The sequence below is a fragment of the Clostridium tyrobutyricum DSM 2637 = ATCC 25755 = JCM 11008 genome (genome assembly GCF_000359585.1).
Classification (GTDB): domain Bacteria; phylum Bacillota; class Clostridia; order Clostridiales; family Clostridiaceae; genus Clostridium_B; species Clostridium_B tyrobutyricum.
Map to the genome: position 1 here is coordinate 1 of NZ_APMH01000027.1, position 57,671 is coordinate 57,671.

The window sequence follows — 57,671 nt, forward strand, 5'->3', positions numbered from 1 at the left end:
TTCTATTGACTTTTACTAGCTGGTCTAATAATTATTTTAATTTATTAGGTTCTCCTAACTAAATGCTTTTCTCTTTTAAGTCCTTGTATTTAAGAACAATAGCAATACCAGTACTAAATGCACTCCAAGGAAATGCAGCTCTAATAAAATCAATCATTCTACTTACCCCTTTCTAATAAAATTAAATAAATTTTTTAGTTCCTGTTTCATTTAAGAATATTATACCCAGATTAAAAAAGTGCATATCATAATTACTGCTGAGATTGCCTCGACTATATATAACAATATATTTAAATTTTAACATATAAAGCCTGTATAAGTATTATTAATTATTCTAAAATACAAAAGGTTGATATCCTCTAAGAGATACCAATCTTTTATATCAAAATCTATCTAAACGGCTTCCCTTGCATAAAGTAGTGCATAAGCAATATTATACCTCTGGATTCAGATGGAGAGAAGCATTCCTTATGAGCCGCTTGGTTGAGGGTTCTAAGCCTTCTATCCCTGCCGAAATCAATGCCTTCACAGGTTTGTGAAAACATCTTTTATTGGAATATTTTATAACCTTTCATGAAAATCATCATTGTCAAATTCACAATATTCAAACTCAGTCTTTTTTGACAGCGTTTTCCTCACAGGACAATTTTTTAATATGTTCAAAACTCTTTTTTTAGTTTTTTCATCAATTTCTCCAGCAATATCTACTTTATATTTAAATATAGCTCTATCTTCATTTTCTTTATCCAATTCTACATTGACGATAACATTTTCATATTTAATATTCTTATACTCCAATATCATCCTTGTTGTGATATTCAAACATGCAGCATAGCCCGCCTCAATAAAATCATGGGGGCTAAAATATTTTCCTTTTCCCCCTTTGTTCTCTGTAACATCTGAATATACTCTTTCATTACCATTAAATAATTCCGTAATATATTTTTCATCCTTGCTTTTTGAAATAATCATTTGTAATCATCTCCTCATATAATTATATTCAATCAATTATCTGTTTTTCCTTCAGTAACTCTGTATATTCCATAGTCAATCTCATGAATTTATCTTTATCATTTGTATCTAGTGAAATCTCAATAGCATTCTTTACTATTTCTAATCTATTTTCTATATATTCTTTATTTGATATCCATCTATATATCTTTGCTATATTATTATTCATACTATATTCTAAAGCTGTATAAGTCATAAAAAAGCTTAACCAGTCATTGGATGAATAATATTTAATAAAATTAATACCATATTGTAATTTTTCAATCACATATATATCAGAACTTTGTTTTCTCCACATTATCCATACCTTGCTATTGTCTTTTAACTTTTTTACATTATCAAATTTAAGTAATTCTCCTCTCATACAACCATCTCCTTAAACTCATTCTTTTTCTTATATTAAATGCGTTAGTAGAGTTTTCTGTGATAAAATTTTTGTATTTAATTTGTAATTTAATTTCAATATTCACTTAATTTTGTGGTATACTTTTTATATAGATTTTTTGTTTCATTTTTTATTTTCTCAAAACATTTTATTATTTCATAGAGAATTATCTCATTTCAGAGATAAAATATATCAAAAGTTTTAAATATATAGGAGGAAAATAATGAAAATTAAAATATCAGATCAAGAACATGTCTTTACCTATGATGATGCTGAAAATATCAATATTAAACAAGATAAGCATAACGAAAACTATAGTAAAATTTGGGTACTAAGAAAACTTATAAATCCAATCACAAAGAATATAAAGTATATTTTGGAAAGTGAAGAAAATGTACCTATGTATGGTGATACTACAATACATAGGCTAGCAGAATTTATTGTTACAGATGAAACTATTGATTGGAATAGTTTATATGTAGAAAAAACTCTTAAAGTTGATACCTGTGAAAACTAAACTTGCAATTTTAGCGGGCTCTGAAAATCAGAGTCCTTTTTTTATAATGAATGATAAATTTTATAACTGGCCATACTATTGTTAGCCACTTTTTAACTAATAGTAGGAGGTAGATTAATGAACAATACATTTTATTTAAATTTTCCCAAATCAGTTCCTGAACAAGCACAGAGCAAACAACCCGGCATAGAATCTCAAATGAATCCGAAACCGATATTTGAAAATCCAGAATATATAGGTTCTAATAAATTAAAAGACAAGGTAGCTTTAATTTCAGGCGGAGACAGTGGAATAGGAAAATCTGTTGCCATAGCTTTTGCCAAGGAAGGTGCAGATCTGGCACTAATATATTATGATGAACAAGATGACGCAGAAGGCACTAAAAAAATCATAGAAAACGTTGGAAGACAGTGTCTCTTAATACCTGGAGACGTTTCAGATGATAATTTCTGTAAAACTTCAGTAAAAACCACACTAGATAAATACAATAAAATAGATATCCTTGTAAATAATGCAGCAGTACAATTTCCCCAAAACAGCATTGAAGATATAACAAATGATCAGCTTGAAAAAACTTTTAAAACAAATATTTTCAGTATGTTCTACATTACAAGAGCAGTTCTACCCCATTTCAATCCGGGATGTTGTATAATAAATACTGCTTCAGTAACTGCTTATAAAGGCAGCAAAGATTTAATTGATTACTCATCTACAAAAGGTGCAATTGTATCTTTTACAAGATCCTTGGCCTTATCTCTAATAACCAGAAATATAAGAGTAAATGCAGTAGCACCCGGACCAATATGGACACCCCTTATTTCATCTTCCTTTAGCAAACAAAAAGTTGGAGAATTCGGCTCAGCTACTCCCATAGGAAGACCTGGTCAGCCAGTTGAGCTGTCTCCGGCCTATGTATTTCTTGCATCACCTGAATCATCATATATTACAGGTGAAACAATACATGTAAACGGAGGATACTTTATAGGTAGTTGATTTTCTAAAAAGGAGAGCTGCCAATTAAATAAGCAGCTCTCCTTTTTAATTACTTTACTACTATCTTATTATATTTTTTCTTTCCTCTTCTTATAAGCATGCTTCCATCTTTAAAATCATCTAAAGTAACAACAGCATTAGTATCCTTTACTTTTTCATCATTTACAGTAAGTCCGCCCTGTTTTATAAGTCTTCTAACTTCACTTTTAGATGGCATTATTCCTGTTTTAACAATAATATCAACTATAGTGCCTTCTATATCATCTTTATTTATTTGTATAGTAGGCACATTATCCATATTATTTGCTTCACCTGAAAACAATGCTTCTGCAGCCTTTTTAGCTTTATCTGCTTCTTCACTTCCATGAATCAATTTCGTAACTTCATATGCCAATATTTCTTTAGCTTCATTTATCTTGGAATCTTTAAGTGAACCAAGTCTTTTAACTTCATCCATTGGTATAAAAGTTAATAATGCCAAACATTTTTCCACATCAGCATCATCTACATTTCTCCAGTATTGATAAAAATCATAAGGACTGGTTTTGTCTTTATCGAGCCATATAGCTCCACCTTCTGTCTTTCCCATCTTTTTGCCATCACTTCTAGTTAAAAGAGTAAATGTCATACCATATGCAGGTTTTTGCTCTTTTCTTCTTATTAGATCAACTCCTGCAAGTATATTAGACCACTGATCATCTCCTCCAAGTTCCATAATACAATTATATTTTCTGTTTAATTCAAGAAAATCATAGGCCTGCATCAGCATATAGTTAAACTCGAGAAAAGACAATCCTTTTTCAAGCCTCTTTTTAAAACACTCTGCTGTAAGCATTTTATTTACAGAGAAATTAACTCCTATTTCACGTAAGAAGTCAACATAATTTAAATTTAAAAGCCAATTACTGTTATTTTCCATTACGGCTTTTTTATCATTACTAAAATCTATAAGTCTGGAAAATTGAGCTTTAAAGCATGCTGCATTATGCTGTATTTGTTCTTTGGTAAGCATCTTTCTCATATCAGTTTTCCCGGTTGGATCCCCTACCATAGCAGTTCCTCCACCTATAAGAGCTATTGGTCTATGCCCCGCTTTTTGCATGTGAGCCATAACCATCATTTGGATAAAATGCCCTATATGAAGACTATCTGCTGTAGGATCAAATCCTATATAAAAAGTTATTTTTTCTTTTCCAAGTAATTCTCTTATTTCTTCTGCATGAGTAGCCTGTTTTATATAACCACGCTCTAACAGAATATCATAAATGTTAGTCAAGTTTTGCTCCACCTTTCAATATATATTGTAATTAATCATAAAATAAAGTATCTTATGCAGCAAATTTTTTGTCGATATAAATATATATTACCATAAGTATTAGTATATAATTAAAGCTCTTTTTTATCAACAGTTATGCAATTATTTAAATTTATTGATACCAGGATATATAATTTTAAAACTATCATTTATCATAGAATTGACAAATTTAACTTTACCCTTATTTTTAAAAGATTTCTTTATACTGTTAAATCCATTGCCAGATTTAATAAACCTTCCTTTATTATCCAGTGTTATCAATTTTTCATATATCCACATATTTCTTTTTATATAGTCAAAGGACTTTGCATTCTTCTTTCTTATAAGTATACCAGGGCTTGTAATGACTATACTATTGTTATCAACAACAATTTCTATTTCACGAGAAAAATCAGAATAATCTCTATATATTATGACATTCCTTATTCCTTGATTTAGTGCCTCTATAGGATAGTGGCTACCAATTATATTGGATAAAATTTTTTCTGTTCTATCTAATATATGTATTAAATCTCCTTGAACTATATAAAAGGCACTTTGTAGTTTATTTACCCTATTAGTTATTTTTATCATATTATGTGGTAAATATATATTATTTGTCTTAGAGAATACCAATAGTCCTCCAAGAGTAACCATATATTTATCACGTTCCTTATCCATAAATATAATTGATGCATCTTCCATAATCTGAATTCTGTTTTTTTCATTAATATCTATGCCCTGAATTGTAAAATACTTGTTTACAATTTTTTCATCCAAACATCTTATATCAGTGTTAGGTATACCGCATAGTTCTGAATTCAATGTAAGATTTTCACTTATCACAGAAATTATTTCCTGTTTTCTCATTGTATCATTAGTCGATCCCCTTCTTATGTAAAATGCTCCATTATCCCTCATCTGATAAGGCTTTTGTGAACCATCATATATATTTATAATTGCTATATCCTTTTTTTTATAATTTATAAACTCTATTGATACTGGAACAGGAGGGTCTATTCTTGAACTTACAATTTGTTGAATTTTTTCTTCATTTAAGTCCCCTTTAAGAATACCCGTTATTTTTTTGGTTTTATCTTCTACTCCTACTATCAGATATCCTCTCCCTCCTCTTGAATTAGCTATTGCACATACATCTTTAGCCAATTCCTTTCTTCCAGAATCAACATTCAGATCCACATATTCTTTAAAATCCAGTTTGGAACCCTCTGATTTTTTCAATAAATTTAGAAATCTTTTTATATCCATAGTAAACATCCTTAATAAATTATATGTTAATATTAATTATAACCTTAATATACCTAACATATAAACATATATTTTAAATATTGTTTTTTTATTATCATATGCTATAATAAATTTAGGGTTTATATTCTAAATATATATTTTATAGTAGGTTAAATTTTTTCAAGAGATCAATTTCTCCTTAAATCTTGGGGGCAGTTGTTAAGAATAAATTAGCCCTATGATTTAAAGGAGGTTTTTTAATGGCAGATAAAACTATAGTATGTAAAGATTGTGGAAAAGAATTTGTATTCTCGGAAGGTGAGCAGGAATTCTATAAGGAAAAAGGGTTTGAAAATGATCCTGTTCGCTGTCCAGATTGCAGAAGAAAAAGAAAAGCTCAGAGAAATAATTCAAGGATGTAATAAACGTAAAAGGAGAGGGTTAGCCTCTCCTTTATTTTTATCTATTTCTTATAATATTTGCTTTCTTTAATATTCTCCCCAATATAAGAGCTATAACGGCCCCTGCAATAGATTGAGCTATATTTCCTGGAATTTCAGCCGCAGATAATATAAATGCCTTTGAAAATTGTATGTTTGTTACAAAATGCATAAGCATTACCCCTGCTATATAATAAGCAGCTATCATCCATATACCTGCAGCTATAAATGCAACTATATTATTTAAAAATTTTTCTCCATTATAATGATTCCTATATGCAATTGTTCCTGCTATATATGCCATAATACCCTTTATAAAAAAAGTAAATGGAGCCCAAATGGCGTAAGGTGATAACATATCAAATAATGCCATTCCTATAGCAGCTGAAAAAAATGCTTTCTTTTTGCCAAGTAAAATAGCGGATAATAATACCATACTATCACCAAGATGTATAACTCCCTTAAATACAACTCCACTTGGTATATTTATAACAGCTGTAGCTATATATGTCAAAGCTGCCATAAGGGCTATTTGTATCATATCCTGAACTTTTAATCTATTTAACTCCAGATTTTTTTGTTCCATAAATCTCACTCCTCCCTTCCCTAGGTACATCGATTAATATACATTATATTGGCATATATAAAAAGTTCAAAATGTATGGGTACAATTTTGAACTTTTTATATAATAACTTAACTAAATAAAGGGAAGAATAATATTAATAAATACTTGATTACGGAGGTATTGTTATATGAATCTCTTTAAATGGTTTTTAAATCTAATATTAATACTAATCCTTATTATATTTGCCTTTAAGCTAGGTGGACTATTCATAAACATTGTATTATGTTCTATTTTTACAATATTTATAGTTGATATACTATTTATAAGGAAAAAATTTTTATAAAATCCATTAATTCAATTTTCGAACTCTATTACTATACACATTTATATTAATTATATATTTGATAATTTTTTTCAATTTATTAATATTTTACAGTATGTACTTAAAATATTACCAGTGTTATAATTTATTTTGTGTATAGGGAGGGTAAGATATTTATGTATAATATTAGAGAGGGAACTTTATTAAGTAATCTACAATATATATTTAGTAAAGTTTTAAACTTGATTTATGAGTATTATTTTGTAATAATAGGAGCCTTTCTCCTGAAAAAGGCCATAAGGCTTTGCATGTATCCATCAATTAGTCCAACTACTAAAGTATACATGTTTTTATTGGCCTTTATAAGCTTTTCAGCCTATGGGGATATGAGAAAGAATATAAAATTAATTCCTTTTTTGTTGTTTTGTATTCCTTTTTTGGTTTTCGTATTTTTTCTAAATAAATATGGATACCAAATGTGGGGAAAAATGCTCAGTTGGGAAATTTCAAAAAAAATAGTAGTAAATTTAAATCCTGTATTCAGTAAAATACCTTTTAATGATGGCGCTTTCGCCAGGATTTATAAAACTGAAACTCTAACCTGGTATTTCAGGATGGTATATAACAATGGTTTCGTACTTCCTGTTCTTATAGCAATATATAGATCTGCCATTATAAAAGACTTTAAAAAAATGGTACAATATGGACTATCTTCACATATTGTACAAGTGTTTTTGATAACACCTTTTTACCTGCTTTTTCATCTTCAAGAAGTATGGTTTGTGCTAAATCAACCAGATGGACTAGCAAGGCATTTAAGTAAAATGGCTGCAGCAGGAGTAACATTAAATTGTTTTCCATCCATGCATACCTCTATAAATTTTGCTGTTTTATTATTAGTTTTGCGAGAAAAGAACAAGCCATTTAAAATTGTTATGTCGTTTTTTTGTATAAGTGTAATATTTTCCACCCTATATTTGGAAGTACACTGGGTACTGGACGTATTAGCAGGAATTCTATTAGCATTTGTAACAGTAAAATTAGTAGATTTCATACTTGCAAATTCACAAAAGCTTATTCAAAAACCTTTAAATAAATTTTATTATAAAAGCATAAAAACTTCTTATATAAATAATTATTATTTAGAGGTTACAAAAAAACATTAATATAAAAAATACAGCTGTAAATCAATGATTTACAGCTGTATTTTTTATATTTGATCTAAAGACTTTTGTTTTGTTTCTACTCCAAATATGAAAATAATTAATGCTACAACTAATAATAGTACATCTAATGAAATAAATACTAATTTCACACTATAATTATTAATAAGCCAGGCTACTCCATATGGAGTAAAAATTGTAGCAAGTCTTCCTATTGCATTTGAGAAACCAGTTCCTCTAAGTCTTATTTCTGTAGGAAATAGTTCCGGTACATAGACAGCAAGTCCAAGAGTTAGTAATATGTATATCATAATTGTAAGGAAAAAACCTATTACAAGTATTAGCCACATAGTTTGCTGAACAGCATAGGCATATCCAAGTACCCCTGCAAGAATCATAAATATAATCAAACACCATTTACGTCCACATCTATCTACAATAAATCCTCCTACTAATGCTCCAAGTGGTGCTCCTACCATCATAATAGTAGTATATCCCAATGATTTTGATACATTTATACCATTTCTGAGGAATAATGTAGGTGCCCATGTTACAAAGGTATATATAAGAGTATTAATGGCAATAAGAATCATACATCCTACTACTGTTCTTGGCAGTATATTGCCCTTAAACAGATCAGAGAATCTTGCACTTTTTTTACTCTGCAGTTTAGATTTACTGTTCATATCAAGTACCGGTCTTGATACGTGTATACCAGTTTCATCTTCAGCCTTCTTTTCAAACATTTCTATAACTTCTTCAGCTTTTTCTATCATTCCCTTTGATTCATACCATCTTGGAGATTCAGGCATTGTTCTTCTTAAAAACCAAACTATCAATGAAAGTACTCCTACAATTACGAACATCCATCTCCAGCCAAGCCTAGGTATTATCAAATATCCCAATAAAGCTGAGGCCGGAGCAGATACATTAGTTATAAGTGAAAGCATTGAAACCCATTTTCCTCTTGTTTTAGATGGTACAAATTCAGCAAGGAGAGCATATCCAGTTACAATTTCTGCTCCCAATCCTATTCCCATTATACCTCTGCAAACTATAAGGAATATCATATTGGGAGATACCGCTGCAACTAATGATGCCAGCCCAAATATTAAAAGGTTCAATTGATATGCAAATTTACGTCCCATACTATCCCCTACAAATCCCGTAAGCAGTGATCCTATTAATAATCCTACAAAAGTTACTGATATAAATGTAGCATTCAAATTAATTGTAGACCAGCCACTTTTAAGTAAAACTCCTAAAACTCCACCTGACAAATAAACATCAAATCCATCTAGAAATATCCCGAGACCAATCAGCCACAACATTTTGTAATGAAGCCTGGATATTGGAATATTATCCATTCTTCCAGAAACATAATTAATTTCAGACATAGATATTAAAACCTCCATTTGATAATAAAATAATATTAGTTCATAATATAAAAAGGCAGACTTTTCGTTGGGGCGAAAAGTCTGCCGCGGTACCACCCAAATTGTTGATTATTTAATGATAGATGAATAACTTCCTTTATAGTAGTAAAAGCAAGCATAAACAAAGCGGCAGTTTTCTCTTGGAGCGAGAAAACTGCCGCATTACCATCCAAAATTATCTCTTGATTTAATAATAACGACTTTCGCCGATAAAGCCTACTTAATTTCAACTTATAACTCAGGGATGAGTTTCAACATACAGCTACTGTGAATTTTCACCAAACTTCACTCTCTTTTTAAAGTTACCATACATTTACTTATTTCCTGTCATAGTCTTTTATTATATTACAAATATGAAATTATTATATTACTATTTATATTTTGTGTCAATAATTAAATTGTTATGCTTTAGCTATATCTGAAAGCACAAGTCCTTTATTGTGCTCAAGAGCCCAACTAATCGACCATTCATTCTGGAATATCAAAAGATTTCTATCTCTTAGATCCTTAACTTTTTTAGTATCACTAGTTAGAACAAGAGTTTCCACGTCACTATTCCATTCTTCTATCCACCTTATTGCCCTATAAGGCAACCTCTCAACTTTTATATCTACATTATATTCATTTTTCATTCTATATTCCAATACTTCAAATTGAAGCACACCAACTACTCCAACAATTATTTCCTCTATACCTATATGTAATTCCTTAAATACTTGAATTGCACCTTCTTCTGATATTTCATTTATACCCTTTATAAATTGTTTTCTTTTCATGGTATCTACTGTTCTTACTCTCGCAAAATGCTCTGGTGCAAATATAGGTATTCCTTCAAATTTAAATTTTTTCTGGGATGAACACAATGTATCGCCTATATTAAAAATTCCAGGATCAAATACACCTATTATATCTCCTGCATATGCCTCTTCAACTATTTCTCTATTTTGAGCTAGAAATTGCTGTGGTTGAGCAAGTTTAACCTTACTATTACCTTGAACATGAAAAACTTCCATGCCTTTTTTGAATTTTCCAGAACATATTCTCATAAAAGCAATTCTATCTCTATGAGCAGGATTCATATTTGCCTGTATTTTAAATACAAAGGCAGAAAATGGCTCACTGTAAACATCTATTTCTCCATTGTCTGAAGTTCTAGATAGAGGAGGAGGAGTCAAATCCAGGAACTCTTTTAAAAAAGGCTCTACTCCAAAATTTGTCAAAGCACTTCCAAAAAATACTGGAGTGAGCTCTCCGCAACTTACTTTTTGCATGTCAAACTGATCTCCTGCAATATCCAAAAGTTCTATATCTTCTTTAAGTTTAGAATGAAGTCCCTCACCAATAAGATCCTTAAATATAGTATCATCCACAGTACCTTCAACAGACTTTACAGCAGTCTGCCCGTGATTTCCACCATTAAAGGCCTCTATTAAATTTCTATTTCTATCAAAAACTCCCTTGAACTGTGCACCAGATCCTATAGGCCAGTTCATAGGATATGATCTTATTCCAAGTACATTTTCTATATCCTCCATAAGTTCGAATGGATCTTTACTTTCTCTATCCATTTTATTTACAAATGTAAATATAGGAATGCCCCTTAAACTACATACGTGAAATAATTTTTTAGTCTGTTCCTCTACTCCTTTAGCTGCATCTATTACCATAACAGCACTATCTGCTGCCATTAAAGTTCTATATGTATCTTCACTGAAATCTTGATGTCCAGGTGTATCCAATATATTTATACAGTAATCATTATAATTAAACTGCATAACTGATGATGTGACAGAGATTCCTCTCTTCTTTTCTATATCCATCCAATCTGATACTGCATGTTTTGAAGCTTTTCTAGCTTTAACTGAACCTGCAAGTCTTATGGCACCACCATATAGCAGTAATTTCTCTGTAAGTGTAGTTTTACCTGCATCCGGGTGAGATATTATTGCAAAGGTTCTCCTTCTCTCTATTTCCTTCTTTAAGTCTGCCACAGATTTCCCTCTCTTCTTATTTTTTATTCTCAACAATGATTTTAACTTTATTACACATCTATGTCAACAAAACTTATTACAACGTTAAGTCTAAAATATTTAACCGTAATTTACTGATATTACAATAAAGTGATGATATAATTATTTATATATTATACTAAACTATATATTTACGGAGGAGAATATGTACAAATTAATTGCAATAGACATGGATGGCACTTTATTAAAAGATGATAAAACTATATCAGATGAAAATATCGCCGCTATAAAAAAAGCAACCGACAATGGTGTTAAAATAGCTTTAGCTACTGGAAGACCTATTAAGGGAATTGAAAAATATTTAAAACAGCTTAATCTGATTTCCGACTCAAATTATGCCGTAGGATTCAATGGAGCAGTAGTTGAAAACACCAAAAATCATAAAGTTATATCTGAAATTTTATTATCACCTGATGACATCAAATATATACATAAGCTAGGCAGGGCAATAAATGTAAATATTCAAATAGCATTAAAAGAATCCAGCATAACACCAGTACGAAATAAATACAGTGAACTAGATGCCCGATTAAATAATATAAATCTCTATATAGATAATTTTGAAAATATATCTGAAGATGAGCACATTCTAAAAGCTATGTTTATGGATGATGATTACAAACTGTCACATGGCATACCCAATCTTCCTAAAGATATATATGAAAAATATACTGTAGTCAGAAGTGAACCTTGGATATTGGAATTTATGAACAAATCTGCCAACAAGGCTGAAGGAGTTAAAACCTTAGGTAAAAAATTTGGAATAGATAGAAGCGAAGTAATATGTATCGGTGATTCATTCAATGATATTCACATGATAAAATATGCAGGCCTTGGAGTGGCTATGAAAAATGCCTTGCCTGAAATAAAATCTCATGCAGATTATATCACGAAGACAAATGAAGAAAATGGTGTAGCTTACGCTATAAATAAATTTATATTTGATAAATGATAAAGAGTGTAGTAAAATCAATTGATGAATTTTACTACACTCTTTATAGTCCAAATATTATCTTGCAGGAGGAATAAATCCTATTTTTTTCTGCATTTTTCTCAGCACTTTATTTGATACATAATGTGCCTTTTCTGCACCTTTTTTATAAATTTCTTCTAAATAATATTTGTTTTCCAAATAATGTTTGACTTTATCCTGTATTGGTTTAAGTTCTTGTACTATAGCCTCTGCTACATCATTTTTAAACTCTGCATACCCTAAATTCTCGTATTTCTTCTCTACTTCCTCAGCTGTAGTACCCTGAAGGGCTATAAGTATATTTATAAGATTTTTTATTCCAGGTTGATCATCACTATACTTTACTTTTCCTATACTATCAGTTACACATCTATTTATTTTTCTTCTTATAACTTCTGGTGGATCCATGATAAGTATAAAACTATTTGGATTACCAGAGGACTTCGACATCTTCTTGGTAGGTTCTTGAAGATCCATAACCTTTGCTCCGCTTTCAGGTATATATCCTTCCGGAATAGTAAAAGTAGGACTATAAATATTATTGAATCTTTGAGCTATATCACGTGTAAGCTCTATATGCTGGGTCTGATCTTTTCCAACTGGCACAAGATCTGCATTATACAAAAGTATATCTGCAGCCATTAGTACAGGATAATTTAAAAGTCCTGCACTTATCGGATCCCCTGAATCACTATATTTTTGAGATTTGTTTTTATATTGTGTCATTCGGCTAAGTTCACCTACATATGTAAAACAATTCAAAAGCCATGCAGCTTCACAATGAGTTGGAACGTGAGACTGAATAAATATAGTATTTCTTTCTGGATCTATGCCTGCAGCAAGATATATGGCAAGCACTTCTAAAGTCCTTCTTCTTAAATCCTTAGGCTGTTGTCTTACTGTTATAGCATGTAAGTCAACTACACAAAAATAACAATCATATTTATCTTGAAGTTTCACCCAGTTTTTCAAGGCCCCTAAATAATTACCTATAGTAAGATTACCTGATGGCTGAATACCACTAAATATTATTTTCTTTTTTTCTTCCATAATATAATTCCTGCTTTCTTAACTCTATCATAAAAATATATGTATAATTAATTATTGATTTATTATATCATAAAAATGAATATATAGTAAATCTCCTAATAGTAAATCTCCTATAGGATATAGGAGATTTGTCAATAAAATTATTTTGTTTTCCAAAGTCCATGAAGATTGCAATATTCTCTTGCAAATACAACCTTTTCGTTTAACTTGAATTCAGCTTGTGGCTTATCATCTGGAGTTAAATATTTTCTATAAATCTTGTTATTGTCAGTGTGAACCTCAATCCACTGAATATAATGATCTTTTGTCATTGGATGTTCAACTGAACCAACCTTTACCAATACACCATCATCAGTTTTTTCAATTACTGGTACATGCTTTTCCAACGCGGCATCTACAGTATTTGCTTCAAGAAGCTTCATTGGTTTGCCACAACAGGTCAAAATACCTCCACCAACATTCAGCACCTCTACTATATTTCCACATAATTCACATTTATAAACTTGTTTAATTTCCATTATTCCTAATCCCTCCTCATTAAGTATAATTTATTTACTCAATTATAAAATTCTACATTACTATAAAAATTCCTGCTAACAGGATTTAAATATTGACAATTATTTTGTGAACTCCTTCTTTTAAAAATGGAATTATATTATCATCTACAATATTATCATCCAGCCAAATTCCCTTATTGGAATTTTTAGTTACTTTTATATTATATATACATCCATTTCTTTTATATTTTATATCATACTCATTCCAATTTTCAGGAATACATGGATCTATTGTAAAACCTCTATTATTTTTGAACTTAAATCCGAGTATACTTTCAATACCTGCTCTATACATCCATCCAGCAGCGCCAGTATACCAGCTCCATCCTCCCCTTCCAAAATTATTTCTTGAAGCATATATGTCTGCAGCAATTACATATGGCTCCAGTTTGTATGTTTCAGCATTTATATATGATTTACTGTGATTTATTGGATTCAACATGCTGAATATACTATATGCCTTGTTATTGTATCCAAGTTCAGCAAATGCAAATATTGACCATATTGCACCATGAGTATATTGGCCGCCATTTTCTCTTATTCCAGGAAGATAGCCTTTTATATAACCCGGTTCTAAAGGAGAATTATTAAAAGCTGGTGTTAGTAGTAATACCATTCCCTTATCCTTTTTAACCAAATTTTTATTCAGTGCTTCCATGGCCTCTCTCGCTCTTGATTCTTTAGCAGCCTTTGATATTACTGCCCAGGCTTGAGCTATACAATCTATTCTACATTCATCATTTTCTATAGAACCAAGAGGTGTGCCATCATCGAAGTAAGCTCTTCTATACCAACTGCCATCCCATGCATTTTTTTCTAGGTTTTCACGTACAAATTCTTTAAGCTCGCTAAATTTTTCCACATTTTCATTATCTGATTCATGCCTGCAGATTGGTATGAATTTATCTAATATACTATATAAAAACCATCCAAGCCATACACTTTCTCCTTTTCCCTTATTTCCAACTGTACTCATGCCATCATTCCAATCACCTGAACCCATTAAGGGAATATTGTGACTTCCAAATTTAGATGCTCTTTCTATGCTCTTGATACAGTGTTCATATACAGTTCCCTTTTTCTGAGAAATTCTAGATATATTATATCTTTCATCTTCATCTTGTTTTAAAGGATCATCCTCTAAATAGTTAGTTTCTTCTTTTAAAATACTGTAATCTCCCGTATTATTTATATAGTCAGCCGTAACATACGGTAGCCATAGAAGATCATCCGAAAATCTAGTCCTTATACCACTATCTACAATAGGATGCCACCAATGCTGAACATCACCTTCCAAGTATTGTCTTGTTGTACTATATAGTATGTGCCTTCTTGTTATATCTGGGTTTAAATAACCTATTGCCATAACATCCTGAAGCTGATCTCTAAAACCATATGCCCCACCAGACTGGTAAAAAGCAGTTCTTGCCCAATATCGACATGCTAGTGATTGATACATAAGCCATCCATTGAGCATTATATCCATTGATTTATCCGGTGTTTTTATTTGTATGGTTTCAAGAAAATTATTCCAGAAAGCCTTACAATTTTCAAATTCTTCTTCCCACTTATCCATCTTATTATATTTTTCTATAACTCTATCTATATTTTCAAGGCTATCTTCCTGACCAAATAGAATAAGTACCTCTTTCTCAGAATTAGGATCTAAATCCAAATTTGAACTTTCGGCCAGGCAAGGATCGAATCCAGCACCTGAAGTATTTGACAATTTATCTTTTGTAAAACATTGAGGATTATCTATACCACTGCCTCTACCTATAAACTCTTCTCTATTTCCTGTATAGGAATAATCCTTACCACCAATAATTTTTAAATAACATATGAGATTGCCAAAATGTTCGCTGTAAGGATTCCTTGAATAGATATATTCATTTTTATTGTTGAAATTTGTAAATATATACTGAGCCGTCTTCTCATGCGAAACCCCCATAACTAATTTCGCGTAGTAAGTTATGGAAAGTTTTCTCATGCTTTTACTATTATTCTTAAGTTTTAATCTACATAATTTTACACTTTCATTCATATCTACAAACATAGTAATTTCTCCTGCTATGTCATATGCATAATGTTTAAAAATTGAATATCCAAATCCATGTTCTATTATATATTCCCCTGAATCCCTTATAGGTGCTGGTGATATACTCCAGATATTTCCTGTTTCCCTGTCTTTTATATATATAGCCTCAGCTTCCCCATCTGATACGGCATCATTAGTCCATGCTGTTAATTTATTTTCTCTGCTATTTTTATTCCATGTATAAGCTATACCTGATTCTGATACATGAAATCCAAAACTACTATTTGAAATAACATTTATCCATGGAGCTGGAGTATTGCTATAGTCTTTAAGAACTATAATATATGACTTTCCACTCTGGGAAAATCCCCCCAACCCATTAAAATAATAAAGCTTTTTAGTATCAACTTTCCAATTAAAATTATTTTCTCTTTTAAAATCTATACTCTTTTGTTCACTATTGTTTTGTGATAAAAATTTGTTGTTTTCTTTTTTATAAATTATATTTTCTTTGATTTGTTTAAACAGTTCTCCATTTTCACTATCTATAACAAGCCTTGATATTCCCTTTATAAAATTCATGTCTTCTTTTGGCATGTTACCACTATTGTATACAAATACACCTCCAGGTTCATTCTGTTTATTTCTAAGATAACTTGAATCTATAAGTTCCCTCAATTGCAATTGAACAGGAGCAGTATAAGAACTTTCTTCCAAATTAAATATAACTAAATCCACCTTTAATCCTTTTAAACAAAAATATTCATGAGCTCCTAAAATTTGTCTTACAACAGATATATATTTTTCTTGCTTAATTATAATAGTCATTATAGGTAAATCTCCTGAAATTCCATAAGACCAAAGTGAAGACTGACTTTTTTGTATGTTTTTAATATATTCACTTCTCTTTTTCATAAGTTCATTTAAGAACAGTATTCTAGATGCCATAATCTGATACATATTTATCTTTGATGATGTTAAACCAAGATACTGCATCTGCATATTTGATTCACTGGAAGACAGTTCAAATATTCTATTTACAGTTGCTATATCTCTATATTTTTCAGCTAGTTTAACCACACCTTCTCTTGAATTAGTCACAGCTGTAGTATATGCAGCCCTACATGTTTTTCCAGGTTCTATTATTACTCTAACTCTTATACTTATTACAGGATCAATTACAGAACCTATTGTCATACTTAATTGTTTATCACTATCCATCGCTCTAGGATTGGAAACGTCTCTATCTCTCCCTATAAAATTTTCTCTACTGGTCTCATATTCAAATGAACCTATCTGAATACCTTCAATTGCAACTGTCTGCATAAGCCAATTTTTTTCAGCATTCTTTGTTCTAGGTCTTCTACTGGCAATTAAACACATTGGATTTTCCAAAAATTCTGTTTGTATAAATAGATTACTAAATGCAGGATGAACTAAATCCGCATCATAAGGAGCCAATGTAACTTCTAAATAACTGGTAATTTCAATTTGCCTAACATGATTGCTGTTATTTGTAACTGAAATTTTTCTGACTTCTGCATCATCTTCCTGTGATACGGTAATTTCCATATCTGTTTTTAAATTTCCATCTTTTCTTTTAAATTCAGATCTATTCTCAGAAAACTTAACTTTATATTCTTCTCCTTCATATCTGCATGGTTCATATGAAGCACTCCAATATTCATTGGAATTTATATTTTTTATATAAAAGAACATTCCTGTATTGTCACAAACAGCATCTTCCCTCCATCTGTAAATGGTCATTTCACCCTTTTTGCTATATCCACTTCCGCTGTTTGTCACCATAACAGAATATTTTCCATTTGACATAATATTTGATTCAGGAAATTTTGTATTAGCTGTTGTGTACTCTCTTTCAAGCATATTATATGCTATTTCTTCTACTTTGTTTTTATTGTTGTTTTTCTCTGTTCTATTATAGACTATGGATTTAGGAACCTTTTCTTGAAGCAGTAATTCTACAGCCTTTACCCTAGGTATGTTATGAAATCTATTCTGAAATATATTATTTTTTAAAACATTATTTAATGACATAAGGCTCATACCTTGATGATGCACCATAAAACATTTAACTAATTTCATTTTTTTAGTATAATCCACTGCCTCATAAAAACCATATATACCTTTAGCACCAACATCAATTAATCTTTTTATATTATATATAGTTTGATGTATATCAACTTGAAGTGCCATAATGGATGCATATGGTGCAACTACAATCTCATTTGCCGTATTCCTGTCAAGTGCTATTTCCGGAACCCCAATTGCCTTGTATTGATATATGGAATTAACATCAAATCTATAATATGCACTTTCTGATATTCCCCATGGAATTCCCTTTCTCCTGGCATAGTTCATTTGTACCTTGATTACATTTTTATAGGTTTCACTTAAAAGCGTATTTGGAAAAGATTTCATTATAATAAGAGGCATTAAATATTCAAACATAGTTCCCGACCATGATATCAAGAGTTTCTCTCTTGATGCCAGTGCCATGGATCTACTCAACTTAAACCAATGATTTTTATCTATTTGATTTTTAGCAATAGCTATAAAACTTGCCTGTCTTGCTTCAGAAGCTAAAAGATCATAATGGCTTTTATCCTGTAAATTTTTATCTGCATTATATCCAATAGAAAAAAGCTGTCTTCTTTTGTCATATAGTATTCCAAAATCATGAGATTCTTCAATGCTCTTAAATCTTTTTACTATTTGCTTGAGTTTGTTTATCAAAATATCTATATTATTACTACTTGATTTCAGACAAGTTTTAAATCTTGATATAGAACTATCCTCACTATGTTTTTTATCTAAATTTTCTATTAACTGATTCATGTATTTAGGTATATCTTGAAGTGGAATATCATAGAGACTTTTATAAAACTGAGCTTTTATTTCTAAAAAATCTTCTGAATTTTTATAAAAATCCTCATTAATCCAACTTACATAACTATCAATAAATTCCAAAAAATCTTCAGCAGTATTTTTAACCTTTTTACTCCAATAGAAATCATCATATTTATGTAAAATATAGTTTGATTTCTCCCTTAAATCTTTCAATATCTCCTGCAGATTATAAATATTCATATTTCTTTTTAATTGTTCCATATTTTCTTCATATACATTTTTCACACCAACTGATTTATTGATTTCATAATTTGCTAATTTAATAGTATCTTCAATTCCATTAATATAATCTTTATTTATAATAGGTGATTTCAAATATTCACAAAGGGTTTCTTCTGTAAGACATATATAACAAACCAGATTACCGCTATCTACCGTTGAGATATACTTATTAAGCGGTTCTTTAGTTTTTATGTCATACCAATTATAAAAATGCCCATTGAATCTATCAAGTGTTTCCATAGCAGATACTATATTTTCCAACCTGTATTGAAGCTTACCTATAGTAATATATCCCAAATCATAGGCAACTAAATTTGATGTTATACCCATAGCAATATTAGTTGGGGAAGTCCTGTATGCCAGACCTACAGGAGGATCTTCCTGATAATTATCTGGAGCTAACCAATTACTTTTCTCCGTAATAAAATCTTCAAAATAAGCCCAGGTCCTTCTTGAAATTTCTCTCAGAGTTCCAATTTCTTCCGAGCTTAGTTCATCATACCTAACATTTTTGTCTTGGCTTATTTTATATGCAATATATGGTGATAAAGCCCATACAATACATGAAGGAAGAAGTAAAAATCCTGTAACTTGAGAATTATAGAACGCCAGTACTTCTATAAGTACTGCTATAGTGCTGCCTGAATACATAGACTTTATATAGTCAATAAACTTTTTACCTGATTTTAATTCTACATCCGCTGCAGTCTGCCATTCAAGCAAATGCTGCTTGCTTATAAACATTCTATATAGTGTCCTAAAAATAGCATCCATCATTAAGTATGCTTTATATGGTATGAATATAAATATAAGAATAAATTGTTCTGCGGTAATTTTAAAACTATTGACTCTGCCTGATAGACTTATTCCTCTAGATGGTAACACCACTGAATCGGATACATTGAAAAATACAGGACATATAAGAGTTATCAATGCTATAGAAAGACCTTTATCTGGATTTTTAAATACTATAAGAGACCAAAAAATAAGGGCTATTATTGAAGGAGATATCAAGCTCCTTCTTAAATTGTCAATTATCTTCCATATGGATAATTTATTTAGTCCTTTATTTTTAAATATCCATGGAATCAGCTGCCAATCCCCTCTAACCCACCTGTGGAGTCTTTTTGAACTTGCATTATAATATGCAGGATATCCATCTATAAGTTCTATATCCGTAACTAGTGCTCCTCTTACATAACATCCTTCAAGTAAATCATGACTTAATACTGAATTTTCCGGTATTTTGTCTTTTAAGACAGTTATAAAAGTATCTATATCATAAATTCCCTTTCCAGTAAATATACCTTCATCAAAAAGATCTTCATATACATTTGAAATTGCATTGGTATATAAATCTATTCCGGTTTCTCCAGAAAAAATATTGGAATAAATAGTCTTATTCGCACTAAGAGTTCCTACACTTATTCTAGGTTGCATTAATCCATGTCCCCTTATAACTTTTCCATTTATCAAATAAGGTCTGTTTAGGACATGTGCCATAGCACCTATAAGTACTTTTGCAGTATCTTTAGGAAGTTTGGTGTCTGCATCAAGAGTTATAATATATTTTACTTTGTTTAGTTTTTTTATATCTCCACTCATAACATCATAACTAGTAGAATCACTACCTCTCATGAGATAACTAAATTCCATAATTTTTCCACGTTTTCTTTCCCATCCAATCCACTTTTTTTCACATTCATTGTATCTTCTATACCTTGAAAAGAAATAAAATTTATCATCATTATTTCCACAATACCTCATGTTTAATTTTTTGATCATGTCAATTGCAGTGTCAACTATTAATTTATCATCTTGTTCATGCTGGTTGATACTATCTTTAAAATCTGAGAGAATGGCAAAGTATAAATTTTTTTCTTGATTTGCAAGATAGTATACTTCTATTTCTTCAATAATATTTTTAAGTTCATTTACATTATTTAAAATTGTAGGTATAACTACCATAGTTGTATATTTATCTGGTATTCCAGATTTGAATTCCAACTTAGGTATGAATTTAGGCTCTACAAGCTTATTTATACTATAATTAAAAAGTGATATAAATATCTCACTTATTGGTACAGCAAGAAGTATAAATGTTATTATATACTTCCATACATTATTATAGGTTGGGTTGTATATATCCATATAACTTATAAAGGCACTTGCAATTACAGTCACAGCTATTATGCTCCATATATATTCACCTATGGTTAGTACTATATTGTTTCTATATGAACATTTGTAATTTTTTCCCGAATCTTTTATCTTATTTTTAAGACATTCGAATCCCTTATCAATTATATAGTATCCTACATGCATTTTATACTCTTCTACGTTTAATCCATTTTTCTTCTGATTTAAAGCTTCTTCAGCACATTCTATAGACTTTTTAGCTATAAAGCCTTCTGATAAACTAAATCTTTTAGATAGTTTTTCTATACAGTGTCTATAATAATCTCTTGACTTGAAATCCATATTTTCATAAATTTCAAGTGGATCTTTTCTTAATATTTTTTCTACATTGCTTAATCTTTCAAAATTTTTTCTCCAATTAAGTGTTGAAATATCCCTTATAGCATTAAATGAGTTACTCATGGAAATTTGGTAATTGCTTTGATTTTGATGATCTATATTAGTCATTAAATCAATAGTTCCATCTTGTTTGCTAAGTTCTCCATCTATCCATTTATAAACTTCTGAGTTCTGTATAAAATTATCTCTAAGTATTTTTATAAGTCTTTCTGTAAAAGCTGGGGTAAATTTTATATTTTCATCTTTCAAATTCTGGATCTGATCTATCTTGTTTTTGCTATTTATATCTATTATTCTATTTGCTATAATTTCCCCTCTATTTTTTTCTTTCTGCTCACAAACTATATTATTGGTTATTACACTTATATTTTGAATCAAAGCTATTCTAAGCATTATTGGGAATGCCCAAATTTCTCCAATAGTAAGTAATGTATTTTCCTGATATGCATTTATAAATATTTCTATATTTTCCTCAGAAGTTTTTCCATAAGTTCTTGATAACATTTCTACTGCAATATAATATATTCTTGGATATCCCTTCATATATCCCCTTTTCATAATAGGAAGGCTTTTATAATATTCCAAAGGCATATTATATCTTATATCTTTATATTCTCTTTGAACTAGATAAAAATTATCAAGTATCCATCTAGCACATTGAACTATCTCTTTTCTGTTTTCAAATTGTTCGTTTAAAAAATTATATCCTTCCTCTATATTTCTATAACATAGATTCAAATTTTTTATTAATTTTCTTTTACAATTTTTTATTTTAACATCAGAAGGCATGGATGCTATTTTATGTGCATGTATTTTTAAATTTTCCCTGTCTTGATCTACAGTACTCATATCCTCCATGATATTTTCATCGTCACAACTAAACTTATTTAATATAATATATATTAATAATAAAATCAATATTATAGTCGTTAAAATACTGATATACAACAGCATAAAAAAATTCATCCTTTCTTGTGAAGAGAATACTTCACTTTGATTATTGTTCCCAATAACCTGCAAAATATTAATTCACAAAAGGATGAATTTTAGAAATCAAATATACTTTTTACAATTTATTAAATCATTAATTCTCCACTTATTATATCCTGTAAACTCTGTCTTTTACAAACTAATGAGGTCATTCCTTCATTAACAAATACTACTGCAGGCCTCTCAGCCTTATTATAATTACTGGCCATGGAATAACCATATGCTCCAGTACTAAATACCGCTAAAATATCCCCACTGTTGATTTTAGGAAGCTCTACTTCATTTATTAATATATCTCCAGATTCACAAAATTTACCGGCTATAGTTACTTTTTCTGTATAATCTGAGCTCATATTATTTGCCACTGCACATTCATAATCTGCTCTATAAAGTGACGGCCTTATATTATCAGCCATTCCTCCATCTACAGATACATACTTTCTTATATTGGGAATATTTTTTATAGCCCCAACTGTATATAATGTGGTACCAGCATTTCCAATTATGGATCTTCCCGGTTCAATTACCAATGCTGGGAGTTTTATATTTAAATCCTTAGCCTTTTTTTCTGCACTTTCCAATATAATAGAACAAAATTCTTCTATAGGCTTTGGATTATCACCATCACTATAGTATATTCCAAAACCTCCGCCTAAATCCAGCTCTTCAACATCGCATTTAAATTTGTATTGTATATCTTTTACTAGTGACAACATTACTTCAACTTCGTGGCAATACGGAACTACTTCAAATATCTGTGATCCTATATGAGAATGCAAACCTGTAAATTTTATATTCGAAAGTTCCAATGCTTTTTTTACTGCATCTTCAGCTTTATTGCCCAAAATGCTGAAACCAAACTTAGAATCTATCTGTCCTGTCTTTATATAATCATGTGTATGTGCTTCTATGCCTGGAGTAATTCTAAGTAATATATCCTGAATCTTATTTTCCTCTATGGCAACAGAATTTATTTTTTCCATTTCTTCTATATTATCAACTACAAATCTTCCGACTCCCAGCCTTACTGCCATTTTAATTTCATCCAAAGTTTTATTATTTCCATGAAAATAAATCTTTTCCATAGGGAATTTACTTTTATATGCAGTATATAATTCTCCACCAGATACTACATCAAGACACAATCCTTCACTTTTTATAAGTTGACACATGGACAAAGTCAAAAATGCCTTACCTGCATAGGCCACTTTATTTAGACCTTTATCGGCCTTAAAGGATTTATAATATCTACTGCATTTATCTCTAACTAATTTTTCATCAATAACATAAAGAGGTGTTCCAAATTTATTTACCAAGTCTAACGTACTAACCCCATCAATGTATAGAGTGTTGTCCTTAACTTTCATATTGTTGAATAATTTCAAGAAAGTTTCCTCCTAAACATTTCATTTCTATTGTGATTTATAGATTAAATTCTTTTGCTACTATTTTGACAGTTCTAAGTTTATCCTCATGCTTTATTGCACAAGTTACTCTTATTTCAGATGTAGTTATCATTTTTACTTGTATGTTATTTTCTCTAAAAAGCTTAAACATTTTAGCTGCTACTCCAGATGTAGTTTTCATTCCTATACCAACTATAGAAAATTTAGTTATATCTTCATCTACATCTACTTGAGTTTTTACATTACAATGATCTTTTAATATATTTAAACATTCGTCTAATTCAAGCTTTGGTATTGTAAATGATATATTTATTTTATCATCTATAGGTGCAGTCTGACTTATCATGTCTATATTAATCTTTTTGCTTGCAATACTTTCAAATAAATTTGAAATCAAATTTATTTCCCCATTGATATTTTTTATAGTTACAGCTACATCATCATCACTAGTAGCAACTCCTGTTACAGGCTTATTTTCCATATTCATATTGCTTTCCCCCTTTATAATGGTTCCCTTTATTTTACTGTTGCTTAGTCCAACATATATGGGTATATTGTATTTTTGTCCAAGTTCTATTGATCTAGGATGCATTACCTGTGCTCCAAGGCTCGAAAGTTCAAGCATTTCTTCATAATCTATTTCATCAAGTTTTCTTGCTTTTTTGTATTCTCTTGGATCTACACTGTATATTCCGTCAACATCAGTATAAATTTCACAGACACCGTCCAGCTTTGCAGCTATAGCTACAGCAGTAGTATCGGATCCTCCTCTTCCAAGTGTAGTTATGTTTCCCTCTTCATTTATACCTTGAAATCCAGCTACAATTATTATTTTTCCATCATCAATACTCTTTTTTAATCTGTCTTTATTTATATCTTCTATAAGCGATTTTCCATACTGTCCGCTAGTCTTTATACCGATTTGATATGCAGTATAACTTATAGCATCCTCACCTGATGCTTTAATAGCCATGGCAAGTAATGCTGCAGATCTCATCTCTCCAGTAGATAATAAGGCATCCAATTCTCTTTTATCTGGATTGTCGGTAACTTGATTTGCAAGATCTATCAATTCATCTGTAGTATCACCCATAGCTGATACTACAACTACCATACTATTTCCAGATTTTTTTCTATCTATTACAGTTTTTGCTATATTTTTTATTTTTTCTACTGTACTAACAGAACTTCCTCCATATTTTTGAACAACAATTGCCACAATACCACTCCTTAAAACTTTATAAAATAAATGCAGCAAAGGAACACCTCTACTGCAAAAATCATGCAATGCCGTGTTACCTTTGTAGCTCTCCACTAAAAATAATTTAAATCTAGTGACAGACCTGAATATATTCTATACAAGTCCAAAAGATAATCCCGCCAAATTATCTCCTTCGGCTGTAATTCCTTTCTTTGAATTTAATAACACCTGCCAGCTAAAATCAAATACTCTTAATTACAGCACCTCTACCCTAGGTAGGTCAAATTTTTAAATTTCTCTAAGTTTAACATAAATATTTACATATTTCAACTATATTTTTATAAATCATAAAATTCTTTGAATGATCTTAATGCATATATATAATCTTTTACACCACCAAGTTCTCTTATGGAATGCATTGACAATATTGCAAGTCCCATATCAACAGACATAATATTCACATGACTTGAAGATATAGGCCCTATAGTTGATCCTCCTCTTTCATCTGATCTATTTACAAATGTTTGTACAGGAATACCAGCATTATGACACACTTCTTTGTATACAGCACCAGACACACCATCAGTAGTATAACTTTGACTGGCACTTATCTTTATAATAGGACCTTCATTTATTATAGGTCTGTTTACAGGATCTGATTTTTCTTGATAATTAGGATGAAGTGCATGTCCTAAATCACAGGATATTATAAAAGATTTAGCTATAGATCTATAGAACTCATCTTTATCTTTTCCAAGATTAATTGCTATCCTTTCAAGAATAGATGACAGCATAGGGGAATCTGCACCTTGTTTTGTCATACTTCCAACTTCTTCATTATCAAAACATACCATTATACTGGTAGTTTTTTGAGGTTTTGCACCGCATATTGATTTTATCCCTGAATATACCATACTGAGATCATCCAGCCTTCCTGAAGATATAAACTCGCTGTCTGCACCCACTATTTTTCCCTTTTCAAATTCATATAGATATAAATCAAAATCCAATATATCCTCTTTATTTACAGAAAGCTGTTGTGAAATAATTCCAAGAAGATATTCCCCCTTTTCAAATTTATCATTTACAAGAGCTAGAAGTGGAAGTAAATGCTTCTGCCTGTTTAGTTTTATACCAGAATTCACATCCCTATTCATATGTATTGCAAGATTTGGTATTACCACAAGTGGTTTTTCCATATTTAAAAGCCTTATATCAGGTGAAAACGGATCCTGTCCTTTTAAAACAACTCTTCCAGCTATGGAAAGAGGCCTATCCATCCAGGTATTTAATATTGGTCCTCCATACACTTCTGTGTTTAATTTTACATATGAATTTTCTACTTCTATATCTGCATTTGGTTTTATTCTAAAACCTGGAGAATCAGTATGAGCTGCTATTATTTTAAATCCATGATTTTCTAGATCTTCACTTCCTACTATAAATGCAATTAGTGCAGATTGATTTTTTACTATAAAATATTTACCGCCTTTTTCAAGATTCCATGGCTCTTCTTCTTTAATTTCAGTAAAACCTGATCTTTGAAGCAATAATGATGCATTTTTTACTGCATGGTATGCAGTAGGGCTTGCATATATATAATCTATAAGTTCCTGTACCTCTTTAATATCAGCATATTCCACACTCTCACCCCATTTTCATATACTTTTTACTCTAAATCCTTTGTCTGAAGCAACTTCTCTTCCTATCATAACTATCTTTCCCGTAATACAATTTACACAGTGTGCAGGAGTATCTCCAGTACATATTTTTCCAGGATAAAGTGCATATAGTTTTCTATAAATCCCTTCAGTCACATTAGGCATAACAACATTTGATCCACTATTCAATGCTATAGTTCTGCCATTTGGATTCAAAGTCTCCATGGCAGTAGTAGCTGGTATGTTTATATCTGGCATTAAAAGCCTTGTCATAGCTACTACTTTTAGTGCTAATTTAAAACTACCTCCCTCAGCTTCCTTAAGGGGTGTATCTGCATTTGGTATAAATGGACCTACTCCTACCATATCCGCATCTATGTCTTTAAAAAACAATATATCATCTGCCAATGACTCTAAACTTTGACCTGGAAGTCCTATCAAACATCCTGTCCCAACTTCATAACCCAGTTTTTTCAAATCATCAAGGCATCTCTTTCTATTCTCATGACTCATTCCTGGATCCATATTTTCATATAATTCAGGATCCGTAGTTTCTATTCTTATAAGATATCTGTCAGCTCCTGCCTCTTTATATGCCTCATATTCTTCAAAAGTCTTTTCCCCTATACTCAAAGTGATGGCAATATCCATTTTCTTTATATTTGATATAATATACTTCATCATATCAACAGTATAATAGTCATCTTCACCAGATTGCATAACTACAGTTCTATATCCATATCCAACGGCCTTTTTAGCCAATTCTATAATTTTATCCGGTGGAATTCTATATCTTTCTATACTCTTGTTTGAGTGTCTTAATCCACAATACATGCAGTTTCTCTTGCATATATTTGAAAATTCTATAAGACCTCTTAAATGCACTTTGTCACCTACATATTTCTTTCTCACTCTATCAGCTGCCCTAAAAAGAGCTTCATCATATTTACTTTCTCTAAATAAAGATACCATATCTTTCTTTTCCATATAGTGTAGCTCTTCTGCATTTTTTATTACATCCAGCAAGTCGTCTTTCATACTAATTCAAATCCCTTCTGAAAACTAAAATATATCAAAAGTCTTATATACATGCAGCTGGTGAAGCGCTCTTGTTGCCATTATATATTTAAGTTTATTCTCATTTTGTGAGGATATTGAAAAATTATCTATCATCAGAACTGCATCAAATTCCAAACCCTTTGCAAAATAGCTTGGAAGTATTACCTCTCCCTTAGAATATATCATATTTTCCCTATCAAATGTATCTATATGGATTTTATTTTTGAGAAATCCATCTATCAACTTTACTTCTCTCATGGATCTACATACCACAGCTATACTTTCATATCCATCCTGCTTTAGTTGAACTATATCATGGACAATATTATCTATAAGATCATTTATGCCATGGACTTGTATATCCTTAACTTCCTTTCCAGATCTAACTGAAGATATGGAATCTATACTATTATCTAAATATTTATTTGCATATTCAATAATCTGACTTGTAGATCTATAGCTAGTTTTCATTGAAAAATATTTAATATGTTCATTATTAAATATTTTTTTCAAACTCATCATGTCACATTTATCTGACACTGGGATAATTCTCTGATTTGTATCTCCTACTATAGTAAATGATTTACAATTTGTAATTTGTTTTATAACTATAAATTCCAAACTAGAATAATCCTGTGCCTCATCTATTACTATGTGCCTTAAATTCAAATTATATTTTAATCCTTCTAGTTTTATTTTAAGATATAATATAGGTGCTAAATCTTCATATATAATTTTGTGATTATTATTAAAATCATTATATATATTAATTATATCTGGATTTTTAAACCAAGACAATTTTTCATTTTTAACTTTTATAACTTCTTCAATTACATTTTTTATTGCATTTTTTCTTCTAAATTCTAAATTAGTAGCTCTAGTATTTAACTCGCTCTCTGCCAAATTAGATATACTTTTTTTATAATCTTCATTTATTTTTCTTACAATTTTATTCCTTTTATCTCGTATTTTGGAATATATCACGCGAATTATTCTGTCACTTCTCTTAAAAAGAGGCATATATTTAAAATGTATATTTAACATATCTTGTATTTCTGATTTTTTAACTATTATCTCATCATAGAATTTCACATCTTCAACTTTAAAATAGTTATTTTCAATATCAGAAATTAATGAATCAAGGTCATTAATATACTCAGTTGATCTTTTATACATAATTTCGTCTTTGAAATTATTTTTGTTCCACAATATATCTTCCATATATTCCTTAAAATCCAAAATATTATCTATACCGGCAATGCCAGAAGCAAATTCTCTAAAAGTCGTCTGCATTACTCCTTCTTCTCCAAGGCTTGGTAGGACTGTAGAGATATAGTCCATAAATATACTGTTGGGTCCAAGTATGAGCACCTTCCCTTTCAGTTCAGCTCTATAATTATATAAAAGATACGCTATTCTATGGAGAGCTATTGTAGTTTTACCACTACCCGCAGCTCCATTTACAACCATAATGCTCTTTCTAGGTTGTCTTATAAGTTCATCCTGTTCTTTTTGTATGGTCATAACTATATTTTTTAATTTTTGATTGGAATTTTGACTCAAAACAGCTTGCAGTATTTCATCCTTAACATTTAAGCTTGAATCAAACATGCCTTTCAATTTTCCATCTTTTATTATAAATTGTCTTTTAGATAAGATATTTGCCTTTTCTCTTCCTTCAGGTGCAGTATATTCTACATCTCCCAATTTTCCCTCATAAAATAATGAACTTACAGGAGATCTCCAATCAACTACTATCGGCTCATATTCATCTTCACTAGTTACTCCAAATCTTCCTATATATATTATTTCTTCGCCATATTTATCAACAAAGTCTATTTTTCCGAAATATGGTGAATCTTTTAAAATTGTAAATTGTTTGAGCTTCATATCTATTAATTTAAATTGTTCTTCTTTTACAAATATCTCATGATTAAAATAATCTATCTTTTTATCTTCATCATCTCTATATTCTTCAAGATTTTTTTCTCTATATTTTAAGATAAAGTCAACTACCTTTTTTCTAGTATCTATAAACTTCAAGATCTGATTATTAATTTCTTTAATAGTATCATCTAATTTTTCTTTTTCTTTATTTATCTCAATTTCCTTCAAAAGCTCTTTTTCCAATTCTGTATTCTTCATAAATCTATCCCCATTTTCACAAAATATATCTTAATCTGAATTCAATGGAAGTTGTTTCTTATAATTTTTTACTATATCCATAAACTCATCACCCATAAGAGTTTCTTTTTCAATAAGTAAATTCGATATTTCCTCCAAAAGATCCATATTATTCTCAAGTATACTGACAGCATCCTCATGGCATTTTTTAATTATATTTAAAGTTTCCTCATCAATAATAGCCGCTGTTTGAGCACTACAGTTTTGAACTGGTCTTCCATCTAGATATTTATTCTGCATGGATTCCAAACCCATCATATCAAATCTGTCTGTCATTCCATACATAGTTACCATGCTTCTAGCCATTTGAGTGGCTCTTTCTATATCATTTGCTGCTCCTGTTGATATACTACTGAATTTAACTTCCTCTGCTGACCTTCCCCCTAACATGACACATATCTTATCTAACATTTCCTGCTTCGTATTCAAGTATTTTTCTTCTTCTGGAAGTTGCATTGTATAACCTAGTGCTCCCATAGTTCTTGGGACTATGGTTATCTTGTGAACAGGATCCGTATGTTTTAAAAGAGCAGCTATAAGCGCATGACCTACTTCATGAAAAGCAACCTTTTGCTTTTCCTCCGAAGAAAGTATTCTATCTTTTTTCTCTTTACCAGCTATAATAACTTCAACTGCTTCTTCCAAATCTTCCTGTTTCACAGACATTCTTCCATTTTTTACAGCTCTTAGAGCAGCCTCATTTATCATATTGGCCAAATCAGCTCCTACTGCACCTGGAGTAGCCTTCGCTATATCATTCAAATCAACATCAGTAGAAACCCTTACACCTTTTATATGAACTTTTAATATTTCTTCTCTACCTTTTAAATCAGGTCTGTCAACTATTACCCTCCTATCAAATCTGCCCGGTCTTAAAAGCGCTTTATCAAGTACTTCCGGTCTATTGGTAGCTGCCAGTATAACTACACCCTTAGATGAGTCGAATCCATCCATTTCAGCTAGAAGCTGATTTAAAGTTTGTTCTCTTTCGTCATTCCCACCAGATATATTGCCATCTCTACTTTTACCTATTGCATCAATTTCATCAATAAATACTATACAAGGTGCCTTTTCCTGTGCCTGTTTAAAAAGATCTCTGACTCTAGCTGCACCCATTCCAACAAACATCTCTACAAATCCAGATCCCGAAATAGAAAAAAATGGTACCTTTGCTTCTCCTGCAACTGCCTTAGCAAGGAGCGTTTTTCCCGTTCCTGGAGGCCCTACAAGGAGTGCACCTTTAGGTAATTTAGCTCCTATTGCTACATATTTTTGAGAATTATGAAGAAAATCTACTATTTCAACTAGAGACTCTTTTGCTTCCTCTTGCCCTGCCACATCTCCAAAATTTACACCGGTTTCATTCTCCGCATATATCTTGGCGGTATTCTTACCAAATGACATAACTCCGCTTCCCATCTTTTTACCAAATACACCAAGAAAAAGTCTCCACATCAAACCTAATATTATAATTGGTATTACCCAAACTGTAAAAAAGTTTTTTACTGCTGAATTTTCCTGTTGAATACCTCCATATTTAACTTTAGCCTTATCTAATTTTTCAACTAGATCTGGATCATTAATTCTTTCAGTATATAAAATTTTTCCGTTGTTATCCTGTTTAGGAATAATCATTAATTTATCCCTGCTTATTTGTACTTCAGCAACTTTATTCTGATTAACATAATTCATAAAATCACTATATTGTATATGCTGAGATTTCATACCGCTTATGTAATCATTTAATACAAATATTATTACAATAACAGCTAAAGCATAATATATAGTATACTTCCATTTATTGCCGTTAAATTTCTTATTATTGGGCATATTTATCCTCCACTTTATTTCATATATATTTATATTATAACAATAAATAGACTTTTTCCGAATAGCATTAATAAAAATTTTTATATATTTCCATGAACATATTGAAAATATTATGAAAATCTCTAAAATTTGCGGCAATAAATTTTAGGGATTTTCTTTATTTTATTTAGCCAATTCATATATTGCATGAGCATATATCTTGGCATTTCTAATTATGTGGTCTATTTTTATATATTCATTTGAATTGTGAATTGTCTCCGGTTCTCCCAATATCATTGGCCCAAAGGCAACCATATTGGGCATATCCTTTGCATAAGTTCCCCCGCCTATAGCAAGAAGTTTAGCTTCTTCTCCAGTTTGTTCAGTATAAACTTTCTGCAATATCTTAATTAAAGGATGTTTCTCTGGGAAAAATAAGGGTTTCTGATGCATCATATTTTGAATTCCAAATCCTAATCCAGATATTCTATTATTAAACGGTCCCATCATATCTTCATATTTAAAAGTTACTGGATATCTGAGATTAAATGCTATAGAAATTTTATTATCCTTCATATGGGCTGCTCCTATATTAAATGTAAGCTTACCTGATTCTTTATCTTCAAGTGATAATCCAAAAGATTTTCCATCTGTTTCATAACCTACATATCTATTGAAAAAATCTATTACATCGGATATATCTGATTTTTCAATTTTTAATGCCCCTAATATCTTAAAAATCTGCATTACTGCATTCTTGCCAAGTTCTGGAGTACTCCCGTGAGCTGCCAATCCAGTAACGGTTATTACAACTAATCCTTTTTTACATTCTACTTTTGCTTCTATACTATTTTCATTACAAAATTTATTTATAGACTTTATAATATCTTCTGGATTCTTAACTTTTAACCCAGCCTCACAATGGTTTGGAACCACATTGGCACGTTCGCCGCCTTCTATATATTCTATAGATATATCTCCACGAGACTTTACCTTAATATTTTTAACCAAATCAAATGTTACTATACCCTTTTCAGCATATATAATAGGATAGTCTCCATCTGGCGTAAAACCCATTATAGGAGGTTTTTCCCTATCTTTATAATATTGAATTTCAGAACATCCATTTTCCTCATTAGTTCCAAAAATTATTCTAACTCTCTTGGAAAGAGGAAGTTTTAAATCTTTTATAACTTTAAGGGAGTAAAGAGTAGTTATAATAGGCCCTTTATCATCCATAGTTCCACGTCCATACATTTTTCCATCGTGAATTTCAGCACCATAAGGTGGAAATTCCCACCCCTTTCCTTCAGGGACTACATCAAGGTGCCCCAAAACAGCAACATAGTCTTCTCCTTCACCATACTCTGCATAACCTACATAACCATCTAGATTTTTAGTCTTGAATCCCAGTCTTTCAGAAATTTCAAGTGCCTTATCCAATGCTTTTGACACACCTTCTCCAAAAGGCTTACCTGGTTTTTTCTCATCTGTTACACTTTTTATTTGAACAATTTCCTTAATAGATTTTATCATTTCATCTTTTATTTCTTCAACTCTATCATTTATTCCCATAATTAAACCTCCACTCTGTTTAAATATCAAATCTCAGATATCAAAATGCAAATATTGTAGCTATTCAGTTGATACCAAATATCTCAATTATTTGCATTTTGTTCTTTTTACTCTGAAATTTTAGTAGGCTCTTCCCCAATAAACTAACTTTTTAGCCTTCTTTCCACAATACACACAAGTATCTGAAACTTCTTCCTGTTCAAATGGCATGCACCTTGAAGTTGCCCCTGTTTCCTCTCTTATTTTATCTTCGCATTCTCTGTCGCCGCACCACATTGCTTTTACAAATCCTGTTTTATTTTCTACTATATCTTTAAATTCTTTCATATTTACTGCTGCATGAGTTTTTTCTTCTACAGATTGTTTTGCCCTATTAAACATATTATTATGAATATCATCTAAAAGTTCAGGAATTTTATTTTCTAAATCTTCCATTGGAACAAATATCTTTTCTCCTGTATCTCTTCTTGCAAGAACCACTTGATTTTTTTCAATATCTTTAGGCCCTACTTCAAGACGAATAGGTACGCCTTTCATCTCATATTCACTAAATTTCCAACCTGGCATTTTATCACTATCGTCTAATTTTGCCCTGGCAATTTTTGATATTCTATCTTTTAATTCATTTGCCTTTTCAAGTACTCCCTCTTTATGCTGGGCTACTGGTACTATAATAACCTGTACTGGTGCTATTCTTGGTGGAACTACAAGCCCATTGTCATCTCCATGAACCATTATAATTGCTCCTATAAGACGTGTAGTAATTCCCCAGGAAGTCTGATATACATATTGAAGTTTTCCATCTCTATCTGAATACTGCATGCCAAAAGACTTTGCAAAGTTTTGTCCCAAGAAATGGGATGTTCCTGCCTGAAGGGCCTTACCATCATGCATCAATGCTTCTATTGTATAGGTAGCTTCTCCTCCTGCGAATTTTTCTTTTTCAGTTTTTTGTCCTTTTAAAACTGGCATTGCCAGAACATTTTCACAAAGTTCTGCATATATATTCAACATTCTCTTAGTTTCTGATTCTGCTTGTTCTTTAGTTTCATGAATTGTATGACCTTCCTGCCATAAAAATTCTGTAGTTCTTAAAAATGGACGTGTAGTCTTTTCCCATCTTACTACAGAACACCATTGATTATAAAGTTTAGGAAGATCCTTATAGGATTGAACTATTTTTGCATAGTGTTCACAAAATAATGTTTCAGAAGTAGGACGAACACATAGTTTTTCAGTGAGCTCTTCATCTCCTCCATGAGTTACCCATGCAACTTCCGGTGCAAATCCCTCTACATGATCCTTTTCTTTTTGAAGAAGACTTTCAGGTATGAATACAGGCATATATACATTTTCGTGCCCTGTTTCCTTGAATCTTTTATCAAGATAACCTTGTATACTCTCCCACATTGCATAAGCATATGGTCGTATTATCATGCATCCCTTTACACTTGAATAATCCGCTAGCTCCGCTTTTTTTACTATATCAGTATACCACTGTGCAAAATCTTCATCTCGTGATGTTATCTGTTCTACTAATTTTTTTGACTTTTTTGACATTATTTTTCCTCCTAGTTATGTTTTTAAAATATAAAAAACCTCGATCCCTATAATAGGGACCGAGGTTATATCGGCGATACCACCCTGATTAATATATTCCAAGCTTTAAAATATATTCTCTCAAGTCATAACGACAGCTCTGCCGCTGTAATTTTATATTACAGAACTCCAAGGTAGGTTCAAAACATTCTTTGGAAACTTTCACCTTCCGTTTCCTCTCTAAAAAAGATATGATTTTACTAATCCTCTTCTTAGATTTTGATTATTGAAAATTCATCTTTTATATTAAGATACAAAAATTATATTGTCAATAAAAAATTATTCTATTTTTGATATATATTTTTTAGGATCTATATCAAAATATTTGCATATATCATATATTTCTTTTAGAGTACTGTCATTCATAGGAATTCCATTTTTCATCTTATCATTATAAGCCTCAACTTCTTTTTGTCCATGAGTATATATTTTAACTGCACCTTTTGCTTTCTTTGAATTCCTAAGTTCATCCAAATATTTTGAAAAACTGTTTTCAATTGATTTCTTGTCTCCAAACATCCCATAGTCCACTGCACAAAAATAATGACAAGTACCTGATCCGTCTTTACCATCTAGATGAACATAATTTCCTGTCAATCCACCGGATAAAATAGCTGTAAACATCTCAACTACAAGAGCAAATCCATATCCCTTATGTCCTCCTGTCAATTCGCCTGATCCACCCAAAGGTACTATGCCTCCACCTAAATGTCTTGGAACATTATATAAAATATCCTTAGGATCTGTGGTATCTTCTCCATTTGCATTTAACGCCCAACCTTTTGGAAGAGGTTCTTGTCTTTTATTGTATACTTCAACTTTTCCTCTCGTAACTACGCTTGTAGCCATATCCATTAAAAATGGATATGGCTCTGCAGGCATAGCTATAGCAATGGGATTTGTGCCAAGCATAGCCTCTTTTCCAAAAGTTGGTACTATAACTGCTGGAGAATTTGTCATTGAAATTCCCATTAATCCTTTTTGTTCCGCCATTCTAGCATAATACCCTGCAATTCCATAATGATTTGAATTTCTAACTGTTACCATTCCTATTCCAGAAGTCTTAGCCTTCTCAATGGCCATATTCATTGCCTTCTTAGCTATTAGCTGTCCCATTCCAGCTTGACCATCCAATGTGACAGATACTGGTGTTTCCTTAACTATTTTAGGTTCAGATTTCACATTTATTAATCCACTTTTTATTTCAGTGTAATATTTTACCAGTCTCTGGATTCCATGAGATTCAATGCCAAATAAATCCGACAATAACAAAACATCTGTTATAGTTTCACTATCTTCTAAATGAAAACCAAATTTTTCAAAAACAAGATCACACATTTTTTTTAATTCTTCATATTTAACTTTAGTGTATGTCATTTTTTCTCCTCCTACTATTGTTGTTTTACACATTGAAACTTTATCAAATTAAAATACAATTATATATTATCATATTATTTATTACTCCGTCTCCCATATGCCATCTTTTAAAAATGCTTTCGCTTTTTCTTCAGCCTTATTTACAATATCCTGTTTATATCCTAAAATGCTTAAAAGTTTTATAGCATTTTGAGTTGTAGAACGTCCATCATGAATTTTATAGTCAAACATTATTTCATTATCAACTATATTTTCCTGAAAATTATAATTCTCAAAATAATCCTCAAGTATATGAGTAAGTTCTATATCGTGAGTAGCGGCTATACATATGCAATTGCTCAATGTAAGATATTTAAGTATTTGTGATGATGCTGCTATTCTCTCAATTGTATTAGTTCCTCTGAGTATTTCATCTACAAAACATATAGTTGGTATATCTTCACCTACACTATCTATGATTCTCTTCAGAGATTTTGTCTCTGCTACGTAATAACTCTCTTTACTGAATATATTGTCCCGCAGCGCCATGGAGGTATAAATCTTCAGATAGCATCCTTTGAAATAACTGGCAGTACATGTACATATGGTTTGTGAAAATATTATATTTAAAGCTAAAGTCTTCAAGAATGTTGACTTTCCAGATGCATTAGATCCTGTAATTAAGATGGAATCCTCAATTTTCAAAGAATTGGCTATAGCCTTGTCTATAAGCGGGTGAACCATATCCTTGATTATAATAGTACCGCCTTTTTTATTATTGCATTTATGTAATTTAGGAACAACATAGTTTTTCACTCTATCTCTATAGGATGCAATGGATATATAACTATCTATATTACCGATTATGGAATATATGGTTCTAAAATCATCACTTTTTTGTCTTAGAGCACTATTCATTTTTTCATAATTAATTAAGTCCGTTAAAAACAATATATTCATATATTCCATCATCAAACCTATATCTGATCCATTATTTTCTAAATTGAAGGAGAGATTTTTAATATTTTTTATAGATTTAATAGAATTCTTCAGTCTGTCATTATACTGTCCTAATTCATCTAAATTAGTTCTTAATATTGCATTACCACACTTTACTACTTTAGTTATATAGGTGAAATCTCTAAGTTTATAATCCAATCCTTTTTTAAAAAAGTAATGAAGAATAATATTTATTACAAAGCACAAAATTATACATAATACTCCTAAATACTTGTTTAAGAATATCAATGCAACTGATGCAATAGGTAAAATTCTAAAAATTCTATATAAATTTAAATATGATGTTGATTTTTCATTTTCATCCTGATTATAAAAATAATTGGTTATTGAGCTTCCTCTTTTTCTTCCCAATTTAGCAATTATGTATTGTACAGCCTTCCTCTTATCAGAGTTTTTTCTAAAATACTCTATGGCCTTGTTTCTATATTGTAGTTTTTCATCATTATATATGGGTTCTCTCAACATGGCATAAAATATCTCTTCTCCAGCAGTACTGAAAGTGGTATCTATATCTCTAAATACCTCATCCATCTCCAAATCATTCCATGTAATTTCATCGATAAAAGAACTGCCTTTTCCATATTGCTTTATATTATCAAAATATCCTGATATATCATTAAGTTCTTCTGTATTATATTTTTTATCCGACTTTTTACCCCACTGTTCTTCCACTCTTCTTTTGGTATCTTCATTATTTCTTAAATTTGATACAATAGAAACTGCAGCAATTATTATTACAACTATTATCAAGTATCCTATTATCGCAATCAACTGTATACCTCCTCATGTTAAAATTGACATGTTTTTATTATATCAGAAAATATGCTTGAAATTAAAAAATCTACCTGAAAATTACATTTCAAATAGATTTTTACCTGATTTTATAATTAATATTAGAATTTATTTTATTCAAACAGATCTCTTGGTATATGACAGTATCCATTTGGATTTTTATGAAGATAGTTTTGATGATATTCCTCTGCCTCATGAAAATTCTCAAGATGTTCTACTTCAGTAACTATTGGATCTTTGTATTTTTTCTGCTCATCTTTCTTGGATTTATCTATTTCTTCTATATCTTCCTCATTTAGATAGTAAATTCCCGTTCTATACTGATTTCCTACATCATTACCCTGTCTATCTTTTAAAGTTGGATTAACTATCTTCCAGTATGACTCCAATAATTCCGTAAGTGTTGTAAGGTTTTCATCGTATTCTATAAAGCAAGCTTCTGCAAAACCGGTATTGTAATTACAAACTTCTTCATAAGTAGGATTTTTAGTCTTTCCATTTGCATATCCCACTACTGTCTTTGAAACTCCTTTCATTGAATCAAAGTATGACTGTACTCCCCAAAAACATCCTCCTGCAAGAACAATTTTTTTCATATATATACTTCCTTTCAATTAGAAATTAAGTTTATTATATACTAAATTGCAAAAAATAAAAGAGCGGCTGTCTCAAATTTCATATTTGAACAACTGCTCTTTTATCTTATATGGATTCTGCAATAAGATCTCCCATCTTTACAGTTCCAACTAATTGTTTTCCTTCTCTCATAATATCTGGAGTACGATATCCTTTATCCAAAACTTTTGAAACAGCATTTTCTATATCATCAGCTGCTTCATTCATATTAAAACTATATCTAAGCATCATGGCAGCGCTCATAATTGTAGCTATCGGATTGGCTTTGTCCTGTCCTGCAATATCCGGTGCAGATCCATGTATAGGTTCATATATACCTACTTTTCCATCGCCAACACTTGCAGATGGAAGCATTCCAAGAGAGCCTGTAAGCATTGACGCCTCATCACTTAAAATGTCCCCGAAAGTATTTTCAGTTACAATTACATCAAATTGCTTTGGATCTCTTATAAGCTGCATGGATGCATTATCTACATACATATATTGTAAATCTATATCCTTATATTCTTTTGCAATTTCAGTTACAGTTTCTCTCCAAAGCCTTGAACTTTCAAGAACATTTGCCTTGTCTACCAATGTAAGTTTTTTACCTCTCTTGCCTGCTATTTCAAAAGCCTTGCGTGCAATTCTGTCAATTTCCGGAGTTGAATAGGATAGTGTATCCCAGGCCTTTTGCCCTCCTGGTATATCTATACGTTTCTTCTCCCCAAAATAAGCTCCTCCAATTAGCTCTCTTACAATCATTATATCCAATCCATTACCTAGAACTTCAGGCTTTAAATTAGAAGCTTCTTTAAGCTGTGGAAATAAAATGGCAGGCCTTAAATTTGCAAATACTCCAAGTGCTTTTCTTATACCTAAAAGTCCTATCTCCGGCCTCAAATTACTTGGTATGTTATCCCACTTTGGTCCTCCAACAGCACCTAGAAGAACTGCATCACTAGCTTTACATACATCTATAGTTTCCTGAGGAATAGGTCCTCCAGTTTTATCTATAGCTATTCCTCCTAACAGTACCTCATTCAAGTTAAAATTTACTTTATATTTTTTAGAAACAGCATTTAATACTTTAAGTGCTTCACCTACTATTTCCTTGCCTATTCCATCGCCTCTTATAACTGCTATCTTCACTTGTTTGACACTTCCTTTTTAACATAATTTATCAATCCATCTGAATCTATGATTTTTTGCATGAATGGTGGAAATGGTGCAGCTTTATAAGTTTTTCCCTTGGTAATATTTTTTATAATACCTGTAGCTACATCTATTGAAACTTCATCCTTATCTTCTATATCCTTGGCTGCTTCTTCACATTCCATTATTGGAAGGCCTATATTTATTGAATTTCTAAAGAAAATTCTTGCAAAACTTTCTGCAATTACGCATCCAACTCCTGCTGCCTTTATAGCTATTGGTGCATGTTCTCTTGAAGAACCACATCCAAAATTTCTTCCTGCTACAATTATGGATTTCTCCTTGGTTTTTTCATTAAACTGGCTATCCAAATCTTCCATACAATGAGAAGCTAATTCTTTAGGATCACTTGTATTTAAGTATCTTGCAGGTATTATTACATCTGTATCCACATTATCTTTATATTTAATTACTTTTCCTTCTATCATTATTTTACCTCCTCAGGTGATGAAATTTTTCCAGTTATTGCAGATGCTGCCGCTACTGCTGGACTAGCCAAATATACTTCACTTTCTGGATCTCCCATTCTTCCAACAAAGTTTCTATTTGTAGTGGATATTGCTCTTTCACCTTTAGCAAGTATCCCCATATATCCTCCAAGACAAGGTCCACAGGTTGGAGTACTTACTACTGCCCCTGATTTTATAAATGTTTCAATAAGACCTTCTTTTAATGCTTGAAGATAAATCTTCTGAGTTGCTGGAATTATAATTGCTCTTACATTTTTATGCACCTTTTTGCCTTTAAGCACTTTAGCCGCTATTCTCAAATCACTTATTCTTCCATTTGTACATGAACCTATAACGGACTGATCTATAGCTATATCTCCAACTTCATCAATAGTTCTTGTATTTTCAGGAAGATGAGGGAATGAAACTGTAGGTTTTATAGATGACAGATCAATCTCTATGGTCTGTTCATATTCTGCATCATTATCTGCAGTATATACAGTATATTTTTTTGTAGAATGTTCTTTCATATATTCAATGGTGTTTTCATCAACTTCAAAAATACCATTTTTGGCTCCTGCTTCAATGGCCATATTTGTAATTGTAAATCTATCATCCATAGATAGCTCACTTACCCCATCTCCTGTAAATTCCATGGATTTGTAAAGAGCTCCATCTACTCCTATCTGGCCTATAATATGAAGGATTACGTCTTTTCCACTTACCCATTTTGAAAGCTTTCCTTTTAATACAAACTTAATTGCTGATGGTACCTTGAACCATGCTTCTCCTGTTGCCATGCCGGCTGCCATATCTGTACTTCCTACTCCTGTGGAAAAAGCTCCAAGTGCACCATAAGTACAAGTATGTGAGTCAGCTCCTATAATTACTTCACCTGCTACTACAAGTCCCTTTTCTGGCAATAGTGCATGTTCAATTCCCATCTGTCCTACTTCAAAATAATTCTCTATATCTTTATCTCTTGCAAATTCCCTGACACATTTACACTGTTCAGCAGATTTTATATCCTTAGTAGGTGAAAAATGGTCTGGCACAATTGCAATTTTCTTCTTGTCAAAGACCTTATCTAATCCTGTCTTTTTAAATTCCCTTGCAGCAACAGGTGTTGTTATATCATTTCCTAAAACCAAATCTAATTTACAATTAATCAGTTGGCCAGCCCTTACGCTATCTAATCCTGAATGTTTTGCTAAAATCTTTTGTGTCATAGTCATTCCCATTTGCGTATCTCCTCCTATTGTTTCGATTACTTAGATATTTTAACTTTAATTTATTTATTATATATTAAATTTAATAAAACTACTAATTTTAATTATCTGCTACTTTTGAATATTTTATGGCTTCATCATATATTCTGTTTATGGCATTTACGAGTGCTCTTGCACTTGCTTCTACTACATCTGTACTCATTCCTCTAGCATTAAATACCTTGTTATCACCTTCTTTTTGTATTTGTACGGTTACTTCTCCTATGGCATCTTTTCCACTTCCTATGGATTTTATAAAATAATCTTTAAGTTTCAGATGCATTCCTGATGCTTTTTCAATTGCTTTAAATGAAGCATCAACAGGTCCATCTCCATAGGCAGCTTTTCTTATCTTTTCACCTTTAAATTCAATTTCTACAGTAGCAGTTGATATCATTGTATTTCCGCTTGAAAATTGGAAATAGTCTAGACTATATGCTTCTGGCACCTGAAATATTTCATGATTCATTATTGTTTCTATATCTTCATCTGACACTATTTTCTTCTTGCCTGTTAAATCTTTAAATTTGCTAAATGCTTCATTTATCTTATCATCACTTAAATTATCATATCCTAGTTCCTTTAAATGTTCTGCAAATCCATGCCTTCCTGAATGTTTACCTATTACCAAAGTACTTTTCTTAATTCCAACGGATTCCGGAGTCATTATCTCATAAGTTTCACTGCAGGCAAGTACTCCATGCTGATGAATTCCAGCTTCATGTGCAAAAGCATTAGCTCCAACTATAGCTTTATTATTTGGTATGTTCATTCCTGTTGCATGACTTACTATCTTGCTTGTTTTAGCTATTTCTTCAGTTATGATATCCGTCTTGCACCCAAAATAAACTTCCCTGGTCTTAATGGCCATAACAACTTCTTCCAATGCAGCATTTCCTGCTCTTTCTCCAATTCCATTAACAGCACATTCTACCTGCCTTGCACCATTCTTAACTGCTGCTATTGAATTTGCAACCGCCATACCCAAATCATCATGACAATGAACGCTTATAATAGCTTTATCTATATTAGGTACATTTTCCTTGATTCCTCTAATAAACTTTCCATATTCTTCTGGAATATCATAGCCAACGGTATCTGGTATATTTACTATATCAGCTCCTGCATCTATTACACCTTCCAGTACCTTGTATAAAAATTCAGGATTCGTCCTGGTTGAATCTTCCGCCGAGAATTCAACACTTGGGCAAATTGACTTTGCATACTTAACCATATCTATTGCTCTTTTACAAACTTCCTCTGGTGTCATTTTTAATTTATATTTCATATGAATATCAGAAGTAGCTATAAATGTGTGTATTCTAGGTTTTACTGCATATTGGACTGCCTCCCATGCCCTATCAATATCCTTTTTTACTGCTCTTGAAAGTGCTACAATTACTGGTTTTTTTACAGTCTTGGCTACAGCTCTAACTGCCTCAAAATCTCCTTCAGAAGCTATTGGAAATCCAGCCTCTATAACATCTACATTCATTTTCTCCAGTTGCTTTGCTATTTCTATTTTATCCTTAATATTCAAGTTAACTCTAGGAGTCTGTTCTCCATCTCTCATAGTAGTATCAAATATATAAACTTTATTATTTTTCATATTAATCCCTCCAATTTTTAATTTTAAATGCAAAAAGGCATTCTTCTCGCTATGGGGCGAAAAGAATGCCGCGGTACCACCCAAATTATTACTCAATAATATATAACGACTTATGCCGACACAGCTTACTATAATTCAGCCTGCAATTCAAGGATGAGTTTCAATTTACAGTATTTATGAGTTTTCACCATTCCTCACTCTCTTTAAAATATCTGAAAATTTAATTTTTCCTATCACTATTTTTAACCTATATTTATTTTTATTCCAATAATATCTTAATTTTATGCATAAAAAAAGATCGTACACTATGGGGCGAAAAATCTGCCGCGGTACCACCCAAATTATTACTCAATATATATAACGACTTATGCCGGCGCAGCTTACTTTAATTCAGCCTGCAACTCAAGGGTGAGTTTCAATTTACAATGTTTATGAGTTTTCACCATTCCTCACTCTCTTTTAAAACTAATAAATTTACTTTTCCCTATCATAGTTTATAATTAATCTTAACTTACAAATAGTATAATATATATATTTATAGATGTCAACATATTTTTCAATTTTATAAATGTAAATAAAAAGGGATCAAAATAATTCAATCCCTTTTAGTTAATATTTTTATGAAGTTTTTTCCTGATCATTATTGGACTGTGAAGTTACAATGCTGTGCTTGTAACCATAACCAAAATAAATTATAAGGCCAAATACAAGCCAAATTAAAAATCTTATTTGAGTTACATGTGGAAGTTTAGCTATAAGTCCTCCACAAAATATTATTGCCAAAATAGGCACAACTGGAACCCATGGACATTTAAATACTCTTTTTCTATTAGGTTCTTTCTTTCTCAAAACTATAACAGCTATAGATACTATTATAAATGCACATAATGTACCTATATTAGTAAGTTCAGCTACTATATTGATAGGTATAAATCCTGCAACCACTGCAGTAACAATTCCTATAAGAACTGCACTTCTGGCTGGAGTCTTATACTTTGAATGTACATGTCCAAACACTTTAGGAAGTAGTCCATCTCTTGACATTGCAAAAAGTACACGAGTCTGACCAAACATCATAACTAAAATTACAGAAGTTAATCCGCATATAGCTCCAACTGAAATAAGAGCAGCACCCCAGTGATATCCAACTTGCTGCAGTGCAAATGCAACAGGAGCGGCAGTTGTCTTAAACTTCAAATATGGAACCATACCTGTCAATATTGCAGATACTACTATATAAAGTAAAGTGCAGACAATAAGTGAAATTATAATTCCTCTTGGTAACGACTTCTGTGGATTTTTAACTTCCTCTGCTGCTGTAGAAACAGCATCAAATCCTATATATGCGAAAAATATTACGGATGCACCAGATATGACTCCTCCAAAACCATAAGGCATAAATGGATGCCAGTTTGTAGGATTAACATGTCCTACCCCAAGTGCTATGAATAAAAATATAACTATCAATTTTATAGCAACTATTATATTATTTACTGTAGTACTCTGTTTTACACCTATTACATTAATATAAGTTATGAATGCTATTATAAGCACTGCAGGTAAATTTATAATTCCACCTGCCAAAGGTGCTGATGTTATAGCTTTTGGCAAATTAATTCCAAAATCATTGATTATATTTACTATATATCCTGACCATCCTATAGATACAGTACCAATTGCAAAAGCATACTCAAGTATCAGATCCCATCCTATAATCCAGGCCCAAAATTCTCCCAATGCTATATAGCCATAGGTATAAGCACTTCCTGCCGCAGGTACCATGGCAGCAAATTCTGAATAACATAATGCTGCACATCCACATGCAATTCCAGCTATTATAAATGAAATTACAAGTGCAGGCCCTGAATAGTTTGCCGCTGCCACTCCCGTCAGCACGAATATACCAGTTCCAATTATAGCTCCAATTCCAAGCATAGTAAGTCCAAAAGTACCCAATACTTTTTCCAGACCACCATCTCTTTTAGTTTCATCCATAAGTGCATCTATGGATTTTGTTCTAAAAATACCCTTCATAATCATTCCCCCTTAATGAACAATAATATAAGATTAAGTAATAATGCATTTTATTATGTTTTGCATATTGTTATTATAATACTCCCATTTTAAATTAATTTCAATACGGTTTAGCATTTTTCAGTCGTTTTTTTTAATAAAATAATATATTATTGCATATTTTTAAATTAAATTTAGAGTTTATTATATGTAATCATGAATAATATATATTGTATTATTGCATATTTTGTATCTTTAATATAAATAAATGAGACCCCATGAATTATGGAGTCCCATTTAAAAATCAGCTTTATAATTACCTAATATTCTAAAATATTTACAGTTGTTTTTTATACCTTCCATAGCTATTCTAGTATCTTTTTTCATAATATTTCCGTTGAAATCTAAATAGAAAAAGTATTGCCATGGTTCATCTATTATAGGTCTCGATTCTATCTTAATCAAATTTAAATTATTTTCTTTAAAATACCTAAGTATATTAAATAAAGTCCCTACTCTATGGTCTAAAGTAAATACTATACTTATCTTATCTTTATCTTCACAATTAATCTCTTCTTTTCCTATAACTATAAATCTAGTATAATTATTTTTATTGTAATTTATGTTTTGCTTTAATATGTCAAGTCCATAAAGCTCTGCTGCTTTTTCACTTGCTATACATGCTTTGTTCTTTAGTCTAATTTCACTTATGAATTTTGCACTCCTGGCTGTGCTAAAATATGGTGTCAGTTTCCAATTATCGTGTTCTACTAAAAATTTTTTACACTGCAAAAAGGCTTGACTATGTGAATATACTTCATCTATATCATCTATTTTTGAACCTTTTATTCCAAGTAGATTATGATTTATTTTTATGCATTTTTCACCAACTATGTAAAATCCATAATCTCTCATTAAATCATAAACATCAAGTATGCCTCCCGTAGAAGAATTTTCAATTGGAACTACTCCATACTTTATATGCCCATCACTAAGAGAATCGAATACATCCTTAAATTCAGCACAACTTAAAGCATCTGTGTCATTTCCAAAATATTTAAGTAGAGCTTCATGACTAAAGGATGCTTCAACTCCATAAAAACCTACTTTATAATTTTTAAAACTATTCAAAAAAATTTCCCTCTTCCTAAAATGATTAAATATTCATCATATCTAATATCCCTATAGCAGTAACAGATTCAATTACAGGAATTGCCCTAGGTACAATACATGGATCATGCCTGCCCTGTATTATAAGTTCAGAATTCTGCATTTTTTCTACATCTACAGTTTTTTGCAGCTTTGAAATTGAAGCTGTAGGCTTTATAGAAGTTTTAAATAAAATTGGCATACCATTGGTAATTCCGCCTAAAATTCCACCATTGTTGTTAGTTTTTGTTTTTATTTCATTATTATCATCTACATAGTATTCATCATTTGCCTGTGAACCTTTCATACTACTTATATTGAATCCTTCACCAAATTCTACTCCTTTAACAGCAGGTATGGAAAAAAGCAAATGCGAAAGTATGCTCTCTACAGAATCAAAAAAAGGATCCCCTATACCAGATGGAATATTTATAACTGCAGTTTCCACAATTCCACCTACAGAATCTGATTCCGATTTTGCACTTATAATGGTATCTTTCATTTTTTGACATGATTCCTTATCTATTACTGGAAATCTACTTTTAGAAAATAATCTTAAATCATCCTCCTTTATCAAAACAGGATCAAATAAACTAGCATCAGAAATATTTCCTATACTCTTTATATGGCTTCCTATTACTATATTTTTATCTTCTAAAATTTTCTTGCATATAGCTCCTGCAAAAACCAAAGGTGCCGTAATTCTCCCAGAAAAATGTCCTCCACCTCTATAATCATTAAATCCATTATATTTTACAAAGCCTGTAAAATCAGCATGCCCTGGTCTGAGAAGATTTTTTGTTTTTTCATAATCCTTCGAATGAGTATCCTTATTTTTTATAATTGCACAGATAGGCGTTCCAGTAGTTTTTCCATTAAAACAACCACTTAATATTTCAAACTCATCAGCTTCTTTTCTTGGTGTAGTAAATTCACTAGTACCTGGAGCCCGTCTTCCCATCTGTTCTTTTATATAATCCAAGTCCAATTCAATTCCTGGTTTTAATCCATCAATGGTAATTCCTATAGCTTTTCCATGGGATTCTCCAAAAATAGACAACTTTATTTTATTACCAAAAATTCCACTCATGTTAAAACTCCAATCACTCTATTATTATATTCCCACCTAGACTCTTAAAATCTTTCCAAAAATCAGGATAAGATTTTTTTACACATTCTGCATCCTCTATTATTAAATCATCTGAACATTTTGAGGACACCTCTGCAAGAGCCATAGCTATTCTATGATCATTAAAGCTTGAAACTCTTCCACCTTTTAATTTTTCCCTGCCGTTTATAATTAATCCATCCCTTTTTTCTTTTACATCTGCACCTATTTTATTCAATTGGGATGATATGGCTGTAAGCCTGTCGGATTCTTTTATTCTTAGTCTTTCTGCATTTATTATTTGAGTGGTTCCATTGCTTACTGAAGCTAATGCAGCTACAGCAGGTACTAAATCAGGGCATTGAGCTGCATCAAAAATTATTCCACTTGTTTTTGATGATCTGGCTATTATATTATTTTCTTTTATTTCTATATTGGCACCCATGTTTTTAAATATATCCACTATAACCCTATCACCTTGAGAAGAGTCAATTTTAATATCACTGCAACAAACTTCATCTCCCAATATTCCAATAGCCAGCAAAAATGCAACTTGCGAGAAGTCACCTTCTACAGTATAATTTGAATTTCTATATTTTTGATTGCCTTGAATTACAAATTTTTTATATTCAACGTTTTCTACATTTATTCCAAAATGTTTTAAAACATCTAAAGTTATATCTACATATGGTTTTGATTCCAGATTGGTAGTTATATTTATTTCGGAGTCTCCATCTAAAAGTGGAAGTTCATACATAAGTCCTGTTATAAACTGTGAACTTATATCTCCTCTCACTTCATAATTGCCGGATTTCAACTTTCCATTTATGGCAAGGGGTAATCTTCCAGAATTATTTTTATAATATATATTTTGTTCTTTAAATATATTGTAATATACATCAAGGGGTCTTTCTACAAGCTTTCCCTCCCCAGTTAAAATTACCTCTTCATTCATTGAGGCTGCCAAAGGAATTAAAAATCTTAAAGTAGACCCCGATTCACCACAATGTATATTTTTACTCTTTAGAACCAATTTCCCAGTTCCATTTATAATAAGCCTATTTTCTTTTCTATCTATTTCAGCACCAAAATTTCTCATGGCTTCTGTTGTAACTTCTATATCGCGTGAAAAATATACATTGTCTATTATACTTTTTCCTGATGCCAATGAAGCACATATTATACTTCTATGGCATCCACTTTTAGATGATGGAACTTTTACTTTTCCTCCCAATCTATCAGGTTTGATTTTAACAGTTTTCATACAAAATCCCCTTTTTATTTAAATCTCTTTCTAAGATTAATAGACTTTTCAAAGACTGTTTCTAAATCCTCTACATCTTTATTTAAAACATCATTTTTAATTCTATCTAAAACTTTTTGAAATCCATTTATTGTATCAACTAATTTGTCAGAATTAAGCATAAATAGTTCCGACCACAGTTTCGAGTTAATTAGTGCAACTCTTGTAGCATCTCGAAAACTACCTCCTACAAATAACTCAGGTTTGAATTCCTGCAAATTTGCATTCATAAGTGCTGCAGCTATAACATGTGGAAGTTGGCTTGTATAGGCAATTATTTTATCATGCTCATCTGCAGAAATATATTCTACATTTTTACATCCAATTTTTCTGGCCATGGATGCTATAAAAGCTATACTGGATTTTTTATTCTTACTACTTGGAGTTATTATATAATTCGCATCTTTGAATATATTGGCATCAGCATAGTCTATTCCTTTGTATTCTTTACCTGCCATAGGATGACCTGATACAAATTCCATATCATCAGGTAAAACTGATTCTACAGATTCAATCACTATTTTCTTTATCCCTGAAGTATCTGTTATAAGTACTCCTGATTTAAAATATTTTATATTCTGCTTTACAAAATCAATTGTATCTTTCGGATAAAGAGCTATTATAATAAAATCTATATCTTTTAAAAATTTTCCGGGTTTTTCATATGCACAATCTATTATATTCATCTCTATAGCTTTATCTAAGGTTGCCAAATTTCTGTCTATGCCAACTATATGTTTTGCATTCAAAGATTTTAGTGCCATGGCATAGGAACCTCCAATGAGGCCCAATCCCACAACAGCTATTTTTAAATTATTAAAGTCACAATCCTCCAATTTTATTCCCCCTATATTTTATACATTAGCAGTACTGTATACCTGTCTTATACCAGATTCTACTAACTTATTCAAGTCACCCATCAAATTATCAAATCTATTGGGAGTTATAGATTGCTGACCATCACATAATGCATTTTGTGGATCATTATGAACCTCAATTATAAGTCCATCCGCTCCAACAGCTACTGCAGCTTTAGCAAGTGGTTCTACCATCCACCATAATCCAGCAGCATGACTTGGGTCAACTATTATTGGAAGATGGCTTAATTTCTTTATTGCAGGAATTGCACTTAAATCCAAAGTATTTCTTGTATAATTTTCAAAAGTTCTTATTCCTCTTTCGCAGAGTATTACATTTTCATTACCTTCTGACATTATATATTCAGCTGACATTAAAAGCTCTTCTATGGTAGCTGAAAGCCCTCTTTTCAGAAGTATTGGCTTTTTTGTTTTTCCAAGTTCTTTCAAGAGTTCAAAGTTTTGCATATTCCTTGCTCCAACTTGTATTACATCAACATCCTCGACAAATTTTTCTATCATATTTGCTGACATTATCTCTGTAACTATAGGAAGTCCTGTTTCCTGTCTTGCTATTTTTAATAGTTCCAGTCCTTCAGTTCTAAGTCCTTGGAAACTATAAGGTGAAGTTCTTGGCTTGAATGCACCTCCTCTTAAAAATTTAGCCCCACTCTTTTTTACATCTTTTGCTATTTCAACTATCTGCTCTTCACTTTCTACAGAACAAGGACCTGCTATAATAGCTAGCTCATTTCCCCCTACTTTTCTACCGTCTATATTCACTACGGAATTATCAGGATGAAATAGTCTATTTGCCAATTTATAATTTTGCTGAACTTTATGAACATCTTCAACATATACATTTGCCTGAATTTTAGTTGTCTCAATCTTTGAAGTATCTCCAATTAAACCAAGTACACAATAATCTTGACCCTCTGAAACATTTACCTGAACATTCTCTTTTTCCAATCTGTGTTTCAATACCAATATTTCCTCTTTAGGTGCATGGGGCTTCATAATTATTACCATAGTTATACTCTCCAATCTTAATTTTAAATTTGTAACTTCACTTTCATAAGGATTTTCTTAATTTTAATATATAAAAAAAACAGGGTCTCTAATGAGCCCTGTTAATTAAAATACACTGTCACCGTTAAAATATGCATAATTTATATCATGTATTTATAATTATTCTTTTACTCATTAGAAATGAACCAAATATTTTTTTGCAAAACAAATAACCAGCACTAAAGTAATAGTAGCCCCAGCTAAAGCTAAATTCAAAATAGAATTTTTTGTTTAGTTTTTCGATTCCCTTTCCAATGATATTTTTCATAATATATAATCCTCCAAAATATTAACTTCTGATGTGAATAATTATATCAGTTTTAAAGTTTATGTCAATAGCTTATTATTTTTTTATATTAATGTAATGGTTTTATTTTACATCCTATATCTATAGGTTTTGTATAATAAACAGAACTTGTTACAATTCCATTAACCCCTGTTTTTGCATACTTGGCTGCATTATTTTCATTTATTCCTCCAGCTGCAAGTACAACTATATCAGGGTTTATATTTCTTAAAATATTTACATTTGATATTAAATCTTCAGGTGAAAGTTTATCAAACTGTATTCCATCTATATTGTTTTTGCAAAGTTTTACAGCATCATCTATATTTTCTACTTCTACTAAAATTTTTTTCTCGCATACTTTATTCTTAAACCTTTCAATATTCTTAATAAATTCCTTGATTCCACCTAAAAAATCCAAGTGTTGTTTAAAAACCAATATAGTTTCGGATAGTCCTAATCTATGAGGAAATACACCTCCAGCTATAACGGCCTTGGTAGACAACTCTCTAGTTCCTGGCATACTTTTTCTTGTAGTAATTACAGTTATATCAGGATTTACACTTGATACCTCATCTATTATTCTCCTTGTTTTAGTGGCAATTCCTGAGAAATTATCAATAATATTTTGACACACTTTCCATGCAATATGCAGATTCTCAACGTCTCCCATTCCTTCAAGTAAAATATCCCCTTTTTTAACTTGAGTTCCAGAAGTTTTTGAATTAATTACATCTATATTTAATTTTCTAAATATTCTGGCTGCCTCTTCTGCACCACATAATATTGCATCTTCTCTAGTAAAAAATTTTATATTTCCCCTAATACCTTTAATCTCTAAAACTAAACTTGTCAAATCTATATAAGGTACATCTTCCTTAATAAACTTATCCAATGTTTCATCTGAAATATACATTTTGAATCCTCCAATACAATTTATTTTATTTAATTATAATCTATTAAAAATATATATCATAATTTGTAAAATATCAGTAAAACTTTATAAAATATTTAACAATGTCATCATATAGAATATAAAAATGAGATACTATCAAATTAACCTGATAGTATCTCATTTTAATCCAATTTTGAAGTACAATGTGGACATCTAGTTGCTTCTAATGGTATTTCACTTAAGCAATATTTACATTTCTTAGTATTGCTTGCCTCTTCCTCTTCTTTTCTACTTGTAAACCTAGTTATCTGCCTGATAACTATAAATATAGAAAAAGATATTATTAAAAAATCTATTATATTGTTTATAAATACACCATAATTCAATGTAGGAACCCCTGCTTTTTTAGCTTCGGCTATAGTATCAAAATGGCCATTTCCAAGGGTAATAAATAGATTGGAAAAGTCTACTTTTCCAATAAGCAAACCAACCAATGGCATTATAATATCACTTACAAGGGAAGAAACTATTTTACCAAATGCTCCACCAATTACTACACCTACTGCTAAATCTACTATGTTTCCTTTCATTGCAAATTTCCTGAATTCTTTTAACATAACCAACTACACCTCATTTAATCTTTAGTTATTCCACACGATATTGTCAATACTTTCAAAACCAAGTCCAGAAGTTCCGGGAATAGAAATGATGGATTTATCAAAAACCACACCTCCTTTTATTGGATCTGTCTTAGGTAAAATAGGTCCATCTAAATCAACTTTAGTAATAATACTCTTTGCTCCAGCCAGGTGTACAGCAGCTGTAACACTCAGCTTACTTTCAAGCATACATCCAATCATACATTGAACACCAAAGGTTTCAGCAATTGAGCATATCTTTAAAGCACTATGAATACCTCCTGTTTTCATAAGTTTAATATTCAACAAATCTGCAGCTCTATTTTCTATTATTTTAGCTGCATCTTCAGATGAAAACATACTTTCATCTGCCAATATAGGTATCAAAACATTATCAGTAACATATTTTAACCCTTCCATATCACGACATGAAACCGGCTGTTCTACAAATTCTACATCAATATTCATTTCTTCAATTTTTCTAATAATATTCACTGCTTCCTTTGGATTCCAACCTTGATTTGCATCCATCCTTAAAACAATATCATTTCCTACAGCACTTCTAACAGCCTTTATTCTCTCAATATCCATATCTATACCATTTCCAACTTTAATTTTAAGAATTTTATATCCTCTTTTTACTGCATCAATACTATCCGATGCCATTTTATCAGGAGTATCGATACTTACTGTAACGTCAGTTGTTATTTTGTCTCTGTATCCTCCTAAAAGTTTGTACAAAGGAGTATTATACAACTGACCAAATAAATCATAAACTGCAATATCTACAGCTGCTTTTGCACTTGAATTTTTAACAATACATCTATCTAAGTTTAGCATTATCCCCTCAATATTTTCAATATCCATTCCAATAATACAGGGCATTATATACTTTTCAATAGCATATTCGATTGAGCCAAGGCTATCACCTGTAATTACAGCAGTCGGAGCCGCCTCACCATATCCTGCATTTCCTGTATCGGTAATAATTTTTATAACTACATTTTTTAAATTTTTTACTGTTCTGAGTGATGTTTTAAAAGGTTTTTTAAGAGGAATATACATACTTCCTATTTTGAAATCTACTATTTTCATAAAATATATCTCCCAACTATTCAAATTATTTATTAAAATATATATTGTATTATATGCCTGCCTTTATAATAATCTTATATAATAACTTATGAATAATATTACTTTTGAGATATAAACTATATAAAATACAAAAATTATATTGTATAATTATTTAAAAAATATAGTATTATGTAAACTTAAAATCAATTTACAAGGAGTGATAAATTTGAAAAGATTTTTTAATTACAGTTATGGTATTGACAAGCTATCAAAACATCTCTATATTATAGGCTTGATACTTTTAATGTTTAGGCGTAGTTCTACATTTGGATTGGTGTGCATCGTATACAGTACATGGAGATGCCTTTCAAAGAACACTTATAAAAGACACCGTGAATTACAGTCCTATGAGAATTTTATTTCACCTTTAACCAAAAAATTTACTGATTTTATTAACTCAATAAATCAAAATAGACAATACAGAATTTTTAAATGCCCAAATTGTTCTCAGAAAATGAGAGTTCCCAGACATAAGGGTAAAATAACTATAACCTGTAAAAAATGTGGAACATCCTTCAAAGCAAAATCATAAGTTCTATTTATCGCCATTATTCACCTAATATAATTTATGATAGAATAAAATGTAAAGGCGGTGTTTACATTGGGAGAACGTAAAATATTCATTGCACTTTTTAAATTACTGATCTTTGCATTTTGGATTGTTTTTCAATTTATCGTACTGTCAGTAATTTATAATATATTTGATATATTTTTTATTTATTATTTTATTCTCTTCGAAGCAATAAGTGCTATTGCAGTAGTTCATTTAAATTATAAAGATGAAAATACGTCCTACAAAATAAGCTGGGTAGTATTAATACTTTTGATTCCAGTAATTGGAGTAATCCTTTATATATTATCGAGAATAGGTATAATACGTAACTTTAGTAGGGTAACTAAAATAAGCCTAAATAAAGAACTATTACCTAGGGAAAATACAAATATGTTAAAATCCTTACGAGGTAAAAATATAACAAGATATAACGAAATCAAGCTTATTAAAAATATTAGTGGATATACTTGTTATGAAAATACAGATATTAATTATTTTTCATGTGGAGAACTAATGTATGAAAATCTTATTCAAGAGCTAAAAAAAGCCAAAAAATTTATTTTTCTTGAATTCTTTATAATTTCAAAAAGTAGCATGTTAGATGAAATTCTTGAAATTTTGAAGCAAAAGTCCCATGATGGAGTAGAAATAAGAATATTAGTTGATTATATAGGTTCATTTTTTGTATTACCAGGTGACTTTAAAAAAATTCTCAGGGAAAATAATATACAGTTTAAAATGTTTAATCCAGTAAAACTTCTCCTTAATATTATGCTTAATTATAGGGATCATAGAAAAATTGCAATAATTGATGGAAGAATAGCCTTTACTGGTGGAATAAATATTGGAGATGAATATATAAATAGATATAAAAAATATGGCTACTGGAAGGACATGGCTATTTCATTAGAAGGTAATGCTGTTTACAGCTTTACCGTAATGTTTCTAAAAATGTGGGAGTCAATAACAAAGAAAAATGAAAATTTTAAAAACTATAAGTTCACACATACTATTCAAAATAGTCCAGGACTCATAGTACCATATGCAAGTGAACCTGAAAAATTGGATAGTACTGCAGAAGATATATATTTAAATATTATAAACAGTTCCAAAAATTATATCTATATTACTACTCCTTATCTTGTTATAAGTTATGAAATGATGTTATGTTTATCATTAGCATCAAAACGAGGGGTAGACGTAAGAATAATAACACCTTTTATTCCAGATAAAAAAATTGTGCAAATTCTTACAAGATCTCATTATGATAAACTACTGGATGCAGGAGTAAAAATATACGAATACACACCTGGATTTATTCATGGCAAGGTTATGTTATCTGATGATGAATGTGCTGTAGTAGGGACAATAAATATGGATTATAGAAGTCTGTATCTTCATTTTGAATGTGCTGCATACATGTACAACGTGCCCATAATAAAGGATATTCATAAAGACTTTATTGAAACTATATCAGTATCACAAAGGATAGAAAAGCATATATGGGAAAAAAGAAATTTTTCTAAAAAAATTATGGAATCAATCCTAAAACTATTTGCCCCATTAACATAATATATAATAGAGGACTTGTTAATTAGATTTGTTTCTAAATCACAAGTCCCTATTTTTAATATATACTGCTAATATATTATTCTAAATTGTCATATCTTAAAAAATTCCAAATAATTAATCATAAAATAAATATTCATATTCTATACTATTATCTTTTGTGTATTTTTGTCAAATATATGAATTTTACTTGAATCTACAATTAACTCCATCTTATCCCCCAATTCAGCATTTACTATACCATCTATCCTGGCTGTTATTCTAATTTGATTTTTAGATAAATATATATAAGTTTCTGCTCCCATAATTTCTGTTAGATCAACATTAAACTCTATTATACATTCCTCGCCTTTATATCCTTTAGGAAAATCTATGTGTTCAGGTCTTACTCCTAGTATCACATCTTTATTAACATATCCTTTATGTTTCAGAAGTCCAGACATATTGTCCTGTAAAATTATTTTTTGCCCGCCAAATAGAGCTGTAAGTTTTTCACCTACATATTCCAACCTAGCGTCTATAAAATTCATCTGTGGGCTTCCAATAAATCCTGCTACGAACATGTTCACCGGATGATTATATATTTCCCTTGGAGTATCCACCTGCTGTATGATCCCATCTTTTATAACAACGATTCTTGTACCTAGGGTCATTGCCTCTGTTTGGTCATGAGTAACATATATAAATGTAGTTTCCAACTTTTTATACAATTTTGATATTTCCGTTCTCATCTGAACTCTCAATTTGGCATCCAGATTTGACAAAGGTTCATCCATCAAAAACACTTTTGGATTTCTGACAATGGCCCTTCCCATAGCAACCCTCTGCCTTTGCCCGCCTGACAATTCTTTTGGCTTTCTATTTAGCAAGCTAGCTATATCCAGTATATCAGCTGCTTTTTTAACTTTTTCTTCTATTTCAGATTTTGATATACCTCTCATTTTAAGACTGAAAGCCATATTATCATATACAGTCATATGCGGATATAATGCATAGTTTTGGAAAACCATGGCAATATCCCTGTCCTTTGGTGTCACTTCATTTACAAGTCCATCGCCTATATACAATTCTCCCCCTGTTATTTCCTCGAGTCCTGCAATCATCCTAAGCACAGTGGACTTTCCACAGCCTGAAGGACCTACAAATACTATAAATTCCTTATCCTTTATTTCCAGATTGAAATCCTTAATTATTTCAACATTTCCTGGATATGTTTTACGCATATGTCTTAATGATAAACCCGACATTTCATCATACTCCTTTCTATAAAAGACTATTAGCCAAATAACTTTTTAAGTATATTTGGGTAATTTGTTATAATACCATCTATGCCCAATTCAATAAGCTTTTTCATCTCATCTTCCTTGTTTACAGTATAGACATTTATAAGTATCCCGCTTTTTTTAATGTCGTGAACCACATCTTGATTCATAACCAGAGAAAATAGTGGATGGAGTGCATCTGCACCCATCTGTTTTGCATATTCTTCTGGTTTACAAATAGGTGAACCATACAACAGTCCTGTTCTTATGCTACTGTCATACTGTTTCACTCTCTTCATGGACTGATGATTAAA

At 30.9% G+C, this 57,671-nt stretch carries 44 protein-coding genes, 1 riboswitch and 4 other annotated features (1 of these 49 running past the window's edge); of the genes, 7 read left to right on the forward strand and 37 right to left on the reverse strand.

The features are described 5' to 3' along the window. Positions 1-561: 561 nt before the first annotated feature. Entirely contained in the window at positions 562-972 is a 411-nt protein-coding gene (locus tag J418_RS0110980) for an OsmC family protein (protein ID WP_017751515.1), read from the reverse strand. Between the two features lie 28 nt (positions 973-1,000). Continuing rightward, positions 1,001-1,375, reverse strand: coding sequence for an IDEAL domain-containing protein (locus J418_RS0110985; protein ID WP_017751514.1), 375 nt, complete (start codon positions 1,373-1,375; stop codon positions 1,001-1,003). A 244-nt stretch (positions 1,376-1,619) separates the two neighbouring features. Between J418_RS0110985 and J418_RS0110990 the strand changes: the two genes are divergently transcribed. Both J418_RS0110990 and J418_RS0110995 read left to right on the forward strand, forming a co-directional pair. Then, entirely contained in the window at positions 1,620-1,913 is a 294-nt protein-coding gene (locus tag J418_RS0110990; RefSeq protein ID WP_017751513.1) for a hypothetical protein, read from the forward strand. A gap of 117 nt (positions 1,914-2,030) precedes the next feature. Then, the gene (locus J418_RS0110995; RefSeq protein ID WP_017895578.1) at positions 2,031-2,906 is read left to right on the forward strand and encodes an SDR family oxidoreductase; all 876 of its coding nucleotides are present in this window, start codon (positions 2,031-2,033) and stop codon (positions 2,904-2,906) included. 49 nt (positions 2,907-2,955) lie between these two features. On the opposite strand, the gene tyrS is transcribed toward J418_RS0110995, so the two are convergent. Together tyrS and J418_RS0111005 are read right to left on the reverse strand one after the other, a co-directional pair. After that, on the reverse strand, positions 2,956-4,182 hold the full coding sequence (gene tyrS, locus J418_RS0111000; protein ID WP_017751511.1) for a tyrosine--tRNA ligase: 1,227 nt from the start codon (positions 4,180-4,182) through the stop codon (positions 2,956-2,958). Positions 4,183-4,323: 141 nt separating this feature from the next. Beyond that, on the reverse strand, positions 4,324-5,469 hold the full coding sequence (locus J418_RS0111005; protein ID WP_017895579.1) for an AlbA family DNA-binding domain-containing protein: 1,146 nt from the start codon (positions 5,467-5,469) through the stop codon (positions 4,324-4,326). Between the two features lie 239 nt (positions 5,470-5,708). On the opposite strand from J418_RS0111005, the gene J418_RS0111010 reads away from it, so the two are divergent. After that, a complete protein-coding gene (locus J418_RS0111010) occupies positions 5,709-5,870 on the forward strand; it encodes a zinc-ribbon domain-containing protein (RefSeq protein ID WP_017751509.1) in 162 nt (53 codons plus the stop codon). A 37-nt stretch (positions 5,871-5,907) separates the two neighbouring features. On the opposite strand, the gene J418_RS0111015 is transcribed toward J418_RS0111010, so the two are convergent. Then, positions 5,908-6,474 carry an ECF transporter S component gene (locus tag J418_RS0111015; RefSeq protein WP_017895580.1) on the reverse strand — a complete coding sequence of 189 codons (567 nt, stop codon included), beginning with the start codon at positions 6,472-6,474 and terminating at the stop codon, positions 5,908-5,910. A 478-nt stretch (positions 6,475-6,952) separates the two neighbouring features. On the opposite strand from J418_RS0111015, the gene J418_RS0111025 reads away from it, so the two are divergent. Further along, positions 6,953-7,942, forward strand: coding sequence for a phosphatase PAP2 family protein (locus J418_RS0111025; RefSeq protein WP_017895581.1), 990 nt, complete (start codon positions 6,953-6,955; stop codon positions 7,940-7,942). Between the two features lie 44 nt (positions 7,943-7,986). Here the strand turns inward: J418_RS0111025 and J418_RS0111030 are convergent, their stop codons facing one another. Then, positions 7,987-9,336: an MFS transporter gene (locus J418_RS0111030; protein ID WP_017895582.1), complete on the reverse strand. Its 1,350-nt coding sequence runs from the start codon at positions 9,334-9,336 to the stop codon at positions 7,987-7,989. A gap of 65 nt (positions 9,337-9,401) precedes the next feature. Further along, positions 9,402-9,715 (reverse strand) — a binding site (T-box leader). 61 nt (positions 9,716-9,776) lie between these two features. Next, positions 9,777-11,366, reverse strand: a complete 1,590-nt coding sequence (locus J418_RS0111040) for a peptide chain release factor 3 (RefSeq protein ID WP_017751503.1) — start codon at positions 11,364-11,366, stop codon at positions 9,777-9,779. 184 nt (positions 11,367-11,550) lie between these two features. Here J418_RS0111040 and J418_RS0111045 point away from each other — a divergent pair, with 184 nt between their 5' ends. Next, positions 11,551-12,357 (forward strand): Cof-type HAD-IIB family hydrolase, encoded by an 807-nt coding sequence (locus J418_RS0111045; RefSeq protein WP_017895584.1) that lies wholly within the window; start codon positions 11,551-11,553, stop codon positions 12,355-12,357. Positions 12,358-12,414: 57 nt separating this feature from the next. Here J418_RS0111045 and trpS read toward each other — a convergent pair whose 3' ends face one another. The 28 genes from trpS to J418_RS0111185 form a co-directional block, all read right to left on the reverse strand. Beyond that, a complete protein-coding gene (gene trpS / locus J418_RS0111050) occupies positions 12,415-13,428 on the reverse strand; it encodes a tryptophan--tRNA ligase (RefSeq protein ID WP_017751501.1) in 1,014 nt (337 codons plus the stop codon). Positions 13,429-13,568: 140 nt separating this feature from the next. Further along, positions 13,569-13,946 (reverse strand): desulfoferrodoxin, encoded by a 378-nt coding sequence (locus J418_RS0111055; protein WP_017751500.1) that lies wholly within the window; start codon positions 13,944-13,946, stop codon positions 13,569-13,571. A gap of 85 nt (positions 13,947-14,031) precedes the next feature. After that, on the reverse strand, positions 14,032-22,668 hold the full coding sequence (locus J418_RS0111060; protein ID WP_080629782.1) for a glycoside hydrolase family 94 protein: 8,637 nt from the start codon (positions 22,666-22,668) through the stop codon (positions 14,032-14,034). Between the two features lie 122 nt (positions 22,669-22,790). After that, positions 22,791-24,089 (reverse strand): diaminopimelate decarboxylase, encoded by a 1,299-nt coding sequence (gene lysA, locus J418_RS0111065; protein WP_017895586.1) that lies wholly within the window; start codon positions 24,087-24,089, stop codon positions 22,791-22,793. Positions 24,090-24,126: 37 nt separating this feature from the next. Further along, complete coding sequence (locus J418_RS0111070; protein ID WP_017895587.1) at positions 24,127-25,329, reverse strand: aspartate kinase; 1,203 nt, start codon at positions 25,327-25,329, stop codon at positions 24,127-24,129. 77 nt (positions 25,330-25,406) lie between these two features. Further along, positions 25,407-25,588, reverse strand: a riboswitch (Lysine riboswitch). A gap of 61 nt (positions 25,589-25,649) precedes the next feature. Beyond that, on the reverse strand, positions 25,650-26,954 hold the full coding sequence (locus J418_RS0111075) for a M18 family aminopeptidase (protein WP_017751496.1): 1,305 nt from the start codon (positions 26,952-26,954) through the stop codon (positions 25,650-25,652). Between the two features lie 15 nt (positions 26,955-26,969). Beyond that, the gene (hydE, locus tag J418_RS0111080) at positions 26,970-28,010 is read right to left on the reverse strand and encodes a [FeFe] hydrogenase H-cluster radical SAM maturase HydE (RefSeq protein WP_017751495.1); all 1,041 of its coding nucleotides are present in this window, start codon (positions 28,008-28,010) and stop codon (positions 26,970-26,972) included. 24 nt (positions 28,011-28,034) lie between these two features. After that, entirely contained in the window at positions 28,035-30,176 is a 2,142-nt protein-coding gene (locus tag J418_RS0111085; RefSeq protein WP_017895588.1) for a HelD family protein, read from the reverse strand. Between the two features lie 30 nt (positions 30,177-30,206). Further along, a complete protein-coding gene (gene ftsH / locus J418_RS0111090) occupies positions 30,207-32,045 on the reverse strand; it encodes an ATP-dependent zinc metalloprotease FtsH (protein WP_017895589.1) in 1,839 nt (612 codons plus the stop codon). A gap of 162 nt (positions 32,046-32,207) precedes the next feature. Beyond that, entirely contained in the window at positions 32,208-33,599 is a 1,392-nt protein-coding gene (gene pepV / locus J418_RS0111095; protein ID WP_017895590.1) for a dipeptidase PepV, read from the reverse strand. Between the two features lie 120 nt (positions 33,600-33,719). Further along, positions 33,720-35,159 (reverse strand): proline--tRNA ligase, encoded by a 1,440-nt coding sequence (gene proS, locus J418_RS0111100; protein WP_017895591.1) that lies wholly within the window; start codon positions 35,157-35,159, stop codon positions 33,720-33,722. A gap of 51 nt (positions 35,160-35,210) precedes the next feature. Then, positions 35,211-35,421 (reverse strand) — a binding site (T-box leader). Positions 35,422-35,477: 56 nt separating this feature from the next. Then, positions 35,478-36,575 carry an Ldh family oxidoreductase gene (locus J418_RS0111105; RefSeq protein ID WP_017895592.1) on the reverse strand — a complete coding sequence of 366 codons (1,098 nt, stop codon included), beginning with the start codon at positions 36,573-36,575 and terminating at the stop codon, positions 35,478-35,480. Positions 36,576-36,656: 81 nt separating this feature from the next. After that, complete coding sequence (locus J418_RS0111110; RefSeq protein WP_017895593.1) at positions 36,657-38,345, reverse strand: MutS-related protein; 1,689 nt, start codon at positions 38,343-38,345, stop codon at positions 36,657-36,659. A gap of 134 nt (positions 38,346-38,479) precedes the next feature. Next, positions 38,480-38,962: a peptide-methionine (S)-S-oxide reductase MsrA gene (gene msrA / locus J418_RS0111115; RefSeq protein WP_017895594.1), complete on the reverse strand. Its 483-nt coding sequence runs from the start codon at positions 38,960-38,962 to the stop codon at positions 38,480-38,482. A 106-nt stretch (positions 38,963-39,068) separates the two neighbouring features. Continuing rightward, positions 39,069-40,133: a 3-isopropylmalate dehydrogenase gene (gene leuB, locus J418_RS0111120; protein ID WP_017895595.1), complete on the reverse strand. Its 1,065-nt coding sequence runs from the start codon at positions 40,131-40,133 to the stop codon at positions 39,069-39,071. Beyond that, a complete protein-coding gene (gene leuD, locus J418_RS0111125; protein WP_017752369.1) occupies positions 40,130-40,624 on the reverse strand; it encodes a 3-isopropylmalate dehydratase small subunit in 495 nt (164 codons plus the stop codon). The genes leuB and leuD overlap by 4 nt, the downstream gene beginning before the upstream one ends. Then, a complete protein-coding gene (gene leuC, locus J418_RS0111130) occupies positions 40,624-41,886 on the reverse strand; it encodes a 3-isopropylmalate dehydratase large subunit (RefSeq protein WP_017752368.1) in 1,263 nt (420 codons plus the stop codon). Before leuC ends, leuD begins: the two co-directional genes overlap by 1 nt. Positions 41,887-41,974: 88 nt before the next feature. After that, positions 41,975-43,522 (reverse strand): 2-isopropylmalate synthase, encoded by a 1,548-nt coding sequence (locus tag J418_RS0111135; RefSeq protein WP_017752367.1) that lies wholly within the window; start codon positions 43,520-43,522, stop codon positions 41,975-41,977. 49 nt (positions 43,523-43,571) lie between these two features. Further along, positions 43,572-43,768, reverse strand: a binding site (T-box leader). Between the two features lie 59 nt (positions 43,769-43,827). Then, positions 43,828-44,022: a binding site (T-box leader), on the reverse strand. Positions 44,023-44,140: 118 nt separating this feature from the next. Beyond that, positions 44,141-45,556, reverse strand: a complete 1,416-nt coding sequence (gene bcaP, locus J418_RS0111140; RefSeq protein WP_017752366.1) for a branched-chain amino acid transporter BcaP — start codon at positions 45,554-45,556, stop codon at positions 44,141-44,143. A 276-nt stretch (positions 45,557-45,832) separates the two neighbouring features. Further along, positions 45,833-46,666 (reverse strand): prephenate dehydratase, encoded by an 834-nt coding sequence (gene pheA, locus J418_RS0111145; RefSeq protein ID WP_017895596.1) that lies wholly within the window; start codon positions 46,664-46,666, stop codon positions 45,833-45,835. Between the two features lie 25 nt (positions 46,667-46,691). After that, positions 46,692-47,774, reverse strand: coding sequence for a chorismate synthase (gene aroC / locus J418_RS0111150; RefSeq protein WP_017752364.1), 1,083 nt, complete (start codon positions 47,772-47,774; stop codon positions 46,692-46,694). Positions 47,775-47,787: 13 nt separating this feature from the next. Further along, positions 47,788-49,056 (reverse strand): 3-phosphoshikimate 1-carboxyvinyltransferase, encoded by a 1,269-nt coding sequence (gene aroA / locus J418_RS0111155; protein WP_017752363.1) that lies wholly within the window; start codon positions 49,054-49,056, stop codon positions 47,788-47,790. Positions 49,057-49,070: 14 nt separating this feature from the next. Beyond that, the gene (locus tag J418_RS0111160) at positions 49,071-49,931 is read right to left on the reverse strand and encodes a prephenate dehydrogenase (RefSeq protein WP_017752362.1); all 861 of its coding nucleotides are present in this window, start codon (positions 49,929-49,931) and stop codon (positions 49,071-49,073) included. An 18-nt stretch (positions 49,932-49,949) separates the two neighbouring features. Then, positions 49,950-50,981 (reverse strand): 3-deoxy-7-phosphoheptulonate synthase, encoded by a 1,032-nt coding sequence (aroF, locus tag J418_RS0111165; protein ID WP_017895597.1) that lies wholly within the window; start codon positions 50,979-50,981, stop codon positions 49,950-49,952. Positions 50,982-51,126: 145 nt separating this feature from the next. Further along, complete coding sequence (locus J418_RS16620; RefSeq protein ID WP_017752360.1) at positions 51,127-51,288, reverse strand: hypothetical protein; 162 nt, start codon at positions 51,286-51,288, stop codon at positions 51,127-51,129. Between the two features lie 88 nt (positions 51,289-51,376). Further along, complete coding sequence (gene modD, locus J418_RS0111175) at positions 51,377-52,222, reverse strand: ModD protein (protein WP_017895598.1); 846 nt, start codon at positions 52,220-52,222, stop codon at positions 51,377-51,379. Positions 52,223-52,383: 161 nt separating this feature from the next. Beyond that, positions 52,384-52,818 (reverse strand): large conductance mechanosensitive channel protein MscL, encoded by a 435-nt coding sequence (gene mscL / locus J418_RS0111180; protein ID WP_017752358.1) that lies wholly within the window; start codon positions 52,816-52,818, stop codon positions 52,384-52,386. Between the two features lie 24 nt (positions 52,819-52,842). Further along, complete coding sequence (locus J418_RS0111185; protein ID WP_017895599.1) at positions 52,843-53,934, reverse strand: dipeptide epimerase; 1,092 nt, start codon at positions 53,932-53,934, stop codon at positions 52,843-52,845. A gap of 205 nt (positions 53,935-54,139) precedes the next feature. Here J418_RS0111185 and J418_RS0111190 point away from each other — a divergent pair, with 205 nt between their 5' ends. After that, entirely contained in the window at positions 54,140-54,505 is a 366-nt protein-coding gene (locus J418_RS0111190; protein WP_017752356.1) for a hypothetical protein, read from the forward strand. A gap of 60 nt (positions 54,506-54,565) precedes the next feature. After that, positions 54,566-56,098 (forward strand): cardiolipin synthase, encoded by a 1,533-nt coding sequence (gene cls, locus J418_RS0111195; RefSeq protein ID WP_236901695.1) that lies wholly within the window; start codon positions 54,566-54,568, stop codon positions 56,096-56,098. A 140-nt stretch (positions 56,099-56,238) separates the two neighbouring features. On the opposite strand, the gene J418_RS0111200 is transcribed toward cls, so the two are convergent. Together J418_RS0111200 and J418_RS0111205 are read right to left on the reverse strand one after the other, a co-directional pair. Then, positions 56,239-57,342: an ABC transporter ATP-binding protein gene (locus tag J418_RS0111200; protein WP_017895601.1), complete on the reverse strand. Its 1,104-nt coding sequence runs from the start codon at positions 57,340-57,342 to the stop codon at positions 56,239-56,241. Between the two features lie 29 nt (positions 57,343-57,371). After that, positions 57,372-57,671, reverse strand: the final stretch of a protein-coding gene (locus tag J418_RS0111205; protein WP_017895602.1) for a glycerophosphodiester phosphodiesterase. The gene runs 408 nt beyond the window's last position; 300 of the gene's 708 nt are visible here — the last part of the coding sequence; the start codon falls outside the window, past its right edge — the gene reads right to left on this strand; it ends in the stop codon at positions 57,372-57,374.

Coding starts and splice junctions, on each gene's coding strand:
- J418_RS0110980 (WP_017751515.1), bottom strand. CDS start 972: ATGATTATTTCAAAAAGCAAGGATGAAAAATATATTACGGAATTATTT.
- J418_RS0110985 (WP_017751514.1), bottom strand. CDS start 1,375: ATGAGAGGAGAATTACTTAAATTTGATAATGTAAAAAAGTTAAAAGAC.
- J418_RS0110990 (WP_017751513.1), top strand. CDS start 1,620: ATGAAAATTAAAATATCAGATCAAGAACATGTCTTTACCTATGATGAT.
- J418_RS0110995 (WP_017895578.1), top strand. CDS start 2,031: ATGAACAATACATTTTATTTAAATTTTCCCAAATCAGTTCCTGAACAA.
- J418_RS0111005 (WP_017895579.1), bottom strand. CDS start 5,469: ATGGATATAAAAAGATTTCTAAATTTATTGAAAAAATCAGAGGGTTCC.
- J418_RS0111010 (WP_017751509.1), top strand. CDS start 5,709: ATGGCAGATAAAACTATAGTATGTAAAGATTGTGGAAAAGAATTTGTA.
- J418_RS0111015 (WP_017895580.1), bottom strand. CDS start 6,474: ATGGAACAAAAAAATCTGGAGTTAAATAGATTAAAAGTTCAGGATATG.
- J418_RS0111025 (WP_017895581.1), top strand. CDS start 6,953: ATGTATAATATTAGAGAGGGAACTTTATTAAGTAATCTACAATATATA.
- J418_RS0111030 (WP_017895582.1), bottom strand. CDS start 9,336: ATGTCTGAAATTAATTATGTTTCTGGAAGAATGGATAATATTCCAATA.
- J418_RS0111045 (WP_017895584.1), top strand. CDS start 11,551: ATGTACAAATTAATTGCAATAGACATGGATGGCACTTTATTAAAAGAT.
- trpS (WP_017751501.1), bottom strand. CDS start 13,428: ATGGAAGAAAAAAAGAAAATAATATTTAGTGGTATTCAGCCATCAGGT.
- J418_RS0111055 (WP_017751500.1), bottom strand. CDS start 13,946: ATGGAAATTAAACAAGTTTATAAATGTGAATTATGTGGAAATATAGTA.
- J418_RS0111060 (WP_080629782.1), bottom strand. CDS start 22,668: ATGCTGTTGTATATCAGTATTTTAACGACTATAATATTGATTTTATTA.
- hydE (WP_017751495.1), bottom strand. CDS start 28,010: ATGAAAGACGACTTGCTGGATGTAATAAAAAATGCAGAAGAGCTACAC.
- J418_RS0111085 (WP_017895588.1), bottom strand. CDS start 30,176: ATGAAGAATACAGAATTGGAAAAAGAGCTTTTGAAGGAAATTGAGATA.
- ftsH (WP_017895589.1), bottom strand. CDS start 32,045: ATGCCCAATAATAAGAAATTTAACGGCAATAAATGGAAGTATACTATA.
- pepV (WP_017895590.1), bottom strand. CDS start 33,599: ATGGGAATAAATGATAGAGTTGAAGAAATAAAAGATGAAATGATAAAA.
- proS (WP_017895591.1), bottom strand. CDS start 35,159: ATGTCAAAAAAGTCAAAAAAATTAGTAGAACAGATAACATCACGAGAT.
- J418_RS0111105 (WP_017895592.1), bottom strand. CDS start 36,575: ATGACATACACTAAAGTTAAATATGAAGAATTAAAAAAAATGTGTGAT.
- msrA (WP_017895594.1), bottom strand. CDS start 38,962: ATGAAAAAAATTGTTCTTGCAGGAGGATGTTTTTGGGGAGTACAGTCA.
- leuD (WP_017752369.1), bottom strand. CDS start 40,624: ATGATAGAAGGAAAAGTAATTAAATATAAAGATAATGTGGATACAGAT.
- leuC (WP_017752368.1), bottom strand. CDS start 41,886: ATGGGAATGACTATGACACAAAAGATTTTAGCAAAACATTCAGGATTA.
- J418_RS0111135 (WP_017752367.1), bottom strand. CDS start 43,522: ATGAAAAATAATAAAGTTTATATATTTGATACTACTATGAGAGATGGA.
- bcaP (WP_017752366.1), bottom strand. CDS start 45,556: ATGAAGGGTATTTTTAGAACAAAATCCATAGATGCACTTATGGATGAA.
- aroC (WP_017752364.1), bottom strand. CDS start 47,774: ATGAGTGGAATTTTTGGTAATAAAATAAAGTTGTCTATTTTTGGAGAA.
- aroA (WP_017752363.1), bottom strand. CDS start 49,056: ATGAAAACTGTTAAAATCAAACCTGATAGATTGGGAGGAAAAGTAAAA.
- aroF (WP_017895597.1), bottom strand. CDS start 50,981: ATGGTAATAATTATGAAGCCCCATGCACCTAAAGAGGAAATATTGGTA.
- J418_RS16620 (WP_017752360.1), bottom strand. CDS start 51,288: ATGAAAAATATCATTGGAAAGGGAATCGAAAAACTAAACAAAAAATTC.
- modD (WP_017895598.1), bottom strand. CDS start 52,222: ATGTATATTTCAGATGAAACATTGGATAAGTTTATTAAGGAAGATGTA.
- mscL (WP_017752358.1), bottom strand. CDS start 52,818: ATGTTAAAAGAATTCAGGAAATTTGCAATGAAAGGAAACATAGTAGAT.
- J418_RS0111185 (WP_017895599.1), bottom strand. CDS start 53,934: ATGAAAATAGTAGATTTCAAAATAGGAAGTATGTATATTCCTCTTAAA.
- J418_RS0111200 (WP_017895601.1), bottom strand. CDS start 57,342: ATGTCGGGTTTATCATTAAGACATATGCGTAAAACATATCCAGGAAAT.